Genomic DNA, 56,973 nt, shown 5'->3' with positions numbered 1-56,973 from the left:
GGTCTACATGGTTTCATTACAGATTCATCCAATACTATGCCGAATTTCAATGCACAATCAGAAAGAGGGAATATACGCAAATTACATTTCTCGAAATAGTGCTATAAATATGCACCAATGCCGGTATTTTAGTATTTTTTGGAGATATTTTTCCGAGCGATACAATCTCGCAAAACCCAGCTTGGTTGATTTATACAGCGCTGCATTTGGGTAATGTTTACCCAAATTATGGTGTAAGCGTACAGAGTGGACGCCATCAGGAACCCGCTATTGTCCTATTTTTGAAGTTATGCTGAAGGATTTGGGCTCCATAAAGATTAGCTTTTGGTAACCGCTTACCAAGTAAAAAGAGATTTGCGGAAGATTGTTTTTCCGGGAATAAGTCAATTCGATGTTTTTCTCCGACTCGTAAATCCGGTTTTTGGATTGGATTATGGCTGTGACACGAACCGGAGATTTTAAAAGAGTATCAACAACTATTTTGAGATAGCGAACCGGGAGATCTGCATTTTGCTTTAATCTGTATTCAAATGTGGCTGAATCCTTGCGTACAACGTCATAGCTCTGCGCATAGGAAGGCTTGTTAATATCTGCTTGAAGAAATAGGCCAAATTCTTTATCCCAGTCAATTTCTGCTGACTGTATCGTCTGTGCCTCTCCGTCCAGCTTTGCCGTTTTTGTTACCTGTGGCTTTTTTTCTTTCAGGTAAACAATCTGATCTTCTACAAAACCCCGCAAGTCGTAGTAGGCCTTTTCATTCCTTTCATCGGTTTTGCGTTCATCACAACCGAAAAGCACAAAGCACGCCAAAAAGGCGAACACAAAATTTCTGACGAATATCCTTGTAGTCAAGCAACTCATATTTAAAAAAACAGAGAGCTGTTTAAAGCTCTCCGTAGGCAACAAGATTTACAAATGTTAAGTTTAAAGAATGCTGGTCCCCGTCATTTCTTCTGGCTTTGGTATATCCATTAAAGCCAGAATTGTAGGAGCGATATCTGCTAGTTTTCCATCGTTAATAGGCATTTGATAACTATTATCAACCAATATACAAGGCACCAGATTTAATGAGTGGGCGGTGTTTGGCGAGCCGTCGTCATTTGACATATAATCCGAGTTGCCATGATCAGCGATGATAATGGAAGAGTATCCATGATTGAGACCGGTTGTCACAACTGCCTGAACACATTGGTCTACTGTTTCACATGCTTTAACAGCAGCTTCAAAAACACCTGTGTGACCCACCATATCAGGATTTGCAAAATTCAGACAAACGAAATCAACTTCCTCTTTTTCCAGTTCCGGAATAATTGAATCACGAATACCAAAAGCTGACATTTCCGGTTGAAGGTCATAAGTGGCCACCTTCGGGGATGGGCAGAGAAGTCTGCTCTCGCCTTCAAATGGCTTCTCTCTTCCGCCGGAAAAAAAGAACGTAACATGCGGATATTTTTCAGTTTCCGCAATACGAATCTGCTTTTTGCCAGCCGCTTCCAACACTTCTCCAAGTGTATTATTCAGATTGTCCTTATCGAAAATGACATCCACACCTTTGAAAGTATCGTCATAATTCGTCATTGTAATGTATTTCAAATTCAGCTTGTGCATGTTTTGCTCATGAAAATCCTGTTGGGTAAGGACCTCCGTAATTTCCCTTCCGCGATCTGTACGGAAGTTAAAACATAACACTACATCACCGTCTTCTATTACCGCAATAGGCTCACCCAATGCGTCCGTTGCGATAATTGGGGTGATGAATTCGTCGGTTACCCCTTCTTCATAGGACGTTTGTACAGCTTTTAGCACTTCCATTTCCGCGACCCTCTTTCCTTCACCATGTACCATCGCATCGTACGCAAGCTTAACCCGCTCCCATCTTTTATCACGATCCATCGCATAATAACGACCAGTCACACTCGCCAGCCTGCCGGTAGTTTTGCTCATGGTATCCTTCAAATCTGTCAGGAATCCCAAGCCGCTTTTCGGATCACAGTCCCTTCCGTCTGTAAATGCATGAACGAAGACTTTGTCGAGTCCCTGATCTGCCGCAATTTTGCATAGTCCTTTGAGATGCTCGATGTGTGAATGCACACCGCCGTCAGATACCAGACCGATAAAATGTAGCTTTTTGTTGTTTGTCTTCGCATATGTCAGAGCTTCGGTCAGCGCCTTTTCCCTGGCTAATGTACCTTCTGAGACAGCTAGATTAATTTTAACAAGATCCTGGTAAACAACCCTTCCTGCGCCAAGATTGGTATGACCAACTTCTGAATTCCCCATTTGTCCGTCAGGCAAACCCACTGCAAGGCCACTTGCCTGCAGCTTGCTGTGAGGATACTTTTGAAGAATACTATCGTAAAATGGAGTGTTTGCAGCGACAATAGCTGAACGGTTTTCCTCGCTTGATTTTGCGATTCCCCAACCGTCCATGATGATGAGAATTACTTTTCTGCTCAATGTTTTTAATATTAGAATATGATATTCCGTGAGTCTCGGCTCACTCCTCTTTTTTACTTTCTATCGGTTGATTGTTTTCGTCAACGATCACGAAAACCTCTTCATTGGGCTTTCTCATCAGGAACTTCTCCCGCGCCCATTTTTCTACCATTTTCGGATTCCCAAATACTTCATTCCGTTCCTTTTTCACTTGCGCGATTTTGTCTAATAGCTTAGACTTCTCGGTTTCAAGCTCCTTCATTTTCATCCTGTTAGAAAACACCACTTTCGCGTTGTTGTTATCCAGGAATAATACCCATATCAGCCAGGCAACAAGCGTGGCGACATAAAAATTTTTTAGCGTTTGGAAGGACCAGAACGAGTTACTTTTCATCAGCACTACCCGAAAATGAGAACCGGAGCGCTAGGCTCCGGTCTCGGTTAATCAGAATTTTAAACCTGGGAAATATGCGCTTTCACCGAGCTCTTCTTCGATCCGGAGTAGCTGGTTGTATTTCGCCATACGGTCCGAGCGGGATGCTGAACCTGTTTTGATCTGCCCTGTATTCAATGCAACGGCAAGATCGGCAATAGTTGAATCCTCAGTTTCACCGGATCTGTGCGACATAATGCTCTTGTAGCTGTTACGTTTTGCAAGATTTACAGTGTCAATTGTTTCAGTTAAAGAGCCTATTTGATTTACTTTAACAAGAACCGCATTTGCTATTTGTGACTCGATACCTTGTTGCAGACGGGTAACATTAGTAACAAAAAGATCATCTCCAACAAGCTGGCATTTCTTGCCAACTGAATCTGTCAATGTCTTCCAGCCAGCCCAGTCATCTTCATCCATTCCGTCTTCAATAGAGATAATAGGGTATTTAGCAACCCACTGAGTCCAGTAATCAGCCATTTCAGCAGAGCTCAATTTGCGCCCGTCTGATTTTTTGAAGTGATAGAATCCATCTTCGTAAAATTCAGAAACTGCTGCATCCATTGCAATGAAGATCTCTTCGCCTGGTTTGTAGCCCGCTTTTTCAATAGCCTGGATTACAATTTCGATCGCCTCTTCATTGGATTTGATATTTGGTGCAAATCCCCCTTCGTCACCAACGTTGGTTGAGTAGCCTTTGCTTTTCAATACAGTTTTAAGTGTATGGAAAACTTCAACACCCATGCGCAATGCCTGTGAAAATGTATCTGCTTTTGCAGGCATGATCATAAATTCCTGAAAATCGATGGAATTGTCGGCATGACTTCCTCCGTTCAGAATATTCATCATCGGAACCGGAAGCGTATTTGCGTTAGTACCGCCTACGTAACGATAAAGTGGAAGGTTTGCTTCCTGCGCGGCTGCTTTGGCAGCTGCAAGAGAAACACCAAGAATTGCGTTGGCACCTAACTTGCCCTTATTAGGCGTACCATCAAGCTCCAACATGATCTTATCTATCAGATTTTGCTCGAAAACTGAGCAACCGATCAATTCGGGGAAAATAATATCGTTTACATTTTCAACTGCCTGCAAAACTCCTTTTCCAACGTAAACGCTTTTGTCGTTATCGCGAAGTTCAACGGCCTCATGCTTTCCGGTCGATGCACCAGAAGGAACAGCAGCACGCCCCAGATAACCGTTTTCGGTACGAATATCAACTTCTATTGTTGGGTTTCCTCTTGAATCCAGAATTTGTCTTGCATGTACTGACTGAATCGTACTCATTTGCAGCTTTATTTTTTGATTATAAATTGAATATGTTAACGCCTACAAAATAACACAAAAAAATCGTCATCCATAAATGACAATTCACTTTAGGCTAAATTTACAATGCATTAACACAACCTGCTTTTATGAAAATTTTAAGTGCAATAACTCTTTTGATCCTGGCCCTGACGAATGCTGCCCTGGGCCAAATCCAACTTACTCCGGATGAATTCGAGCGACAGATTTCTAGCAACGAAAAAACACAGCTGCTTGACGTGCGTACTCCAAACGAATACCAGGATGGGCATTTGCGAAATGCGAAGAATATAAATTATAAAGATCCAAATTTTCGTCAGCTGGTTAGCGGGCTCGACAAAAACAAGCCGGTATATGTGTATTGCCTTTCGGGAGGACGAAGTGGAGCGGCTGCAAAGATCTTGCGGGAGAGCGGTTTTAATAAAATTTATGACCTGAAGGGTGGATACTTAAAATGGTCAGCGGCGGGTAAGAAAACAGAGGGTACCTCTGCAAGCGAATCAGTCAGCGCTATATCGAAAACAGATTTCCAGCATTTGATCGCTTCTGACAAGGTAGTGCTGGTTGACTTTTACGCTCCATGGTGTGCACCTTGTCAAAAAATGCTGCCAACCGTCAAGAAACTCACGTCCGAATACAGTGGAAAGGCAAAGATCCAGACAATTAACTACGATCAGAATAAGACGCTGGCTAAGGAGCTTAAAATTGAAGAAGTGCCCACTTTTTTGTTATATAAGAGTGGAAAGCTGGTAATGCGGAAAGAAGGGCTTCTGAGAGAGGAAGACTTTCGAGAATTATTGGATGCTAACATTTAAAATAAAAGACCTCCGTATGGAGGTCTTTTACAAATTAGTTTTCTTTCAACAATTTGATAAAGTCATCAAACAAATACCTTGAGTCATGCGGCCCTGGGGATGCCTCCGGATGATACTGTACAGAGAATGCCGGAGAATCCTTTCTTCTAATCCCTTCGATCGTATTGTCATTCAGGTTGACATGCGTGATCTCTATATCAGGGTGACTTTCGATCTCGCCCGGATTTACTGCAAAACCGTGATTTTGCGAAGTTATCTCACACAATCCCGTAAGAAGATTCTTGACAGGATGGTTCAGACCACGATGCCCGTGATGCATTTTGTAAGTACTGATACCGCTTGAGAGTGCCAGCAATTGATGCCCCAGGCATATCCCAAACAATGGCTTGCTGCTTTTAATCATCTCATTCACACTTTCCACAGCGTAAAGCATTGCAGAAGGATCGCCCGGCCCGTTCGATATAAAGAATCCGTCGGGCTGCCATTTCATTACTTCTTCGAAAGATGTCTTGGCTGGAAAAACCTTGCAATAACAACCGCGGGAAGTAAGATTAGAGAGAATGCTTTTTTTAATTCCATAATCCATTACCGCAATTCTCCACCTGCTGCCTTCCTCATCTCCCACGAAATAAGGTTCAATTGTCGTGACCTCCGACGACAATTCAAGACCGTCCATAGAAGGGATTTTCTTCAACTCCTCCATAAGAAGCGTCTCGTCGAGAATTTCTGAGGAGATGATTGCATTCATAACACCCTTTTCTCTTACATGTCGTACCAAATGCCTGGTGTCCACATTGCTTATCCCCACGATATTTGATCTCTCGAAATACTCTTGCAAAGAAAAGTCGGCGGTATCTCTCGAGTAAATCGCAGAAAATGTATTGCAGACCATCCCACGAATCTTTACGGAGCCTGATTCTTCCTCATCATCCAGCTGCACACCGTAGTTCCCAATGTGAGAATTGGTATTGACAATGATCTGACCATAATATGACGGATCAGTATAAATTTCCTGATAACCAGTCATGCCGGTGTTGAAGCAAATTTCGCCACCAGTCGTTCCACGTATTCCCAAAGCTAGACCTTTGTATGCTGTTCCGTCTTCAAGCAACAACAGAGCTTCCTTTTTTTGATTCATATATGGTTTTATCGATTTTTCTTCACTTTCGGGCAGCGAAAATACATTCCGCCAAAATTCGTGCAAAAATACAGCTTTTTGCTCAAAAAAAAGGGTTAAACGAAAACGTTTAACCCTTTGTATATTTTAATCAGTTTCCAAAACTACTCTTTATCAGTAGCTTCGGATGATTCTTCGTTCTTCGGAGTTTCATCAACAGCTGTTTCTGACTCTTCAACTATTGGATGATCTTCTTTCTTAACTGGCGCAGCAGCTGTTGTTTCAGCAGCTCCTTCTTTCTTGCTACCACCTCTTCTGCTACGACGAGTCTTCGCAGGCTTGTCAGCATTTGCAAGCAGTAATGCATCATTGAAATCAACCAGCTCGATCAGCGCAGTCTCAGCAGCATCACCAAGTCTGTTTCCAAGCTTGATAATACGCGTATAACCACCTGGGCGAGAAGCAATCTTGTCGGATACTGTACCAAAAAGCTCCTTAGTAGATTCCTTGTCGTTCAGATAGGAAAATACAATTCTTCTGTTGTGGGTAGAATCTTCTTTTGCGCGGGTTAGCAAAGGTTCAACGTACTTACGAAGTTCTTTCGCTTTTGCCAGAGTTGTTTCAATTCTTTTGTGAAGAATCAAAGAGGAAGCCATGTTTGAAAGCATCGCCTTGCGGTGAGATGCTGTTCTTCCTAAATGATTATCTTTCTTACCGTGTCTCATTGTTTTGTTGTTTAGTTGCTTCGAGCTGCGATTCGCGCGCTACAGAATACATACTTATAATGGAAATAATTGTCAATCCTCGTCCAGGCGATATTTGGCTACATCCATTCCAAAGGTGAGTTGTTTATCAGCAACGAGCTGCTCTAACTCTGTCAAGGACTTTTTACCAAAGTTACGGAATTTCATCATGTCCGAAATTTCCAGCCTTACCAAATCACCAAGTGATTTAACATCAGCCGATTTCAAACAGTTATATGCACGTACAGAAAGGTCCAGCTCCGACAAAGAAGTCTTCAGAAGCTTCCTCATGCGTAACATTTCTTCATCAACCTGGTTATCCTCTTCTGCCTTTTGCTTCTCGAAGGTCATTGTCTGATCCGAGAACAGCATAAAGTGCTGAATTAAAATATTTGCTGCTCCTTTCAGGGCATCCTCAGGATGAATCGATCCATCAGTTTGAATATCAATCAAAAGACGTTCGTAGTCGGTACGTTGTTCAACACGTGTATTTTCAACACTGTATTTTACATTCTTGATAGGTGTGTAAATCGAGTCAACTGCGATGTAACCAAACGGCAGTTCGTTTGCACGTGGTTCGTCAGCTGGGACATATCCTCTACCTTTATCTAGCAAAAGTTCCATCTCGAACTCCTTCTGATCATCTATATGACAGATAATCTGGTCCGGATTCAGAACTTCAAATGCATTTGTAAATTTTCCAATGTCACCAGCTGTAATAGCAGAAACATTTTTCAGATTTACAACTATCCTGCTTTCACTCAAATCAGAAACTTTTTTGAAACGAACCATTTTCAGGTTCAGGATGATTTCTGTAACATCCTCTACAATACCTTCGATAGAAGAGAATTCGTGAAGCACGCCTGGGAACTTCACACTCGTGATGGCGTAACCTTCTAAAGAAGAAAGAAGTATCCTACGTAACGCATTACCAATTGTTACGCCGTATCCTTTCTCTAAAGGCTTAAACTCAAACAACCCGTGAAAGTCATCTGCTTTTTCCATGACGACCTTATCAGGCATTTGGAAAGCTAATATTGACATAGTCTTTGCTCCTTTTATAGTAGTAAATGATAGTTGATCACGCTACCGTTACCTTTGCGATCGCAAAATTGCCGTTAACGGCTAAAAAGTACTTCCCCGGTTGCCGGGGAAGTACCAGAATTATGAAGATTATTTAGAATACAACTCAACGATAAGCTGCTCGTTGATGTTTTCAGGAATTTGCTCGCGCTCAGGGAAAGTTACAAATTTACCCGACAACTGCTGCCCATCCCATTCCAGCCAGTTGAAACCTCTGGAACTATGGCCTGCAAGGCTTTCTGCAACAGATTCAAGCGACTTAGACTTTTCGCGGACAGTAACTACTTGTCCGGGACGAAGTGAGTAAGACGGAATGTTAACGATTTCACCATCAACCAAAATATGCTTGTGTGAAACCAATTGTCTGGCAGCTCTTCTCGTGGGAGCAATACCCAACCGGTAAACTGTATTGTCAAGACGTGCTTCGCAGTATTTCAAAAGGTTTTCACCAGTGATACCGTCTTTGACAGATGCTTTCTCAAAAAGGTTACGGAACTGTCTTTCAAGAATACCGTAGATGAATTTCACCTTTTGCTTTTCCATCAATTGTAACGCATACTCCGATTTTTTGGAGCGGCGACCCTTTCCGTGCATGCCGGGAGGGTAATTTTTCTTTGCAAGCGCTTTGCTTGGACCCATGATGGGTTCTCCATAACGTCTTGCAATCTTCGATTTGGGACCTGTATAACGTGCCATTAAAAAACTTTTTTATTTATTATAACTAATTAAAACCATTCTGTAACCCCAGTGTCCAAATTACGAATGGATGATTTTACTATACTCTACGGCGTTTTGGGGGACGGCAGCCGTTGTGCGGAAGCGGCGTGATATCTCTAATGGTCATCACTTCAATTCCTGCATTTTGAATCGTACGAATTGCCGATTCACGGCCAGATCCTGGTCCTTTAACAAAAACCTCAGCCTTGCGCATTCCAAGATCAAACGCAACTTGTGCTGCACTCTGAGCAGCTGTCTGAGCAGCGTACGGAGTGTTTTTCTTGGACCCGCGGAATCCCATCTTACCAGCAGAACCCCAGGAAATAACCTGGCCATTGTTGTTAGTAATAGAGATAATTATATTATTGAAAGAAGCCTTGATATGAACCTGACCAACAGATTCAACAACTACCACTCTCTTTTTTGCTTTATCTTTTCTTTTATTTTGTGCCATTGCTCGAGGAATAAGTGTGGACTAACCACTGCTCATTGTTTATTTAGTAGCCTTTTTCTTATTAGCGATTGTCTTACGCTTACCCTTACGAGTACGAGAGTTATTTTTGGTTCTCTGTCCGCGCAATGGCAATCCCTTACGATGACGAAGACCTCTGTAACAAGCAATATCCATCAAGCGCTTAATGCTCAATTGAACTTCCGACTTCAGTGCACCCTCCACTTTGTACTCACCGGCAATAACCGCACGAATCGCACCTGATTCGTCGTCTGTCCAGTCAACAACTTTTTTATTCAAATCAACTCCCGCCTTGTCGAGTATCTTCTTAGCAGAACTGCGACCGATTCCGAAAATATACGTTAAAGAAATTTCGCCTCTTTTACGGTCGGGAATATCAACTCCTGAAATACGTGCCATATGATTAACCTTGTCTTTGTTTATACCGTGGGTTCTTCTTATTGATTACATATACCTTCCCCTTACGGCGTATAACTTTGCAGTCCTCACTGCGCTTTTTAACTGATGCTTTGACTTTCATCTGAGTATACTTAAGTGTTAATTTGAGGTGATCGACTCCTTATTTATATCTGTAGGTGATTCTCGCCTTAGATAAGTCGTAAGGAGACATTTCTAATTTTACACGGTCTCCCGGTAATATCTTAATATAGTGCATTCTCATTTTCCCGGAAATATGCGCTATAACTTCGTGTTTATTTTCTAATACTACCCGAAACATTGCGTTTGATAATGCTTCGAGAATTACTCCGTCTTGTTCGATTGATGCCTGTTTTGCCATTCGTAGCGTTAATTACTTTACTTCAACCATTAGGCTGGTATTGGCCGTCACTTTCTCTATATAATCGAATGTTGTCAGAATTTCTGCTTTGCCTTTTCTTACTACAACAGTGTGCTCAAAATGAGCAGAATACTTTCGATCAGTCGTTCGGATTGTCCAGCCGTCTCTTTCCTGCATTACTGCCTTTGTTCCCAGATTGATCATAGGCTCGATAGCAAGTACCATTCCCTCCCGCAACTTCACACCCTTACCACGCTTGCCGTAATTGGGAACTTCAGGACTTTCATGTAGATCCCTCCCGACACCATGGCCCACCAGCTCCCTCACTACGGAATATCCTCTTTCTTCGACATAACTCTGAATCGCATGCCCTATGTCTCCCATTCGCAAGCCATCAACGGCCTGATCAATTCCTCTATAAAGGGATCTCTTCGTAGCTGACAGCAGATCCATTACCTCCTTAGATACTTCTCCTACCGGGTATGTATAGGCACTGTCGCTATGATAACCCTTCAATTTAACTCCACAGTCTACTGAGATAATGTCACCTTCTTTTAACATGTATGTTCCCGGAAAACCGTGAACAACTACCTCATTTACAGAAATACAGAGCGAAGCTGGAAAGTTATTAAATCCTTTGAATGACGGGATTCCACCGAAATCCCGAATGTACTCCTCAGCTACCATGTCCAACTTCTTCGTTGTAACACCTGGCTTAACCCAAGTCGCTACCTCGGCATGTGCTTTACCGAGAACCTGAGCACTTTCTTTAATCAGCTCTATTTCTTCCTCTGTCTTCAGATAAATCATTTTCCTCAGATAGCGACGCTTTCCGTTCTACCCTTTACCCTCCCTGATTTCATTAAACCTTCATAGCGTCTCATCAAAAGGTAACTTTCAACCTGCTGCAAAGTATCTAAGACAACACCTACCATAATAAGAAGAGAAGTTCCACCGAAGAAATGAGCAAAGTCAGTTGAAACCCCCAGCAAGCTCGCAAAAGCAGGTAAGATTGCAACAAGAGCTAACATCAGAGAACCTGGGAAAGTTATTCTGTCCAACACCGAACTAATGTATTCCGACGTCTGCTGTCCGGGTTTAACGCCGGGAATAAACCCTCCGCCTCTTTTCATATCGTCCGCAATTTGCTGCGGGTTAACCGATATTGCAGTATAAAAGAAGGTAAAGACAATGATTAATACCGCAAAAAGCAAGTTATACTGCCAGGTCGTGTAATTTGCAAAAATAGTAGCGACATCGCTCGCAAAATCACTTTTCTCCGCAAAATAAGATGCTCCCAAAGAAGGAATAAACATCAGTGCTTGTGCGAAAATGATTGGCATCACACCGGCAGCATTCAATTTCAAAGGCAGGTACTGGCGCTGTCCTCCCATTACCCTATTACCTACTACCTGTTTAGCGTATTGTATAGGTATTCTTCGTACGGCCTGTGTGAGCATCACAGCTCCCATGATTACAAAGTACAAAGCAACAATTTCCAGCACGAACAAAAGAATTCCACCACTACCCCTTGAAACAAACTCCTTGTAGATAGCACCCGGGAACCTTGATACAATACCAATCATGATCAGCATTGAAATACCGTTCCCAATTCCTTTGTCTGTAATTCTCTCTCCAAGCCACATGCAAAACATTGTGCCGGCCGTGAGAACAAAAACAGACGATATTGAGAAAAGGCTTCTTGGAACCAACAAAGCTTCATCAGGCACCGTAGTATTTAAATATGCAGTCCCTTGAACCAAGGTCACAATAATGGTAAGTACCCTAGTAATTTGATTCAGCTTTTTGCGGCCTGACTCCCCTTCCTTCTGCATCTTTTGAAAATAAGGCAGCGCCATTGTCAAAAGTTGAATAGCGATCGATGCAGAAATGTAAGGCATGATACCTAATGCAAAAATGGAAGCCTTGCTAAAGGCTCCACCTAAGAAAGTATCTAAAAGACCCATCAACCCTTGAGAAGATACATTCATTTGATCAGGCTCAACACCTGGCAAAGCTACGTAAGACCCCAAACGGAATATGGTTATAAACAAAAGAGTGTTGAGAATACGTGTCCTCAACTCCTCTATTGCAAATATGTGCTTAATAGTCTCTAAAAATCGTTTCATTTTGTGGGTCTACATTAGCTATTCAAACGCAACACTGCCTAATAGCGTAATTATAACTTAACCGCTTTACCTCCAGCTTTCTCAATCGCCTCTACGGCTGTCGCAGAAAACCCATGTGCATGAATTTCGAGAGCCGTAGAAACCGCTCCTCTATTCAGAACCTTTATAAGATCCTTCTTTGCACTAAGACCGTGTTCACTGATTACTTGAGGTGTAATAACACTTACACCGATTTTCTCAGCTAATGCCTGGATAGCGTCCAAATTAAGCGCTTTGAATTCAACCCGATTTATATTATTGAAACCGAATTTAGGCAAGCGTCTCTGAAGCGGCATTTGCCCCCCTTCGAAACCTAACTTCCTGCTATATCCAGAGCGTGACTGAGCTCCTTTGTGCCCACGTGCAGCAGTTCCTCCTTTTCCGGAGCCCTGACCACGTCCAACCCTCTTTCCAACCTTAACGGAACCAGCAGCCGGCTTTAATGAACTAAGATTCATACTATTCGTATATTAAATTTCTTCGACTTTAACCAAATGGCTCACCTTGCGGATCATCCCCGCAATCGCTTCGCTATTTTCCTTTTCAACCGACCGGTTCAATTTGCCCAAACCCAAAGCTTTGATTGTAAGTTTTTGGCGTTCAGGACGGTCTATTGTGCTCTTAACCTGTGTAATTCGTACTTTTGACATAACATCTCTCAGATAAAGGAAATCCCAAGGACTATCCGTTGAATACTTTCTCTAACTTCACGCCACGCTGGAAAGCTACCTGATGTGGTGCCCTCATTTTCAAAAGAGCGTCAATTGTAGCCTTAATCACATTATGAGGATTGGAGGATCCTTTCGACTTTGCAAGTACATCTTTAATACCAGCACTTTCCAGTACCGCCCTCATTGGGCCTCCCGCAAGAACACCAGTTCCTGGTGCTGCAGGCTTTATAAGCACAAACCCGCCACTGAATTTTCCTTCCATCTCGTGCGGCACTGTATGCTTGAGCATTGGAATTTGAATCAGGTTTTTCTTAGCGTCATCGATGCCCTTTGCAATTGCATCAGTCACTTCATTTGCTTTTCCCAGGCCATATCCAACGACACCATTACCATCTCCTACAACAACAATTGCTGAGAAACTGAAACGACGACCGCCTTTCACTACTTTTGCTACCCGATTGATGGCAACTACGCGCTCTTTCAAATCAGATTCGTTAACCTTCGAAGGTCTTGTATTTATAGACATAGTCTTTGTTATACTTAGAATTTCAGGCCACCCTCACGGGCTCCTTCGGCCAATGCTTTTACTTTTCCGTGGTACAAATATCCGTTGCGATCAAAAACAACCGCCTGAATACCTGCTTCCTGCGCCTTCTCAGCAATCTTTTTGCCTACCTGAGTCGCAACTTCTACATTGGAGTTTTCTTTTCTTCCACCAAGATCAATTGATGATGCACTCGCGAGTGTTACTCCATTAATATCGTCTATAATCTGAGCGTAAATGCTTGTATTAGAGCGAAAAACTGAAAGTCTTGGACGTCCCGTGCTACCTTTTACCTTCTTACGGATATGAAGCTTCAGGCGCTGTCTTCTGTCTGCTTTTGCGTTAGCCATCTGAATATTTTCTAACTTTGTTTATAACCTATTTTGTGGCGACGAATTACTTCTTAGAAGCAGACTTACCAGCCTTACGACGAACGATTTCACCAACAAAACGTATACCTTTTCCTTTGTAAGGTTCAACTTTACGCAGTGATTTGATCTTTGCTGCAACAGATCCGATCAATTCTTTATCAATTCCCTCTAGTATTACCTTAGGATTTTGACCTTTCTCAGAAGTTGTTGTCAACTTAATTTCACTTGGTATCGCCATGAAAATGTTGTGAGAAAAACCAAGTTGCAATTCAAGCACATTATTTGCTGAGCTCGCCTTGTAACCCACCCCGATTATCTCTAACTCTTTCTTGTAGCCTTCCCCCACTCCGATCACCATGTTATTGATCAAAGAACGATAAAGACCATGCAATGCTTTATGACGTTTCTGTTCCGTAGGGCGCTTAACTTTAAGCTCATTTCCTTCTACTTCAACAATGATATCGCTATCAACTGTCTGAGACAAAGTGCCCTTAGGACCTTTTACCGACACGACGTTATCATCGCCAACGGCAACTGAAATACCGGCTGGTAAAACGATAACTTTATTTCCTATCCGTGACATTCTTGAATATCTTTAAATATTAATACACGAAACACAACACCTCACCGCCAACATTAAGAGTCTTCGCCTCTTTATCGGTCATTACGCCTTTGGATGTCGAAATTATCACAGTTCCCAATCCACCCAAAACGCGCGGCAATGTAGAAGAACCCGAATATTTACGTAATCCAGGTTTGCTAACCCTCTCCAATTTTACAATTGCAGATTGCTTAGTGACAGGATTGTATTTCAATGCAATCTTAATAGTGCCTTGTGGCCCTACCTCGTCAAACTTATAGCTTTGAATATACCCTTTATCAAAAAGTACTTTGGTAATCTCTTTTTTTATGTTGGATGCAGGTATCTCAACAACCCGGTGCTTCGCTTTGATAGCGTTTCTGAGTCTCGTCAGATAGTCTGCTATGGGATCCGTTAACATTTTTATGCCAAGTTTAAACACCCCTTTTTGAACGGGAGTGCAAAGTTAAGTAATTGAAATCAGAATTGAAAGTATACTTACCAACTTGATTTAGTAACTCCCGGAATTTTTCCATCTGAGGCCATATCCCGGAAAAGAACTCTTGAAATCCCGAATTTACGCATATACCCCCGGGGTCTTCCCGTGATCTTGCATCGGTTATGAAGACGAACAGGAGATGAGTTGCGTGGTAACTTATCAAGACCCACCCAGTCCTCGGCAGCTTTCAACTTTTTACGTTTGTCAGCATACTTGGCAACCAATTCTTGCCTTTTTCTCTCTCTTGCTTTAACTGATTCTTTTGCCATTGTCGGTAAATAATCTTAAGTAATTTCTTATTTATTCGCGTTGGTGAAAGGCATTCCCAAAGCTTTTAACAGCTCGTAACTTTCCTCATCCGAATTGGTTGAAGTCACAAACGTGATATCCATTCCAGTGATTTTATTCACCTTTTCAATGCTTATCTCTGGAAAAATAATCTGCTCTTTTACACCAAAGGTATAATTTCCACGTCCATCGAAACCTTTATCGCTAATACCTTTGAAGTCTCTTACACGCGGCATTGCGATTGCGGTCAAACGATCCAGGAATTCATACATACGATCTCCGCGCAAAGTAACCTTCGCTCCAATCGGCATGTTTTCTCGAAGCTTAAAGTTAGACACCGCCTTCTTGGAAATTGTAGCAATTGCCTTCTGACCGGTAATTAAACTTAATTCTTCTACTCCTGTATCGACCAGTTTCTTATCAGCTACCGCAGCACCGATTCCTTTATTAATGACTATCTTAGTCAAACGCGGAACCTGCATTACAGATTTGTACTGAAACCTCTCCTTCAATTGTGAGACAACTTCGCTCACATATTTTTCTTTTAATCTTGGCTGTGCCATTTTCCTAAATAGTTACGTGGATTGCCGACCCACTTATCCGATAATAATTCAATTTCTATCCAACAGGACTATAAAAGATTTCCTGTCTTCTTTGAAAACCGTTGCAGCTTGCCTTTGTCATTAGCTTTACGTCCGGTTCTAGTTGCTTCACCCGTTTTGGGATCTACAACCATCAAATTACTGATGTGAATCGCTCCTTCAAGCTTTTCGATGCTTCCCTGCGGATTCTGTGCATTAGGCTTAACATGCTTAGTGATCATATTAACACCTTCCACAGTCGCTCTCAACTTCTCAACAAGCACCTTCTTGATCACGCCGGTCTCTCCTTTTGCATTACCAGAGATCACCTTTACAGTATCGCCTTTGCGAATGTGTAATTTAGCAGGTGCCTTTTTATTTTTACTTTCCATTGGTAATTCTTAATTACAGTTTAAAGAAATACTTGTGCTTGATTTCTTATAACACCTCAGGCGCAAGAGATACGATCTTCATAAACTGCTTTTCACGCAGCTCCCTTGCAACAGGTCCGAAGATACGGCTACCCCTAGGCTCATCATTGTTATTCAATAAGACAGCCGCATTATCTTCAAACCTGATATAGGTACCATCTTTACGTCGTACTTCCTTCTTGGTACGTACAACCACGGCTTTCGAAACCGTGCCTTTTTTCATATTGCTCGAAGACAGAGCAGACTTTACTGTTACGACGATTTTATCGCCTACTGAGGCATAGCGTTTGCCAGTTCCGCCAAGTACACGGATTACGAGTACTTCCTTCGCTCCACTGTTGTCTGCTACCGACAGTCTTGATTCTTGCTGTACCATTGTTACTTAGCTCTTTCAAGGATTTCTACTAATCTCCAACGCTTATTCTTACTAAGCGGACGTGTCTCCATCACGCGGATCGTATCACCGATGCCAACCTGATTGGTTTCGTCATGCACCATAAGCTTGGTAGTCTTAGTCATAAACTTACCGTACTTCGCATGCTTCACTTTACGCTCAACAGTGATTACACAGGATTTCTCCATTTTGTTACTCACTACTTTACCTACTCTTTCTTTACGTAAATTTCTTTCTGTTGCCTCCATAATTTCTAAACTGATTTACTGTTGGTTAGATTTAGCCGACAGCTCTGTTAAGAGTCTTGCAATTTCCTTACGTGAGGCGCGAATACGCAAAGGGTTTTCAATCGGTGAAATCGCGTGAGCGAATTTTAACCGGAGTAAGCGCTCTCTCTCCTGGGCGATCTGCTCTTTAAGCTGATCTTGCGAAAGATCCTTTATTTCTTTACTAGTCATTGCTTTAAATAATTAGCGTTCTTAATACATTCGGGTTAGTCCTATTCCTGGTAATCCCGACGCACCACGAACTTGGTTTTAATTGGCAACTTTTGTGCAGCCAAACGCAATGCTTCGTTTGCGGTATCCAGTGCAACACCAGTCGCTTCGAAAATGATCGTTCCGGGTTTCACAGGAGCTACCCAATATTCAGGAGCACCTTTACCTTTACCCATACGAACCTCAGCAGGCTTCTTAGTAATTGGTTTATCCGGGAAAACACGGATCCAAACCTGACCTTCGCGTTTCATAGCACGTGTTACTGAGATACGGGCTGCTTCGATTTGGCGTGCTGTTAACCAACCTGGTTCTAGCGCCTTGATGGCGAAAGATCCAAAAGCGATTTCATGTCCACGTGTTGCCAAACCGTTGTATGAACCTTTTCCCTTCTGTTGCTTGCGAAATTTTGTCCTTTTCGGCTGTAACATGATTCTAATCTATTTGAACCGGTGAAAACCGGAAAATGTCTGATTACTTCTTCTTATTCTTGTTTCTCTTGCGACGATCTGCTTCGCTTCCACCGCCGCCACCTTCACCACGTGGCGCTCCGTCGTTACCACGACCACCTCTTCTATCACCTCTTGCGCCCCGGTCGTTTCCTCCACGATCATTTCCAGAAGACGCGCTTCTGTCAGCTCTGTCAGAAGCCGCTGTCGCTGCACTTGGAGTAAGATCACGCTTACCATACAACTCGCCTTTGAAAATCCAAACCTTAATACCGATTTTTCCGTAAATGGTCTGTGCTTCTGAGATTGCATAATCAATGTCAGCTCTCAAAGTATGTAGAGGAATTCTTCCTTCTTTGTATTCCTCAGTACGAGCCATTTCAGCTCCACCAAGACGACCTGCCAGGCGAATCTTAATGCCTTGTGTCCCAACCCGCATTGCAGAAGCGATTGATTGCTTCATTGCTCTACGATATGAGATACGAGCTTGCAACTGCTGAGCGATAGCCTCTCCAACTAACTTAGCATCGATTTCAGGACGTTTGATCTCATAAATGTTGATCTGAACATCTTTCCCTGTAATTTTTTTAAGCTCTTCTTTGATTTTATCAACTTCGCTACCACCCTTTCCAATCACGATCCCTGGACGGGCAGTATGAATGGTCAATGTAATACGTTTCAAAGTACGTTCTATAACTACTTTTGAAATCGATCCTTTTGGGATACGAGCCTTAATGTAGTTACGGATTTTTTCGTCCTCCACCAATTTGTCAGAGAAGTCCTTTCCTCCATACCAACTTGACTCCCATCCTCTAACAATTCCTAGTCTCAGACCTATAGGATTAACCTTTTGTCCCATTCGATATAGATCGTTTTACTTATGATTCAGTTACTGCTTCTTTTTCTGCCTCAGCTGACGCCGATGCATCATCAATCACAATTGTGATATGATTTGACCGCTTGCGGATCCTGTGTGCCCTCCCCTGAGGTGCAGGGCGCAAACGCTTCAACATACGTCCACCGTCAATAAATACGGTTTTAACAATAAGATCCGCGTCCTCTAGTTTTGAATCCTCATTCAATTGCTGCCAGTTGGCAACAGCTGACAACAAAACTTTATGCAAAACCGGAGAAGATGCCCTTGGTTGAAACTTCAATAGTGCCAACGCTTTGCTAACCTTTTGTCCGCGAATCATGTCGGCCACTAGTCTCATCTTGCGAGGAGAAGTAGGCACGTCTTTTAATATAGCTCTTGCTTCCATGTTCTTTCAGATATAGGCTCGTTCCTTTCAGAACCAGCTACCGTAGACTATTTATTTTCTTCCTTTATCTTTTTTTGCAGTGTGGCCACGGAAGTTTCTTGTTGGAGAAAATTCACCGAGCTTATGACCAACCATATTTTCAGTTACATAAACAGGGATAAATTTATTTCCGTTATGTACTGCGAATGTATGTCCGATAAAATCAGGAGATATCATTGAGCGTCGTGACCAGGTCTTGATTACTGACTTACGTGAAGAATTGTTCATTACCTGAACTTTGTTCTCAAGACGGAAGTCTATATATGGTCCTTTTTTTAATGAGCGTGCCATGTTATTCTATTATTTTTTACGACGGCTGATAATCAATTTCTCAGAATGCTTGTTGCGATCGCGAGTTTTAAGACCTTTCGCAAACTGACCATTTCTAGAACGAGGCTGACCTCCGGAAGAACGGCCTTCACCACCACCCATTGGGTGATCAACTGGGTTCATTGCAACTCCTCTTACGCGTGGGCGACGTCCTAACCATCTGCGACGGCCGGCCTTGCCTAATGCCACGTTCATGTGACTTGCGTTCGAAACTGTACCAACAGTTGCGATGCAGGTAGAAAGAACCATTCTCATTTCACCGGAAGGCATTTTGAGAACAGCGTATTTACCTTCTCTTGCGACAAGCTGAGCATATGCGCCCGCGCTTCTTGCAAACTGCCCTCCTTTACCTGGAGTAAGCTCAATATTATGAACAATAGTACCAATAGGCATCGCGCTCAAAGGAAGTGCATTTCCAACCTCAGGCGCAACAGAGTTACCAGAAATGATAACTTGTCCTACTTTCAATCCATTAGGAGCGATGATGTACCTTTTCTCCTGATCTTCAAACTGAACAAGAGCAATGCGCGCTGAACGGTTCGGATCGTATTCAATTGTAAGTACAGTGGCCGGTGCATCAAACCGATTTCTTTTGAAATCAATTACACGATACTTTCTTTTGTGACCACCACCTATATATCGCATGGTCATGTGTCCCTGGCTGTTACGACCACCCGTTCTCTTGATGGTTTCCAGAAGACTCTTTTCAGGTTTAGCCGTCGTTATCTCCTCAAACGTAGGAGCCGAGCGGAAACGCTGACCAGCACTTGTCGGTTTTAATTTTTTAACTGCCATTTGCTATTTCTCGTCAAAGATTTAAATCGCTCAACTTGGCTTATGCCTCACCGTAAATATCGATGATCTCACCCTCAGCTACCGTTACGATAGCCTTCTTAATAGTCGACGTTTTTCCACTTACAAATTTTCCTCCCGAAGTGCGGGACTTACTTTTACCAATGCTGCGCATGGTGTGAACGCTTTCTACGGTAACCCCGAACAGTTTCTCAATAGCCTTCTTGATCTCTACTTTATTAGCAGTAAGAGAAACTTCAAAAGCGTATTTTCCTTGACCACCCTGAGCCGTTACCTTTTCGGTTATAATCGGACGTTTCAGTACACTCATTGTTATTTGTTCAATTGGGTTTCCAAAATAGACAAAGCAGATTCACTTATTAAAAGACGGTCTGCATACATCAGGTCGTAAGTATTGATGGCGTCAACTGTTGTAACTCTCGCTTTCGGGATGTTACGGCTCGACAGGTAGACATTGCTATCAATCGCTGGCAAAATCAACAATGTTTTTTTGTTCACTAATGACAGTGATGTCAAAACATTAAGGTAAGATTTTGTCTTTGGCGCATCAAATGAGAAGGATTCCAAAACAGAAATCGCATCCGACTTGGCTTTAACAGCGAGAGCTGATTTACGAGCTAATTCTTTAACTTTCTTATTGATTTTAAAACCGTAATCACGAGGCCTTGGACCGAAAATACGGCCACCACCTACAAATACCGGCGATTTAATGCTACCTGCACGGGCACCACCAGTACCTTTTTGACGCTTGATTTTGCGGGTAGAGTGATTAACCTCGGCGCGCTCTTTTGATTTGTGCGTGCCCTGACGCTGATTAGCCAGGTACAGCTTCACATCGAGATAGATAGCGTGCGTATTAGGTTCGATGCCGAAAATCTCCTCGGACACACTTACCTTCTTGCCGGTATCTTCTCCTTTTATATTTAATACGGACAGTTCCATTGGTACTATTTCTCAATGATTAGAAATGAATTCTTTGAACCCGGTACTGAGCCACTCACAACAAGAATGTTCTGCTCAGGTATCACTTTCAGAATACGTAAATTCTGAATCTTTACACGGTTGTTACCCATACGTCCACCCATACGAATTCCTTTGAATACACGAGAGGGGAATGAACAGGCACCAATCGAACCTGGGTGACGCGCTCTGTTGTGCTGTCCGTGAGTTTGACCACCCACACCAGCAAAGCCATGACGTTTTACAACACCCTGAAAGCCGCGTCCCTTGGCAGAGCCGACAACATCAACGAACTCGCCTTCTTCAAAAATATCCTGAACGGATAACGAAGTTCCTAGCTCATGTTCCACTTCAAATTCCTTGAACTCAACCACTTTTTGCTTGGGAGTTGTGTTGGCTTTTTTGAAGTGACCAATCATAGGCTGGGAAGAACTCTTTTCTTTCTTCTCTCCAAAACCTAACTGAATGGCTTTGTAACCATCCTTTTCTTGGGACCTAACTTGTGTAACAACACAAGGACCAGCTTGGATCACAGTACATGCCAGAGCCTGCCCGTCAGCATTGTACAAACTGGTCATCCCGATTTTCTTACCAATTAAACCAGACATGTTTCGAAATTAAAATTAGCAGGTAATACCCTTATTCTTTAAAACGGACTGCAAAGGTAGGAAATCAAAAAATAGTATCCAATGCAGTTTAAAAATATTTCTCGCTGATAATCAGCAAAAAAGGTCAGATGGATGAACATCTGACCTCTTATCTGAAAAAGATAAAATTTGCATATATAAATATGCTCCTTTCTACTATTTCTGAGTTCAGATGTGGTTTCCGGAAACGGACCTTCATCCAATTTATGTTTTGACCTAATTAAATAGGCCACTTAAACTAAACCTTGATTTCTACATCAACCCCACTTGGTAATTCAAGCTTCATCAATGCGTCAACTGTCTTGGCACTTGTTGAGAAAATATCCACCAAACGTTTGTAAGTACAAAGCTGGAATTGCTCTCTTGACTTTTTGTTAACGTGCGGAGAACGAAGAACGGTGAACTTCTCAGTCTTAGTCGGCAAAGGAATTGGACCACTTACAATAGCACCCGTTGCCTTAACAGCCTTAACAATCTTCTCGGCTGACTTGTCAACCAAGTTGTGGTCGAAAGACCGGAGTTTGATACGAATTTTTTGATTCATCTTGCTTGTTTATTTCCGGTTCAGAAAACTTGATCAGATTAAATCTGACAATCCATCAGCGAAAGAACCATTTACTTCACTGACTTATATCTATATAGGAATCGGTTACCAGATCGCTCTGATAACCGATTACAATTACGCTTTAACTAATCCTTTTGCCTTTTCGATAACACCTTCCGCGATGTTATTAGGGACGATCTCGTAGTATGCAAAAGTAAGAGATGCAGTAGCACGTCCTGATGACATTGTACGCAGGTCCGTTACATAACCAAACAGTTCAGAAAGAGGTACATCAGCTTTGATAACCTGTGCTCCATTACGTGAGTCCATTCCTCTCATGATACCACGGCGACGGTTAAGGTCACCAGTGATAGGTCCAGTATATTCGTCCGGCGTAAGTACTTCCACATGCATAATAGGCTCCATCAATTTTGAACCTGCATGGCGAGCAGACTCTTTGAAACCTATTTTTGCTGCTAATTCGAAAGAGAGAGAATCTGAATCGACATCGTGGAATGAACCGTGGAACAAACGCACCTTCATCGAATCCAAAGGATAACCTGCCAACGCACCGTTGATCATTGCTGCCTCAAATCCTTTTTGAACCGGTGCAATAAATTCACGTGGAATAGCTCCACCAACAACCTCGTTCACAAACTGCAAACCAGTTTTTGGCTCTTTTCCTTCTTCATTATCATCACGTGGCCCGATTTCGAATACGATATCAGCAAACTTACCACGACCACCAGTTTGTTTCTTATAAACCTCACGGTGTTCGAAATTCTTAGTAAGAATTTCTTTATACGCAACCTGAGGCGCACCCTGGTTCACCTCCACTTTGAATTCACGACGCATACGGTCGATGATAATTTCAAGGTGAAGCTCACCCATTCCTTTAATAATCGTCTGACCGGTCTCCTCGTTACTTTCAACCTGCAAGGTTGGATCTTCTTCGATCAACTTGGTAATAGCTTTCGAGAAGTTATCGCTATCAGCTGCCTTTTTCGGCTCGATTGCGTAACCAATTACCGGCTCAGGGAATACCATCGATTCCAATACGATCGGTGATTTTTCATCAGAAAGCGTGTCACCTGTTTTGATATCTTTAAAACCCACTACCGCTCCAATGTCACCCGCTTCCAGCTTATCAATCTGATTTTGCTTGTTAGCGTGCATCTGGAATATACGTGAGATACGCTCTTTGTTTCCTGAACGGTTGTTCAATACATACGAACCTGATTCAAGCGTTCCAGAATAAGATCTGATGAAGCAAAGACGACCTACGTAAGGATCAGTTGCAATTTTAAATGCAAGTGCGCAGAAAGGATCTTTTTCTGAAGGCTGACGGCTAATCTCGTTTCCTGTACGTGGATCTGTTCCGATAATGCTTTCGCGATCAAGCGGTGAAGGCAGGATAGCCATCACGTAATCCAGCATGGTTTGAACTCCTTTATTCTTAAATGAAGAACCACAAACCATAGGAACGATCTTCATGCTGATAGTCGCAGCACGCAATGCAGCAAGAATTTCATCCTCCGAGATCGAATTAGGATCTTCGAAATATTTTTCCATTAATGTGTCGTCGAATTCAGCAACCGCTTCAAGCAATTTCTCTCTCCACTCAGTTGCTTCTTCGAGCATATCATCAGGAATAGGAACTTCTGTGAAGGTCATTCCTTTATCTGCCTCATTCCACTCGATACCACGGAAGTTCACCAGGTCAACCACTCCACGGAAAGTGTCTTCAGCACCGATCGGCAATTGAAGAGGGACAGCATAGCTACCCAACATTTCTTTTACCTGTGTACAAACTTTCAAAAAGTCCGCACCTGAACGATCCATTTTATTTACAAATCCAATACGCGCAACGTTATAGTTGTTAGCCAAACGCCAGTTTGTTTCCGACTGAGGCTCAACACCATCGACTGCGCTGAAAAGGAAAACAAGTCCATCCAAAACACGTAGAGAACGGTTCACTTCAACTGTAAAGTCAACGTGCCCCGGAGTATCGATAATATTGATATGGTAGTTCTCGTCTCGATACTTCCAGCCAACAGTTGTCGCAGCAGATGTGATGGTAATACCACGCTCCTGCTCCTGCTCCATCCAGTCCATTGTAGCAGCACCATCATGTACTTCCCCAATTTTGTGGCTTACCCCAGCGTAGTAAAGGATACGCTCCGTTGTGGTTGTTTTGCCGGCATCAATGTGCGCAGCAATACCAATATTTCTTGTTAATCTTAGATCACGTGCCATGACAGATGGTGATGTGTTATATTTTATTCGATGTGCAACTCAATTCGAAGAATTTGAACTTTCCCAAGTCAACTTGTAGGAGCGCTTTTAAAAATTCAGAGCGCAAAAGTATAAATTGTTGACTATAAAAACAATTGCGACAAGCTAATTTTCAAAAATTTATACAAAAAAATCGGAAGTATGGATTAACCACACTTCCGATTACACTCAACTTCGTTTGCCTAGAAACGGAAATGCGAGAATGCTTTGTTCGCATCCGCCATACGGTGCGTATCATCCTTTTTCTTAACAGCAGCTCCTTCACCTTTCGCAGCAGCAATAATTTCGCCAGCCAGACGGTCAACCATTGTTTTCTCTCCACGCTTACGTGAATAGTTGATCAACCATTTCATGCCAAGAGACTGCTTGCGCTCAGGACGAACTTCCGTTGGAACCTGGAAAGTAGCACCACCAACGCGACGGCTTTTTACTTCCACAGATGGAGTAACATTGTTCAATGCCTTTTTCCATGTCTCAAGACCGTTTTCGCTGGTTTTTTTCTCAACCAATTCCAATGCGTCATAAAAAATAGTAAAAGCAATGCTCTTCTTTCCTTCGTACATCAGGTTATTAACGAATTTGGTAACCTGAACATCCCTGAACTTCGGATCAGGAAGGATATATCTTTTCTTTGGTTTCGACTTTCTCATTTTGTCTTAATGTTTTTTACACGAGGTTTCGTTTTGCAACTTATTCACCCACGCAGTAAGCCTGGATTACTTCCCTTTTATCAATATTAATTACTTAATAAAAGCAGAGAGAGTTACTTTTTATTTTTTCTTACCTTTTGTCGGTGCTGCCGCTACCTGTCCTGGTTTTGGACGTTTTGCACCATACTTAGAACGACGTTGTTTACGGCCGTTAACACCCGCAGTATCCAATGCACCACGGATAATGTGATAACGCACACCTGGCAAATCCTTTACACGACCACCACGGATCAATACGATCGAGTGCTCCTGCAGGTTGTGCCCTTCTCCTGGGATGTAGGCATTCACCTCTTTGTTGTTGGAAAGACGAACACGAGCCACTTTACGAAGCGCGGAGTTCGGTTTTTTCGGCGTTGTAGTGTACACCCTGGTGCACACACCCCTACGCTGAGGGCAGGAATCCAAAGCCGGTGACTTGGATTTCCATGTAATGGTCTCTCTACCTTTACGGACTAATTGTGAAATAGTTGGCATTTAACAAATTGATTTTGATCAGATTATGCACCTGATCCATTGTTATGGAAACAGTTTTCCCGAAAAATCGGACTGCAAAAGTAATATTCCACAACTGATTAACAAAGTGTTACTAAATGTTTTTTCGCAATGTCAGCCAGAATCATGACCTGATCTGACTAATAACGAACCAAAAAAGAGATACAATAAAAATCTTTTCCTCTTGTATCCAGAATTTTATTTCCAAACGTTCTTTATTAGTATTGTTTTTCAAAAACCCAATGTGCGCGTCGAATCGTTAGATTATATACCATAAACTATGAAACTTTTGCGGAGTTTTTTTACCCTCGTAATTTTGTGTACCTATTTATCCGGCTGCAACTCGGCGATGCAGGCTTACAAGGATGGTCAAAAGAAGTTCGCTAACGGAGAGTATGACCTGGCGATCAAAGGTTTTCAAAAAGCTGCCGCCGAGAATTATGAGCCCGTACAGACTAACTATCTCATCGCGGAATCATATCGGCTTTCCAATCGCTTTAAAGAGTCGATTCCTTATTACAAGCAAGCACTGGACGGTGGCTTTGTCAGCCCTGATGCCCGATTTCAATATGCTTACGCATTAAAAACTGCCGGGCAATACAGTGAAGCGTCAGCAGAATTTGCGGCTTTTGCAAAAGACACTGCCAGCTCACAGGCTCTACAAGAACGTGCATTACGGGAAATCGAAATACTGAGAATCGCTGACAGGCTCAAAACCGAAAAGATGGCCGTAGAAGCGAAAAGTATTCCGCTTAACTCCGCCGGCTCGGAATTCTCCCCAACAGTGCTTGGCAACGAACTGATTTTTTCTTCTTCAAAAAAAGAAAAAATATATAAAAACAACGGTCAGGCCATGTTGGGCCTCTACAAAGTAGGCATTACTCAGGATCCCGGAGATATACAGGGTAATGCGGTGCTGTTAAGCCAGGATATATTTGCTGAGGACGCAAATGAAGCCTCGCCCGCTTTTTCTCCGGATGGGAAAACACTCGTTTTTGCACGTGGTAATAATGGCAAGAAAAATGGCGCCTTAGATGTAGACCTTTACATGAGCCGGAACATCGATGGTAAATGGACTATTCCAGCTATTTTACCGATAAATGATTCTCTCGCCTGGGACGGTTCACCGGCATTTTCAAGGGATGGTAAAACTTTGTATTTCGCATCCAACAGACCGGGAGGCGCGGGAGGAATTGATATCTACCGAACAAATATGGATGCATCCGGCAGGTTTAGCAAGCCAGTGAATATGGGGCGTGACATCAATACTGCCGGTGACGATATGTTCCCCTATGTGGCCGAAGGCGGGAAATTGTACTTTGCTTCTGACGGGCATCCGGGACTTGGAAAGCTGGATTTATTCTCAGCCACAAGAACGCAGGGGGTAATTACGATCGAAAATATGGGGTTGCCTTTCAATAGCCCTCAGGACGATTTCGGGCTCGTTTTTTATCAGGACACAAACAAAGGATTCTTTGCATCTAACCGTGAAGGCGGAAAAGGCGATGATGATATCTACTATTTCTATGGACCTGAGGAGCCTGACAGCACCACAACTGCCAGAAATAATGACCCGAACGATCCGCTAAACCCGAACAATCCGAATTATATCAATGGAAAACCAAAGGTAGTTAAGTACTTTCTCGGGGGAATTGTTGTCGCGAACGGTCAGAATAATGCTCCTCTTGATTCTGCAATCGTCCATATTCTGCCGGACACTTCTGATACACAGATTGCGCAGTTACCGAGCAATTCAGAAGGAAAATTCGGCAAACAACCAGTCGAGGAAGGGAAATCTTATACTTTGCTTGTGGAAAGAAAAGGCTACATCAGTAAACGCGAGCCTTTCTCAATGAATGGCCGGTCAATACCACCGATATTCCTTACCAAAGAACTCACGGATACTACCTTTAACGTAACTGTCAAATTAGATAAACTGGAGTTGAATAAAACTTTCGTTCTTGAGAATATCTATTACGATTTAAACAAATACAATATCCGTCCCGATGCTGCAATTGAGCTTGACAAACTAGTCCAGATATTAAAGGATAATCCAAGCATGAACATCGAACTGAGCTCGCATACGGATGCGCGCGCTACTGATGCTTACAACATGACTTTGTCCCAAAATCGAGCTGAATCCGCTGTTAATTACCTGAATTCAAAAGGAATTGACGCTGATAGGATGGTTGCAAAAGGATACGGTGAACGTGAGCTGGTTGTCCCGAATGCTAAAACCGAAGAAGAACATCAGCGAAACCGGCGTACTGAATTCACGATTCTCAGCTACTGATTGTAATACCATATAAAATCCCGCTTCGGACGAAATTATCCCGGAGCGGGATTTTGTTTTCCGCCTCCCTATATTTGCACTATTCCTCTTTATGTAATAGTGTAAATATTTTAAATTGTTAGATGGCCGACCGCATTGTTTACTGGTTTAGAAATGACCTTCGTTTACTTGATAATGAAGCGCTTTTTTCAGCCTGCAACTCTTCTAAAGAAATCATCCCCGTCTTTGTTTTTGATCCAAGGCAATTCGAAAACACCAGGCTCGGCTTCCGTCGGACCAACGCATTAAGGGCTCAGCAGTTGATTAACTGCGTGACTGATCTCAGGAATACGATCAGACAAAAAGGTGGCGATTTGATTATCAAGATTGGCGAACCTGAAAAGATCATTGCTCAGCTCGCAGAGGATCAGGACGCCGGATATGTATATTGCAGCAAGGAAATCGCCCCGGAAGAAACCAGAATCGAATCCTCCCTCAGTAAAAATCTGAAAACAGGAAATATTGATATCAAGCTTTTTTGGATGGACACGCTTGTCCATGCCGCTGAACTACCTTTCCCTATTTCCAAACTGCCGGGTTCGTTTGACGCCTTTGCCAAAGCAATGGAAAACAAGCTCAATATAGCTACTTCACTTCCGGAACCGTCTGCGATCAGGCTACCAGAAGGCTTGGAGCCCGGCCAAATGCCAGCACTAACTGACCTGGGTTTCCGACCGGAATCAGCCACTCAGCAAAATGGAACTAACGAACCAATTGGACAAGACGAGGCCATTAAGTCTCTTTTTACGTATTTATCGGCAACAAGTGATCCGGAGGGTTTCCACACACTGATCGATTCAGGAATTTCCCGCTGGCTTTCAATGGGATGTCTTTCCCCCAGATACGTTTATGAAACCGTTATGGAGATGGATGATTCGGCTAAGAGGCAAAGTTTACTTCGTGAGCTCCTGGAAAGGGATTATTACCACTGGACCTTGCTCCGTTTCGGGCCGCGAATCTTTAAGCCAAGCGGTGTTAAACACCATTTCACCAAACGCTGGGCAAATGATCATGCCGCTTTCAAAACCTGGACTGATAGTAAAACAGAGAACACAGAGATCAATCTAATTATGCAAAAACTGAAAAGCCAGGGAGACCTAGCAGCATCGGAACGGATGACTGCAGCAGAATATCTGGCCAACGTATTGGACATCAACTGGACCTGGGGAGCAATGTATTTTGAAAGCAATTTGAAAGACTATGAACCGTCAGTCAGCTGGGGTAAATGGAATAGGGTCGCCGGTGTCGGGGTAGACTAAATTTAATTTACCGGTTTAACTCTCTGTAAACCCACTATCAGGTTTATGATCTGTCAATATAGGTCAAAAACCGGTTATGTAGTTTTTGCTGTGGATTTTGCTAGCTTTGAACATCTTTGAACTTTCATTAACGTTAACCGAACACTAAAATGTCAAAAGGATTAATTGCAGTTATCGTCGTGGTTCTGATTCTCGGATTCGTCGGCTGCGGAAAATATAATGGGCTTGTGGGTAAAGATGAGGTCGTGAAAGAATCGTGGGCCAAAGTGGAAAGCCAGTACCAGCGCCGCGCAGATCTGATCCCAAACCTGGTTAGCACGGTAAAAGGTGCGGCAGAATTTGAGAAAGGTACATTAACGGCAGTCATAGAAGCACGTAGCAAAGCTACCCAGACTACGATCAATGCAGACCAGCTTACTCCTGAGAATATTTCCAAATTCCAGGCTGCGCAGGATCAGTTAAGCGGATCTCTTTCGAGACTGCTTGTTTCAGTTGAGCAGTATCCGCAGCTGAAAGCAAACCAAAACTTTCTGGAACTTCAGGCGCAGCTCGAAGGAACAGAAAACCGGATTGGCGTTGCGAGAAACGATTTCAATACCGTTGTAAAAGATTATAACCAAGAGGTAAGGACCTTCCCTACCAACCTTTTTGCAGGTGTATTCGGCTTTGCTCAAAAAGGATATTTCACGGCAACCGCCGGATCTGAAAAAGCACCGTCGGTGCAATTCTGATAAAATTTGAAGTGGATTCGAAAGTTCTTTTCTGAATCCACTTCACTCTACTACTCCCACTTCACTGACATATAGCAGCGCATGGAAGCCGAATCACTTTTTTTTACAGAAGAGCAGCAGCAATTGATCATCAAATCGATACAGCAGGCTGAAAAACAAACTTCGGGAGAAGTGAAGGTGCATATCGAAAAAAAATGCCCTTTGCCTGACGTAATGGAAAGAGCAAAAGAAGTTTTCATCGCCCTGAATCTTCACCAGACTGCCCAGCGTAACGGCGTGCTATTTTACCTCGCGTACGAAGACCGCAAATTTGCTGTGTTGGGGGACAAGGGAATTGATGAAAAAGTAGGTGCTGATTTTTGGAAAACGACCAAGGACCATTTGAGAAGCCACTTTATAGAAGGGCAATTCCTCGAAGGTCTTTGCAAAGGCATTGAAGAAGCCGGTTTTCAGCTTAAATCGCATTTCCCCTACCATTCCGACGATATCAACGAACTTCCTGACGACATTTCGTTCGGACAATGAACTCATGAAGAAAATCCTTTTAATACCCATCATGCTGATTATTTCGATATGCAGCATCTGGGCACAAGATATTCCTGCCAAACCCAACCCACCCAAACTCGTCAACGACTTCGCGAACCAGTTGAGTGCGGATGAAAAAGCACGTCTCGAGCAGAAACTGGTCGCCTATAATGATTCTACTTCTTCGCAGATCGTTATCGTAGTTGTTTCGACTACCGGCGACTATCCTATTGCTGACTATGCGATCAAACTGGGCCGCGAGTGGGGAGTAGGACAAAAAGACAAAGACAATGGAATCGTATTGCTTTGGGCACCAGGCGACCGAAAAGTATTCATCAGTACCGGTTATGGCCTCGAAGGGGCGATCCCGGATGCCATCGCCAAGCGTATCATTTCCCAGGTAATTACGCCGCGATTTAAACAAAACCAATTCTACCAGGGCCTCGATGAAGGAGTTGACATGATCTTTAAATATGCGACCGGAGAATACAAAGCGGATAAACAGCAAAACGCCGATGAGGATTCTTTCCCGCCCATTTTGATCGTTGTGATCATCTTCATTATTATCATGATAATCATTTTCAGGAATAGAAACAATCGTGGCGGCGGAGGTGGAAGAGGAATTCGCGGATTAGGTATTCCCCCTGTCTTCTTCCCATATACAACTCATTCTGGTGGCGGAAGCTTTTCCGGAGATTGGGGAGGAGGGGGCAGTGGAGGCGGCTTCGGGGGCTTTGGGGGAGGCAGCTTCGGAGGAGGGGGCGCGGGTGGAGATTACTAAAGCAAATAACATTATCAGCAATTTTCAAAGCGTTTGCGAAGCATTTTCGCAAACGCTTTTTTATTGGCATTCCCACAAGTTGTCCAGCTACGTATATTCATGGCATGATTTTTGAATATATCCTATAAAATATATTATTTAACCTAAGCAATTACTCATGGAACGTAAAAGTAACACCGGCATGCTCGTCGGATTGATCCTGATGACAATTCTGGCTGCTGTATTCGGGTACCTCTATTACAACGAACGAACACTCACCACAAAGCAATCGTCAGATCTGCAAGCCCGTGTGAGTGAGCTCGCAGCCTCAGAAATTAAGCTCGATTCGATTTCCAAACAGCTTGATGCACGTATTCAGGAAGTGCAGGGGCTCGGCGGGGATATTGAGGAACTTCAAAAAGTGAAGGCGGCACTTGAAAACGACCGGATAGCGCTTCGCAAGGGATCCGCTAATATGGGCCGTAAGATCAAGGAATACGAAACATTCCTCAATAAAAAAGATGAAGAAATCGCACAGCTTCGTGAAGAAAATCAGCAGCTGATCAGTCAGAATGAAACCTTGGTACAGGAAAAAACCCAGCTCGAAACCATTAAACAGGCTGTCAGCGATTCCCTTTCAACTGTTTCAGCAAAAAATACTGAACTGGAATCAAAAGTAACAATGGCAGCCGCGCTAAGGGCCAGAAATGTGAAAATATATGCGGTGTCGTCAAAAGGGAAGATCCGGGAAGGGGAAAATGTGAAGTCGAAACGCGTAGATAAAGTCCGGGTTGATTTTATGCTTGAAAAAAATCCTCTGACCGAAAACGACAATAAAACGATTTATATGCGGATTATTGACCCGAGTGGCGCGACCATTTCTGACACAAAAACAGGTTCAGGTGTTTTTGACTACAATGGTCAGGAGCAGGCTTACACCATTAGTAAAGACGTTCTTTATGCTAATAATAACCAGGATGTAAGTATTCTGTACGACAGGGATGCTGCATTTCCTAAAGGTAAATATACGGTTGAGCTGTACGCGGAAGGCTTCTCAGTCGGAGAGGGATCTTTTTCGGTAAAATAATTCAGTAAACCACAGTGTTTGTAGGCGGTGGTGGTGCTTTGCACCATCGCCGCTTTTTTTATGCATTTCTATATTTACCCATAATTCCTATCTTGCACCAAAAAATCAACTGGCAATAACCCCAAAAACCAAATAAAAAAGCCTCCTCCCATGTCATCACAAATTTCCCAAAAGCACCCCAGGGGCCTGTATGTTTTGTTTTTTGCAGAAATGTGGGAACGGTTTAGCTACTATGGCATGCGCGCCATTCTTCTGCTTTTTTTGCTTGATAACATAAGAGGAGGAATGGGAATGAGTGCGGCCGAGGCAACAGCCGTCTACGGCCTTTACACTGCATCGGTCTACCTGCTTACGTTACCCGGCGGCTGGCTGGCGGACAATATTCTCGGACAGAAAAAGGCTATCTGGTACGGAGGAATCGTCATTATGATAGGGCATATTATTCTGGCAATACCCGCTGGCTCCGCGATATTTTTCCTGGGACTTAGCACTGTTGCAGTCGGCACAGGACTTCTCAAACCCAATATCAGCTCCATTGTAGGTGAGCTTTATCCCGAGGGCGGTGCCCGGCGCGATGCGGCATTTTCCATCTTTTATATGGGCATTAACCTCGGTTCGTTCTTAGGGATCGCTATCGTGGGATATCTGGGTGAAAAGGTCAACTGGCACATGGGTTTCGGGGCAGCAGCTATCGGAATGTTTTTGGGACTGATCGTTTTCCGTTTCGGTAGTGCCACGTACCTGAAAGGGCTCGGCGAGGTTCCTCCTGCGAAAGAGGACAGCGAAAAGACGGAAGCGCCGCAATCGGGCAACAGTAAAATGCTGGGTTATGGATTGGTCGCCTTGCTGGTCGTGTTCCTGATCGTACTGCAATCTTCCGGTACTATTGATATGACCACCGCGCAGGGCCTGGCTCAGGGTGCCGGCGTCATTATCGTATCCATTTCCGCCGCCTACTTCCTGTTTATTCTCGTAGCAGGCGGGTTAACACGCGTAGAAAAATACCGTGTCGGCGTGCTCATCATTCTTTTCCTTGCTATTGCATTGTTCTGGGCAGGTTATGAGCAGGCTGGCACCTCGCTGCAGATATTTGCCGAGCGCCATACCCAACGAATGATCGGCGGCTGGGAAGTGCCTTCAAGCTGGTTCCAGAATTTCCAGCCTACTTTCGTATTGATTTTTGCTCCCGTGCTGGCTAGTTTGTGGATTTCATTATCATCCAGAAACCGTAATCCGTCAATTCCCGTCAAGTTTGCAATGGGTTTGATCCTGCTGGGCCTGAGCTTCTTTGTAATGGTCGCCGCTTCCAACATCGCGGTCACAGGAGAACTTGCTTCTCCGTTTTTTCTGACATTCACCTACTTTTTGCATACGATCGGCGAGCTTTGTGTAAGTCCGGTAGGGTTAAGCTCGTACACCAAACTGGCGCCGAAACGTTACGTGAGCCAGCTGATGGGCATCTGGTTTGTGGGCGCTTCGCTCGGTAACCTGATCGCAGGTATTTTCGCAGGTGGTTTTGATGAAGAGAATATCCTGCAAATGCCGGCGCTTTTCAATCAGGTAGCTATTGTTACAACCATTTTTGGCTTGGTTCTCCTGGTCTTCTGGAAGCCAATTAGAGGGTGGATGGGAGGCATTCATTAATATTCTGTTAACACTTCAAAACACAACAAAATGAAATTAGTCGCATTACGCTATCCCGTATTCGCACTGGCACTTCTTGTGGCTGGCTGCAAAAAGGAGACAGAAGAATCATCTGCCGAAAAAGTACCCGGATTTGATATCAGCTCACTGGATTCCACTGCCAAAGCCTGCGAAGATTTTGACAGCTATGCCAATGGAGGGTGGAAAAAGAAAAACCCAATTCCCGGCACAGAAAGCCGATGGGGCGCATTTGGGATTCTTGACAAAGAAAATAAAGAGGTAAGGCTGAAAAGTATTATCGCAGAACTTACCGCATCGAAAGACCGGAAAAAAGGAACAGAAGAGCAGCAGATCGCAGACTACTACCAGTCATTTCTGGACACAGCGGCGATTGAAAACCGCGGCCTGACTCCGCTCAAACCATATCTCGACAAAATCAATGCAGTAAGTTCCCTGAAAGAACTGGCTGCTTTGTCGGGCGAATTGCAAAAAGTGGGCATACCGACAGCCATTGGTTTTGGCGTAGAAGGCGATTTGAAAAACAGCAAGATCAATGTACTCTATGAAGGCCAGGGCGGGCTTAGTCTGGGAGAAAAGAGTTACTACGAGCGCACAGACTCCAATACTGTCAACGTAAGAAAAGAATTTGTTGCTCACGTCGATAAAATGTTTTCGCTGGCAGCATTCACTGAACAAATGCCAGGAAAAACCATTCTTGATTTCGAGACCAAACTTGCAAAACACCAGCTCACCAATGTTGAGCTGCGTGATCCTGTTAAAACGTACAACAAAATGAGTTTTGAGGATTTTGCAAAGCTCCTTTCAGATTTCGATGTCAAAACTTTTGCGGACAAACAGGATATTAAAACAGATACATTGATCGTCCAAAACAAAGCGTATCTGCAAAACCTGAATGCATTACTGAAAGCTACACCACTGGCTACCTTAAAACTTTATACGAAATGGCAGCTGCTTTCGAGATTCGCAGGCTACCTCCCAAAAAGCTTCGATCAGGAAGATTTCCGGTTCTTCAGTACCGTAATGCGAGGCACCAAACAGCAAAGGGCACGTGTAGAAAGAGCGATACGATCAACCGACGGACTCCTGGGAATGCCGCTTGGCAAATTGTTCTCAAAAAAATATTTTCCTGAAGAAGACAAAAAGAAAGTTTCTGAAATGATCGAAAACGTCCGCGCCGTCTATGGTGAGCGGATTGATAAACTGACATGGATGAGCGATTCAACCAAAACTAAGGCACACAAGAAGCTTAAAGCATTTACTTATAAAATCGGCTATCCTGACAAATGGAAGGATTATTCCAGCATCGAAATTGCTCCCGACAAATTGTTTGAGAATGTAATCTCCGCCTCCCTTTACGGGCACAAAGAGCAAGTCGAGAAAATTGGCAAGGACGTTGATAAAAAAGAATGGCTGATGACGCCCCAAACGGTCAACGCCTATTATAACCCGCTGAATAATGAGATTGTGTTCCCTGCCGGCATATTGCAACCACCGTTTTATAACCGGAATGCCGACGATGCGATCAATTACGGCGGAATCATCGCGGTGATCGGCCATGAATTTACGCACGGATTTGACGATCAGGGCTCGCAGTTTGATGATGAAGGAAACCTGAAAAACTGGTGGACCGCCGCAGACCGTGCAAATTTTGACAAGCTAACTAAAAAGTACATCGAATATTTCAACGGCATCGAGGCTCTGCCTGGCTTCAATATCAACGGCGCCTTGACAATCGGAGAAAATGTGGCCGATCTTGGCGGACTGACTTTGGCTTACTATGCACTGCAGAAATCGCTGGAAGGTAAAGAAGAGCCCGCTCCTATCGACGGGTTCAATTGGAAGCAGCGCTTTTTTCTCGGCTGGGCGCAGGTTTGGCACATGAATACGACCAACGAAGCATTGAGAAACCAGGTACAAACAGACCCGCATGCACCGGCAAAAGACAGGATCAACGGACCGCTTCCGCATTTGAAGGAATTCCAGATTGCATTCGGCTGTACTCCCGGCAATAAAATGGCGCTGGCCGATTCGGCGCGGATCGTGATATGGTGATTGAGTTAATGAGTTTAAAGTTTATGAGCTTAGAAGTCCTGAACTCATAAACTTTAAACTCATCACGCCAACCTCATTTCCCTGCAAGATATTTGTTCCGATAAGCACTTGGACTGCACCCTTTGGCCTGCCTGAATTGGCGGGCTATATTTTTGCTGTCATTCAGGCCCATATCGAGTGCGATCTCAAAAACGGACATATCTGTGTCCAGCAGTTTCTGAGTGAATTTCTCAATGCGCAGGTTAAAAATGTATTTGTAAATCGGATACCCGGTTATTTCGAGAAAGCGTTTTTCCAAAGCCCGCCGCGATAGCGGCACCTGCTTCACTACTTCTTCCACGTGCAGGTTTTTCTCAATATTCTGGTGGATGTATTTCAGAGAAGATGCGATATGATCATCGTTGGTAGCATAAATATCCGTCGAATGCCGGGTGATTACCTGCATGGGCTTCACAATGATATCATAGTATTCTTTGGTATCGTGTTTGATCATATGATCGAGCAGTTTCGCTGCGTCGTACCCGCCTTTTTCAACATCCAGCGCAATGCTGGATAGCGGCGGGTCGGACAGGTCGCAGATCATTTCATCGTTATCTCCCCCCAGTACCGCCACTTCCTCAGGAATGCGGATCCCTACATGCCGGCAAGCTTCGGTAATATGCTGCCCCTGGTTATCGTCGCAGCTCATCAACCCGATCGGTTTGGGCAGGGATTTCAGCCAGCGGCTCAGCGAGCTTGGCTTGTAATACCAGAGTTCCGTCGATCTGGCTTTTTTATGCTCAAAATAATGTACTTTATGCCCTTTGGATTTTAGCCTTTCCTCAAAACCTTCTGCCCTCTCTCGTGACCAGACAATATCGTTGAACCCGTAAAAGGCGAAATTTGTAAAGCCTTTCTTTAGAAAATAATCAGCCCCAAGCTTCCCTGCTTCATGGTAAGCGCCGGTAATATTGGGTATTTCGGTAAATCGCTCCTTAAAATCCTGCGCAATGACCGGAATGTCGGCTTTCAATATTTTGTCAATTTCCTTATTATACAACTGACCTATAATACCGTCTGCCCCCCATTCTAACGCCCACTGCAAGATCCCGTCGATGCCCACAGTTTCACGGTGAAACAAGGGCATCCGGCAAAAAATCCACGGCCCAAACTCTTTAGAATAAGCATTAATACCTTTCATTAAGGCCTTGCTATATTCTTCGGCAAAATCCAGGAGCAGGATAATTTTGTACATAGGAAGCTGTCTCAGGAAAATTTAAACAGTTCTTTCACGCTGGTAACGGTTTCATTGTTGACCAGAGGCTTTGCCCAGATCGATATACTGAATATATAGCCCAGCGGAATCAGCAGGAATATCATTGCAAATTGCAACCCCACCAGCTCGGCAAGCCCCCCAACGATCAGCGGCACTACCGCTCCTCCGGCTATCCCAGCACACAAAATACCTGAAAACGTTCCGTGATGCTTAGGCACCGAGTTTAATGCGAGCGAAAAGATAACCGAATACATCACCGAGGCGAAGAAACCAGCCAGAGGAAAACCATACAGCGCCATTTCTTTTGGGCCAAATAACGCAGTCAGTAATGCCACAATAGCCCCGCAGGTAAAAAAAGCCAGCACTTTGCGGCTATCTGTCAGTTTCAAAAGTAACAGGCCCAGAAAACAGCCGACGGTAAGCAATCCCCAGAAGTAGGAAATCACCGAAGCACCTGTGGTAGCCGGGTCGATACCATGATAGGTTTGTAAAAATTGTGAGATCCAGTTGGCAATTCCCTGTTCCGTACCGACGTACGCGAATATGCCCAGAAAAAAGAGCCAGACCGTGCGACTTTTTGATAACTCGCCAAATGATTTTCCAACGTCTATACGCTCATCGTCCCTGAGCTCTACCTTGGGAAATCTGACCAGGGCAATAATTAAAACCATCAATAACGCGATCACAGCAAATACCCAATACAACGAGACCCATTTCAGGTTGCCCGGGACGAGATCATTGAGTGTTTCTATCAAAAATCCTGACGTACCTGAATGTACGTTTAATACTAAATAACTATATAGAAGCGGGCTCAGAAAGGACGCCGCGCCGAAGAAGAGCTGGGCCAGAACCGAGAAAAAAGCAAATTTTTCCTCTCCGCCTGCCACCCGTAACAGTGGATTGATCACCACCTGCAGCATCGCCATGCCTATTCCGATCAGAAAAAGCGAAAGCAATGCGATGGAGAAGCCCGGTACCAATGCAAAAAGCAACGCCCCGAAAAAAGCCAGCATGAAGGCAGCGATCAGAATGCGCTTTTCACCAAACTTTTCCACCATTAATCCCGCAGGTATCGACATGACACCATAGGCAACAAAAAATGCAAAAGGGAGAAATCCTGCCAGGCCGAGACTGAGATCGAAACTCTTGACAATATCAGGAATGATCGGTCCGAGAATATTCGTTAGAAACGAAATAACGAAGAAAATAAGCAGGATAAGGATTACGATAAAGCTGTTTCTTTGCATGGGAGGGTTACCTGGATTGAAACTCTAATTTAAACTTTATCCCTACTTTCTTCAACCTTCGAGCAATGCAGCTGCACCCAGTAAGGCAATATTTTCGTTTTCAGACAGTAATAATGTTAATTTTCGGATAGATTCCGGGTAAGCGAAGTCTCTCAGGCTCTCCTGCATGCTTACCTGAAAAAAATCGTAGGCCTTGGCAATTGAACCACCGAATATGATCGCCTCGGGGTCGTAAGTATACATAATCGCCTTCACAACGGCGCCCAGGTGGATACCAAATTCCTGCCAGGTTGCCAATGCAGGAGCTTCTCCCCGTTCAGCGGCGGCATGTGCGTCAAATGCATTCATACCGAGCGAATCTTCAAAAAACCGGTTGCTAACATAATTTTCCAGGATTGAATCCTTGTAAGGAAGCATCCCGATTTCTCCGGCCCCGCAATTATTTCCCGCATACAACTGGTTATCAATGATTACCCCGGAGCCGAGGCCCGTTCCGATTGCCATTCCGATCACCGATTTATACTTGCGCGCCAGCCCGAACCGGTGCTCTCCAAGTATAAAGCAATTGACGTCGTTGTTGACAGATACCGGCAGGTTAAACTCGCTTTGAACAATATCCCGCAACGCAACTTCTTCCCAGGAAGGGATATTCATGACATTATACACAATCCCCTTGCTGATATCAACCACCGACGGAACCCCTATTCCGATACCTTTGACAGGATATTTGGTAAACGGCCTGATGAGTTCAAGTAACTGGTCCAGCGTGGCCGAAAGCGAATCTTTATTGGCCAGCAAGGTCTTGTTCTGCCAGGTAATGGCCCCTCCCGACTCAATCCCGGCACGCATATTCGTACCGCCGATATCAACACCTATATACATCGAAAATTAAAATAGTTGAGTAAAGAATGACAGGATGAATTTGTCATTTGTCATTTGGCCACTGCCACCGCTGTGCGGCTCATTCGCCCGGCAACATCAAAACTTTTCAGCTTAACAAGCCCGTTAACCTTAGCCGGTGCCTCGTAGAGCGGCGATTTTGCGGTCGGCTCGGAGCCGTCGGTTGTATAACGGATCATTAATCCCGGCAGCTCCACATTCGCTTTGAGCATTCCGTTTTCTACAATCGCACCCGGCATTGGAACACGATAATTATAGCCGCCATTGATATAGCTCCACTTCGGCAACGCTTTTTGAGCAATGGTATTGGCAAATACGTTCCAGCCTTCGAGCATCATTTTTTTCCTCGCCGCATCGTCCGACACATATTCCCACTTACGCTCGGCAGCCCAGGCGCTCTCCGAAAACCCTAGAAGCTTAGGCAAAATCGAGTATTCCATCATATCACGACCTTTGACAGTTTCACACCATAATTGCGATTCTATCCCGAGGATATTCTTTCTGGCCGCAGGTTTCAAGGCCTCCTTTCCGACAAATTCTTCCTTCATCGGCTTGCCCATCGCAGTTTCCTCCGTTGTTTTAAACATATTAAAAGGCGCGAATGCCCAGTTGTCCCAGGTATCCACAAATCCCGCCCAATACAACCCCGGCTCCTTAGGATCGTTGCCGTACGACATATCGAAATAAAAATTAGTCACATTGCAAAGTACCACCTGATAACCTGCATTAGCCATTCGATAACCCAGATCTACATCAAACACATTGTTCCAGATATAAGGCACAACCGGGTGACCTACGAACTCCGGATTTGCCAGGTAAGTCCCCTTCGCAGTTTTCGTCAGTGCGATCTCTTCCCAGCCATGAACTTTCAGATTTCTTTTTTCGAGCCTGGGCAGTAATCTTCCGAAGAAATAGCTTTGCAAATTCCGGTATTCCTTGATTTCAGGATGCTCTTGCATCATTTTCGCTACATTGGGAGATTTCGTCCAGACACCCTCCGCCACTTCATCCCCCCCGGTGTGGAATATCTCCATTTTCAAACCCGCCTGCTGGTACATCTTGGCAAACTCATCGACCACTTTTTCATAAAAATGATAAGTCGATTCCCGCGAAATGTCCACAACATTGTTTTTGTATGCTTGCGCCGAGAGATAAACAGATTTATCAGCCGGATCGATCAACCTGTATTCATTGGCTTCCTTCTCTTTTCCTTCCTTCATCAGGCGTTGGTACCTGGCTTCCATTGCCTTGATTGCAGCCAATGCATGCCCGGGGAAATTCACCTCAGGAATTATCGTAATATGTCGCTCATTGGCATATTTAAGTATTTCGATAAAATCAGCCTTCGTGTAATAACCACTTCCGTGCTTGCCTTTGTCGTAAGCTTTTGGTCCCGATCCGTAGGCCGGGTGAAGTGCAGGTGCGTCCATCCCGGAAGTATGCTGCCGCTGCGCACCCACCTCGGTCAGTTCAGGCAGGCCGTCGATCTCCACGCGCCAGCCTTCATCTTCTGCAGTATAAAAAAGAAAGTGATTGACCTTATAAGAAGCCAGCAGGTCCAGCACCCTTTTGATCGTTTCTTTGGTTTGAAAATTGCGGCCTACATCCAGGTGCATACTCCGGAAATGGAAGCGCGGCGCGTCTTCAATCTGGACATAACCCAAAATCACTGAAGGCTGTGATTTCTGATAGGACTCGATCGGGGCCAGTTGCAGCAGGCTTTGGACAGCATAAAAAACCCCGGCGGCGTCACTGCCAGTAATCATCACGCCGTTCGCATCAATGCCGAGCTTATAAGCTTCTTTTGAAATACCATTCACATTAACGGGGCCTGTTCTCAACACGATAGCGGGTGCCGACGCCGCGGTAGTTTTGGGCAGACCAGCCTGAATAGGCAAATCGGTACCGGTAAGTGCTTTCAGTTTTCCTATTAAAAACTTTGCCTCGTTTTCCAGCCCTTCCTGATAAAATACCTGCGTCTGGGCGCTAAGCGTAAAAGTGCCTGCCGACGAAGTCACCTTTACCGGGCTGGGAATCACCTTGAGCAACTGATCTGCACCCAGTGTAGTGAATGCCAGGTTGTGATTATACCGCGTTTCAGCAGTCGGTACCGCTAAAAGGTCGCGTTTACCCCTCAATATCTGCTCTTTCTCCGTAAAAGGTTCGATTGCATATTCAGCAACCTCGACAATATCCTTTTCCTTGCCTTCCTTATCATAAAAAACGAAATACAATCCCAGTGGCGCATCGGTTTCCTTGATCACACCCTCAGTACCTGTATAGGTAATCGTTACCGAATCTCCCGGACTGAGTTTGAAATCCTTGCCCGCTACCATTTGATACCAATCCCCGTTGATATGCTCAACAGTGGCGGGCTGCGGGGTTTTATTGGAATGAATCGGACGTGGGGACATATTGAAAAACAGCTTCCAGTTTGTCCCGTCGAGCGTGAAATCGCTGCCGTTTCTGATCGTGAACCTGGCTTCAAAACTGCCGTCTGGTTCGATGAAATTACTGACCAGTTTCCAGGAAACGCTGATTTTCTCCGCTTGCTCTTTGCTGATTTCTCCCTGTTTACCGCAGCTTGTCAGCAGTATTACAATCATTGCAAAAAGCGGATAATGGAATATTTTCTTCATAATTTTTGTACGCTGATTTGTTTTGATGTCAGTGAAACGAAGTCAGTTCCTGAGCTTTGATGGCTGTGTTTGTAATACTGATTAGTCGGCAAAATATACTAGTGTCGCCGAATTACCAGCAACGAAAATCATTTAATTATTGATCAGATAGCCTTTCATTCAGGGAACTATGTAATATCCCTTAAAAAGTAATTCAATGAATAGGCAAGCGGGTACTACTTCCAGATTGTTGTCGCTGGACACGATGCGCGGTTTCACGATCGCGGCGATGATCATGGTCAATTTTCCTGGCAGTGAAGCGCACAAGTTCCCCACGCTCAGCCACACCAAATGGAACGGACTCACCTTTACCGATCTTATAGCCCCCGTATTTCTTTTTATAGTGGGGGTTTCTATTGCATTTGCATATTCAAAAAAGCGGCAAGAAAACAGTCCCAAGGCCGATCTGTACAAAAAGATCTTATTCCGCTCCATTAAAATTTTCGCTGTCGGCATGTTCCTGAACATGCTGCCAAACTTTGACTTTTCTGACCTGCGTTACACCGGCACGCTGCACCGGATCGCCATCGTTTTTCTGGTATGCGCACTGCTTTTTCTAAATACGACCGCAAAACAGCAAGCCTCTCTGGGAATACTGATCCTGATCGGATACTGGCTGGCGATGACCCTGATTCCAACTCCCGGCATCGGAAAAGTGATGCTGGAACCGGGCAATAACCTTGCTGCGTGGGTCGATCAGCAATATCTTCCCGGCAAAATGTGGCAGGGTAACTGGGACCCGGAAGGGATCCTGAGTACTTTTCCGTCCATGGTGTCAGGAATAACAGGCATGTTGGCTGGCAGGATCCTGCTCGGCACCGCAACCCCTAACGAAAAAAGTAATTATCTGATGTCGGCAGGATTGCTGAGTGCGGCAGCCGGCTATTTCTGGGGACTTACTTTTCCGGTCAACGAAAATCTCTGGACCAGCTCGTTCGTATTGGTTACTTCTGGTTTCGCCTCCATGTTACTCGGCGCTTTGTATTTTATAATTGATATTAAAAACAAAAAAGGGGCAATTGCCCCTGGCCTGATATTCGGTGCCAACGCAATCGCCGTCTATGTGCTCGCCGATATCCTGGCGTTGCTATTTTATCAGCTCCCTGTTAGCGGACAAACGCTGAACATCATTTCAGTCAATGCATTAACTGACTTGGGAGTGGGCGTGAACTTTGCCAGTATGCTCTATGCATTGTTTTTTGTCTGCATCAATTTCATTCCTGCCTATTTACTATATAGGAAGAAGATATTCATCAAGCTTTGAAAACGCCTGCTACTTTTTGCCTTCCCACATCATCAGCCCCTCTATAACGGCCACTACCTGCTCAGATGGCATATTTTGAGTCAAATAAGCATGCGGGCCCATGGGATCATCCTGCCATTTATTATTTCCGTCCTCAATAATGATCCTGCCTCTTTTCAATCCAAAATAAGGCTGAACGCCCCGTGCTGCAACAAGTACAGCCGTCTGGTCCCAGCTCATACGACCGGCCGCATCTTCCTTGCTCACAGGCATTGCCATTGCGTACACTTCCCTGACAGGACTTTGCAACCGCTCATTTGCAACTACTTTCACGCCCGTTTTGATCTTTTCGCCGATCTCAAAACCGCTGAACAAAATCTCCGTCGGCCATTCCGAGAAAACTTTGGCCGAGGATACTGAATCTGCATACACATTGTATTCTCTTCCCTGCGGGAATTTGCCAGCCATGGAGACCAGCTGCTTCACCTTTTTCTTCACGAGCGCAGGGCCGTCGAGCGGCGATATCGCATCGGGTTTAGAAGCGAGTAGATCGGCCAGGTTAGTCAGAAACCCGATGGTGATGATTGTGACGCTCCGGTCAGGTTCTTTGGCGAGTATTTTACGGTAGGTTTCCACCGCGTCGGGAGCGTCGGAGGTTTTCGCAATGCCGGGCTTGTATTTCTCCACCAGCATTTCAGGCCACTTTTGAGATGCTCCAAAATCCGCTCCATGCCCTTTTGGCGCGCCCGTCGGCAGCTCCGGACGTCCGAAATAGGTATTAAGAATGCTGATCACCGGCACCACCAGCTCATTCTTGTTTGAAGCAATCACTGCGAGCGGACGCAGTTCACCTTTATCAGCAAGCGCATGCATCACTGCCATCGCACCCACATCGTCGTAGTCAGGACCAATGTCCGTATCGAGGATTATGGATGCATCAGACCTCCCTTTGTTCTGCGCATACAGGTTGGATATCGTCAAAAGGAAACAGAAAAGTAAGAATTTGTTCATGATCGTTGAAGAGTAAGGCTTGATCCGGCGGTATGCACCAGTAAAATGCTACCGTTTAGCTTGTCAGTGTGAAAATAGTCAGAAATTCCTAACTGACGGCAGTATGCGGAATGACAGATGCCCCCTTTAAATAAGTGTCCAGGATGCTGTAAGCAAGCGGTATCAGCAAAGGCAAGGCCCTTGGGATAGTGCAGGGACCTAAAACCAAAGAAAAAGATCCCGGAGAGAGCAGTGTCAGATCAGCTGATCGACTGTTTGTTTTTTGACCTTTTACAGTAGCCTCATCCGCGCTTTGAGCCGCACTTGACCTATTCTCAAAAACGATCACATCACCCTGATATACTGGCTTATTCGCATTGGCTCTGGATGTATTCAAACCAAAGGGATCGGTGAAAAGCATAGGATTGTTTATGGCATAGGAATAACCGGATTGGTTATTATTTTTCTCCGCCATCCCATCCACCCCTCCCCACCTTCCAACCTCCGCCATATACATCCGCGCCCCGTAATCCAGGTACCCGCTTCCCACTTGCAATTCCTTCTCATTATACAAATACCGGTTTATCCAGTTCTGTACCTTCGGTATTGCCCCATCCCGGTTGATACTCAACCCAAAAGGATAATAATCCGTCTTTTGTAAGGTCTGCCCAGTTCCGTTAACAAATGGTGTCACAAAACATTGGCTTCAGTAACCCGCTAACTCTAACGCCTCTGCATAGCCCCGACCAACCTGTTTCCCAGGTACTAATACTGATGACAGAGTCATTCAACCGGAGGTTCCAGGCTATTCTTCAAATGATTTGAAATTATTTGCAAGGTTTTTACAGAAATACCCAATTATATGTCCTTTTCGTGTTGTCAACTCTAAATCCTGGTTTTCAATCAAGTCATTTAAAGTTTTCTCAATTATTTTCCACAGTTGCGTATTTTCGAATTCTGTGTAAGAATGTTTTGATTTCATCGTTTGTTTTTATTTTTAGCTCCGTCAGGCCAGATTTGATTATTTTTGAAGTCGATTTCTTTGACTTTTTTTCCTGTCTTTGGATTTGTTACATCCCAGTGATCTTTGTGGAGTTTATCTAGTTTCCATGTCGAAAGCCTTGCCTTTCGGGCAGCTTGGACAATCACTTATTATCTGATTACCCGTACTCGAAGCACCAGGATTCGATTTCTCGTCCTCTGAACTCCCATTGATCCCAAACGACGCCATACCGTCCAAGTCGATATTGCCAATGGCGTTATTTCCTGCATAATGATATGGAGACCAGCTCTCATAAAGATACGCCATCGCATCAACAACACCCCATCTGCCCACCTCCGGCATATACATCCTTGCCCCGTAATCAAGGTAGTCGGTTATGATTAAGATGTGAATTTCACAATAAATAATGGCTGAACTTCCTGCTTATTGAATCAATTAGCTTTTTATCATGTGACAATAACTCCATACCTCTATCATCATATAGATTTAATAATACCGGCTCTTTGGAGAAAGAAATGTAGTAAGCACTTAATCCTGCTGTATTTTCCATTGCAAGATCAAACCCAGCACTTGAATGCACTAATGGTAAAATATCCCTAAATGAATAGGACCCATATTCCAAATAAAGAATTTCAGCTTCATCTAATACTTCTTGATCAAAATATTTCATTTCTATTAATCCATCGTTAACCTTCCCAAAATAATAGTTTTTTGCAAGATCTATATCGAAACCTAGACGAATTAGTTTCTCATTATTATCCATTTTAAAATCCCAGATAATAAGAAGTACCCATATTTCTTTCTTCATAAAAACCACATTTGAAATCTCTTCAAATCTCGTCAACACTTGTTTCACCCGTTTCTTTTTACTTCTTATATTACCTCCCATCTCAAATCGAATTTTAAATTCATTATTTTGAGAAAATAGTTTCTTATAGTCCCTGATAAATTCTTGTTTGTTCATAATGTTAATCTTTTATTCTATTGAGATTTTTATCTAGTGTGCCGGTTCTTTCTAATCTATTACCAACTCTCTTCAGCGATTTCCAAACACCGCCATTGTGACTTGACCCATCTTTTGGCCAATGTCTCGAGATATAAACTTTTCTCCTTTTCTGTACACCTTTTGTCCCTTAAACCTTCCATATTCTTTTGTTTCGTTATAGCCCTTAGGTATTTCTACATCCTCCGAATTTCGTATCGCGGGCTCTCGTAAAACCTCACTCGACACCCCCATCCGCTCCAAAAGCTGCGCAATGTCTTCAATCACCGATGGCCCCTTTAAATAAGTGTTCAGGACGCTGTAAGCAAGCGGTATCAGCAAAGGCAGTACTCTCGGAATACTTCTGGGGCCGAAAACTAGTGAAAAAGATCCCGGAGAAAGCAATGTTAGATCCGTTGATTGACTGTTTGCTTTCTGACCCTTTATAGTGGCTCATTCACGCTTTGAACAGCACTCGACCCATTCTCAAAAACGATCACATCACCCTGATATACTGGCTTATTCGCATTGGCTCTGGATGTATCCAAACCAAAGGGATCGGTAAAAAGAACAGGATTATTGACGGCATAGGAATAACCCGAGGTATTATTGTTCTTCTCCGACAGCGCATCCACCACCCCCCATCTCCCCACCTCAGGCATATACATTCTTGCACCATAATCAAGAAATCCTACTTGGAATTCTTAGTCGTTAAACAGATAGCGGTTAACCGCGTTCACGGCATCCTGAGGGGTAATCAGGCTATTCCGGTCTATACTCAACCCAAAGGGGTAGTAATTTAATGCTTCAAAGAACGCTTGGCAAAAGTGCTGTTTGCCACTATGGCAAGCTGCGGTTTTTCTTTTTTAGTTGATTTTGATTTGGAAAAGGAGATACCGGATTAACTGGTAGATGAGGGCAAAGTGCCTCTCTAGATAAAAAAAATTGAAGATGAAAAGAAAACCGTTTTTTGCCTTTCTGGATGCCTTTATCAGAGATTTTAGAGCAAAAGAGGAATATGCGGTATAAATAAAAAGCACTCCAAAGTGGAGCGCTTTTTATTTACTTTAAGTACTCCTTTAACATATCTTCGTAACCTTCTTCTTGCAAATCACTCAGGAAATCCATTTCCAAATCCTCAATATCAATTACCGTCGACAAGGTCATGATTTCTGATTCTTTACTAGTAAAAAGGCTTCTTGCTTTGTTGTGTAAATATCCAAAAATTGTCCAAATAAGTAAATCTTGCCATTCATTTTCAGCATAAGACTCCGCTAAGTCCCATGCATTTGACAAATTATCAAAACGAAATCCATTTGTTTCTTCTAAAAATTTCCCATCCGAAATATCAATACTGGTAGGGTAGTATTTAATGGTTTTTTGATATAAATCGTCGAATTTCATATTTTCTAATTTCCTATAATATTACCGTTTCCATCAAGTGTTGTTCTTTGCACCGATTTTTTGGAATTAGATCCAAAATCAGTCGTTCCTTTGGGTCATACTTTCCATTGTTCACCCACGTTACCAGCGTTCCCATGGCTTGTATGGCTCTTTTTATATATTTCACCTGTCTTTTTATGAATATATCCTTGGTTCCCTGGTAATTTAATAAACTCCTCTTCATTGGTTTTGGGAGTTGGCTTTGCGTTCAATTGCCTCGGCCCCCTAAGCACCTCACTCGACACCCCCATCCGCTCCAAAAGCTGCGCAATATCCTCAATCACCGATGGCCCCTTTAAATAAGTGTCCAGGACGCTGTAAGCAAGCGGTATCAGCAAAGGCAAGGCCCTTGGGAAATTGTATCGCATACGATCAGTAACCACCTAGTTTTTTCGTTTCTCAGATGCTATGATAAATTTGCTACTACTTCTTTATTTACCTAATTGTTTTATGCCGGATGATATTTCCTGTAATACTTCGTTTGAAAACTCTTTAGAACAAAGTACTTCATGTAAAACTTTGGCAATAAGAAGCCTCTTGTCCTCCGGAAATAGCCAAAGAAGATTTTTCACTCTATAAAATAGTGTTGGATAAGGCGTGGTTATCAGCCATTCTTTAACAACATAAATATTGTCATCATTGTATCTGGCCAGATTCAAATTTGCCTGAAACTTAACTAATTCATTTCTCGTGTATCGAATTGCAACATTCGCCGCTTTAATGAAAAGATCTCTATCCAGCAGCTCACCGACCGTCAGATAGTAGACCAAACACTCTAGTTTTGTAAAATATGAATATCTACCAGACAGCACTTTAAGTCCAAACTCTGTTATAGATGAATGGATAAGAAATTCCAGGCCTGCCAATTTAAATATATCTTCTATAACGCTATTTTGGGTGGTAGATGACATATTTTCAGATATCCATTGTTCATATAAGGCATTATTGCCGTCTATTCGAAAGAATTGATATTTTTCTATAAAATCTTTCCTTCTACTGGAATTAAGAATTTCATAAATATTTCCCGACTTCGTTTGTAAGTCAAATGATTTTTTTTTCATTTCCGATCTATTTATTAATAACCTCTGCTGTTTCTTTTTTGCTGATTCGATTCCCCTCGCCTTTTCCACTCTTTTTTTATCTTTTGCTGAAGTTGAGTATCCTTTGCTCCTTTTGCCGCCGCTTCTTTTTCTTTAAGTTGTTGGTTTGATAGAGGTGAGAGTTGATCATCCCATAAATTTTGCTTTCCTCCTTTTGAATTCAAAACATACTGATCCACCGTCGAATTTTCCCCGGCCGGTGTCGGCGTCAACACAAAAGCCAATGTCATCAAAGGTACTGTGGCGACTAATTTTAGCCCTTTCAGACCTATTTGAGGGATATTTCCGGTAATACTGCCTAAACCATACCACAAGGGCAGCCCAATAGTGGTCGCTTGCTGACTAAATTTTTTGCCGTAAAGCAACCCCGGGTGATCCAAGGCGTTGGGTAAATATTATTAATCAAAAGTATTTTGGTTTATTCTTGATAACATTCCATTTGATAAATGTTATTCAAAAAGTCAAAATCTATGCTTTTAAATAATTGCAATTGTGATGTCTGTTCTTCTGTTATGTCATAGGACATAATTAAATTAGGGTCATCCTCATAAGGCGTAAAAATGGATTTTAAAGATTCAATAGATATATCAATTAATATTTCATCAATTAAATCTTCATTTGTCTTGTCGTAGACAAAAATTACTCTTTTAATTTTCATATCAGTTATTAGTTTTTCTCCCTGGAACTGGATCTTTTGTCATTCTACCAGAATTAGGATCTGCTGATCCTTTGTGATTACCCCGTTTATCGTAAACTTCCACATCGCCATGCTGATAATCCCATTCCAAAATTTTACCATCAGGTGTAACCCACCTTGTTCTTTGATTTTTTGAGGGTACTTTTTTTGCACCTGGGAATCCAGGTAGCACTTTGGGCGGCATTTTATGGTACACAATTGCCGGATTTACCCCCGGAGCCTGCACCGTTGTCGGAGTCAAAACCAAAGCCAGTACCATCAAAGGTACCGTGACGGCCAACTTTATTCCTTTCAGGCCTATTTGTGGGATATTTTCAATACCACGTAAACCATACCAAAACGGCAGACCGATAGTGGTTGCTTGCTGATTGTATTTTGTCCCGTAAACTGTCGCCCCTCTGCCGTCCCCATTGAACACAATGCCTGTTTTGTTGTCATAGGTAAATAGCGCATCGGAATCCCGGTAAATGTCATACGCCTTGTCCTTCGGGCAGGTTGGGCAATCACCTATTACCTGATTACCCTTACTCGAGGCCCCAGGATTCGATTTTTCGTCTTCTGAACTCCTATTGACGCCAAACGACGCCATACCGTCCGGGTCGATATTGCCGATCGCGTTATTTTCCGCATAATGATATGGAGACCACCCCTCATAAATCTCCGCCATCCCATCCACCACTCCCCATCTTCCAATCTCCGCCATATACATCCGCGCCCCGTAATCCAGGTAACCACTTCCCACTTGCAGCTCCTTCTCATTATACAAATACCGGTTTACCCAGTTCTGTACCTTCGGTACCGCCCCGTCCCGGTTAATACTCAGCCCAAACGGATAATAATCCGTCTTTTGCAGAACTTGCCCTTTGTCGTTAAATGCAATGCGGACATTGCCCAGATGGTCTTTTAAATAGTATTCAAATACAAGGTTCCCTCCCTTGTAAACAACCTGTCCTTCACCCGACCCGATCCGGTACAGGTTATTGACATTCCCAACCTGTCGGTATTCAAACATCCCGGCATATTTCAAAGTTAGGGTATCGGCCACGTATTTTCGCTTTGCGCCTGCCGCATCATAATCATACGTGAAGGTCTTTGCACCGATTTTAACCGTTTTAGGCAAATTCAGATAATTGTAAGTCAAAGTGGCGCCCCGGTTGCCATCGCCGGTCATATTCCCATTCTCGTCATACGTGTAGCTGCTTATGCCATTCTTTACACCCGCATTACTTCCCGAACCGTCCGTGACAGCGGTCAACCTATTACCGGTGTACGCATAACTCAGGTTATCAACTGCCGCACCAGCCCGGACGAGCGTTTTGATGTTCCCGTTTTTGTCGTACGTGATGCTTTTTTCTGTATCCGCATAACCCAATAAACCCGTCGATCCGGTGAGCCTGTCAGCACCATCGTAAGTGAAGCTGAGCCCTTTGGTAAAGGCTGCCTCGTCTTTGCCAAGCCATTGCATCTGGCTGATGTTGCCGTTGGTATAATTTGCCCCGTTGATATAGGCGAGGTTGAAGCCGTAATAAGAGCGCTCCGGTCCGTTTTCTTCCTTTTTATAAACCGTTTTACCCTCTGCCAGCCAGCTGCGGATATTATGAGTGTAAATTGTTTTAAGCCGGAACTTGGAACCGTCGTCAGAATGAAACCATTTGCTTTGCAGCTGGCCTAATGCATTGTAACGTTGCGCCAGAGTAAATGCTTCCGTGCTCTTGGCGCCATTGGTAACCTTTTCCTTCACACTTAACAGGCGGTCGGCATGGTCGTAGGCATAGGTTGCAAGATGCGTGTTAATGAGATTGCCTCCCAGGACCTGTTCGGTTTTTTGCGCTGCGATAACCGGGGCGAGATCATATTTATATTGCATGGATTGCCGTTCAATGCCACCTGCTCCCAGATCATACAGTTCTTTAACAATCTGGATCACGCGATATTCGGCATCATAGTAGACGCTATGGGTAAGCCAGCCACCTGTCGCGCCATTTCCGGGCAACATCCTCAAGCGGCCGCCGGTCGGCTGCGACTTTACACTCGCATTACTCGACGGATAATAAACATTGGAATAAGAAAGATTGGCCGCCTTTAAAAAAGCGTAGTCGTCAAAAAAATGGATGGAAAGCAAGTTGGCTTCGGTCGCATTCTTGGGTGCCGTTTTATCCAGCGTATAACCAGCGACGGCACCATTATTCCGCTCTTCATGATGCTGTGTATTCGCATCCACAACAACTGACCAGTCGGTTCGGGTCAATGCAGAGGAAATTTCACCGTCGGCAACCGGACGATTTTGTGCGTCGTATTTCGTGAAGCCCCATACGCCCCTTTGTTTTTGACTGGGATCCCGGGATAGCGACAGACGGTCATATTGGTCATAAACGTATTCTGTTTTACCAAAACCCGGAACATTCTTCGCGATCATTCGCGCCCGCTCATCGTAGTCATAGGTGAATGCATGGTCAGTTAATGACACGATATCCTGATAGTTAGGCTGCAAAATTGCGCGAAGCAAACCCAGCTCGTCATGTACATAGTAAGTGGATAGTGTACTCCCGGCTGCTGCAATCACCTGGCGGCAAACTATCTGACCGAGCAGGTCTGTGAACTCGTTGCTGACATGACCTTCTTCATCCGTGCTGTTCTCACAGATCAGCGTGCCCGCTGGATACTGGCCCACCTGGACGATCGTTTTGGCGACGGGGTCGTAATCATAGCGGTTCACCTGGTTGGTGGCGTTGGTTTTATACCTGATAACCGAGCTGGCGCTTTTGTTGCCCGAAGCTCGCTGCTTGCTGATGCGGCTTGCCGGGGACTCTTCAAAAAAACTTTCATGATAGGGCCTCGCCAAATCAGTGGCTTGCAACCCCGCGGAATTGGCCCCATACCAGGTTACTACATCCGTGGTGCTATTGTTCCGGTAAGCGCCGCTTCCGGCAGACACATATGGTAAAAATTGCTTAGGCTGCCTTCCCGCTGCGTCGAACTCATTGGGATATACGAAATCACCTCCGGAAGGACTTTGACCAACCGCGACTTTTTGCAGCGGACGACCGAGCCCATCTATGTACTGCACCTCGGTTACCACTTTGCTTATGTCATTGGGGTCACTGCCCGACTGCTTATAGATTCGGGAAATAACATAACTGCGGCTATTGGTTTGCTGCGAATTAGAAACCCGCGGTAATAGGAAAACCAGGACAAAAAGGGTGTATATATGACGATTTTTCATAGTGTTTGTTTGGAGAGAAATTGACTGCAAGTCACTGTTTCACCACCCGGTGCGTGGAAATACTTCCGTCGGTATAGGTTAGCTGAACCATGTACAGTCCGGCAGGCAGCGTGGAAATATTGATTGACCTGGCTGCCACCGAATGGTGAACCAGTTTGCCGGAGGTATCGAAAATGCGGATGTTAGAGATTTTACCCGGATCCTTAGTCAGCAGATTCAGGCTTTCACCAACAGTAACTGGGTTTGGATAAAGCTCAACCGTCCCGTCCGTATCAAAAACGACGCTTTGAATGCGACTGTAAGAAAAAGTACTGTCGGCATCTACCATCTTCAACCTGTACAGGTTTTCGCCTTCGGCGGGATTCAGATCGGTAAAAGTGTAGGATTTGAGAGAATCGCTTTCACCCATTGCTTGCTCGAATCCTATATTCAACCATTTCTTCCCATCCTGGCTCCGCTGGATATCGAATCGCTCACTATTGCTCTCGCTCGTGGTCGACCACTTCAGGAGGCTCGTATTTTCCAATTTCAATGCGATAAATTCAAGAAGCGTGACCGGCAAAGCTGCTTCCGCGAGGAGCACCAGTTCCGCTGCTGCAATGCTTCCGGAAGGTGCGAGCGTGGCACATTCTACAACTTGTCCCGCATAGTTGTAGCAGTACGATTTGCGGACAGGGCCGGCAGCATTACCTGAACGGACATTTTTAGCCCGGTTAAAATCGTCATAGTCGTAAAAAGTTGTCTTAGCGTTTACATCGGAACTACTTTCAATTCCGATAAGGGGCTTATGCGTGATATTTTCAGATTGAGCCAGCGGCGTACCTTCAAAAGCAGTCCTCTTTTTTAACAGGTCTGTTTTTCCAATATCTGCCAGGCCATAATATTCCAGTTTTGAAACCGATCCATTGCCATCCTTGTACGTCAGCAAATTGCCCCTTGTGTCGTAGCTCAGGAACTCAATCTCTGTGACCATCGACATAGGTGAAACCGTCCCGACGCCACGATCCACTTTTTTAGGTAAGTACAAACCATTAAAGAGATCGAAATTTATTTTGCGGAGACTAAGTCCCACCGGCGCCAGCTCGGTACCAGTGTAATTAAATATAGAAGTTGGCAATCCGATGATGTTTTTGGCAGTCATTCCAGCACTTATCGCATCGTTCAGATTGGAGGGATAGGTATATGATGTCTTTAATACCCGGCCCTTGCTGTCCGTTTGTCCCCGGATATGCAGCTGTCCGTTTGGCTGGTATTGGTAAGTACGGGTTGCGGATACAGCATTCTGCGCCGGATTATCCTGATCGTAAGTTGTGCTCACTTCCTGTACCGGCAGGAATTTCTGCATATTGCTGAAATAGGCAGTGCCTTCATAACAATATGTCCGCGTGTTGCATAGCGTGGTCAGCATCGCCCGAACCGATCTGGCAGCGTAATCAGCGAGAGCGCCTACTGCTTCGTACTGATATACTGTTTTTGCAACAGGAGAACCATTTTTGGTAAAAGTCTCCCGGGAAATCAGCTTCCCTCTTTTAAAAGCATTGCTGTTGTAAGGCTGATAAGGCGTAGAGCCAGGCTGTATAAAACCGACCGGCGCCGCATCGGCATAACCGTTATCGAAGTTACTGAAAGTATGAACCGTCCAGCCCTCGGCCGAAGTCCATTCAATAACGCTGGAATAGCCAATATGAGCGCCCAGGCTATTTTCTGTGGCGGGTAATATGGATTGCGTTGAAAAAATCTGTTCTGAAACCGTTGTATTGGGCGCATCAGGTTTCGGCATGTAGTTTGGCCAATAGTACTGTGTTTTCCCGCCGAGTACACCGCTGGAAAGCAATGAGGTCGTATCTGCGTTAACCGGATTAAACCCAGACAAATAGAAGTATTTTTTCCTGACAACGGGATTGGACGTGGCGGGATCATAACTATGGATTTCTTTGATGCGAAGGCCGCCTGCCTTCTGGTTAGATCCAGATGCATCTACGCCTTCCCAGCGTTTCAATTTCACCTCTTTGGCATAGGTATGCGGTTCGAACCAAAACTTTGTAATGCCGCCGGTCGGATATTTGATCTGGGTCAATGCGCCCAGACGATAATAATTTTGATTAACTGCCGGGGCCCGATGCGTACTGCCATAGCTGGCGACGGCATTGAAATCATTAACCGCATCAATCAACTTGCCATTATAAAATCCCCAGTGGTCGGTATGCGACTTGCAGTAGCCGGGCAAAGAAAGGCCCTGAGCTGTGAAATAAGAGAATTCATAGGGCGGAAGCTTGCTTGCATTGTAACCCGACTTTTCCTGGACTTTTTGCAGCATCAACCTTTCCGTCGCAAGGTTGTTATAGGTCAATTCAAATTCTTTGACGGTGGTACCGCTGCCGTTTTGAACCTGAATTTTGTCCAGCTTCCGCCATTTGATCTTGGCCAGGAGCTGTGTAAGTGTTTCGGCAGGATTGTTACAAAGGCTTTGATTGTAGACCGGGTAGTAGCAGTTATGCAGAAAAGTAAGAAAATCCAGCTTGCTTCCGCCGGAGTTGATAATCTTATTAACATAAGTAGTGAAAATATCCTCACCATAGCGCAGCTCCGTACTTTCACTCGAAATGAAATTGATCTTGAAATTATCCGAAACAATTTCTTTGAGATAGATTGGTGAAATGAGCTTTCCATTGTACGGCCCATACTCATTGATAAGCGAAGACCAGTTGGTGCAACCAAAGAGCGAGCCGCCATTTACACTCGCTGCCTTATTGAAAATCGAGAAATACATTTGAGCAACAAAGCTTCCCCGTTCGTAAGTAAAATTGATCGTCTGGCCGGTGTGTCTTGTTATCGATTTCAGATGCCAGGAATTGCAGATCCAGTTTGACTTACCCTGATTGAAAAAATCAATGCTGAATTCCATATTGGCCGTTGTGCCTCCAAATTCATACTTTGTACCATTCACATCGGTAATGTAAAAGCCCTGAATCGTAGGATTGTATTTCCCATTGTTAATCTGGTCCCAGAGATTGCCGGTCCAGTAAGGAGGCTTAAAAGGAATATCAACCAGAACAGTACTGATCAGCTCGACCTTAACTGCCTGATCGCAGGAAACTTTCCACTGTCCGTCATGTCCCATCAAAAACCTTCCGCTAAGTCCTGGCGCATTGAAGCTGAACTCGTCCGGTTCCATATCAAAGGAAGGAGCATTGAATCCGAGATTTTCGAGCTTGCCAGTTGCCGCCCAATCTGCGGCCCCATAATTCAGGGCGTTTCTTACCGGCGCATGCAAGTAACCGGGCTGAGCAGGTGAAGAGGGCAATCCCTCGTCGGGTTGGTCTTTGACGGTCCGAATGACTGCGTAATGTGTGGATAGCCCCCAATTCATGCCTGTCCACCCCGGGTGAATATCAGGCCGGATCCCGGAGGCGTCGTAAGTTAGAGCAACCGGTATTTTTACCGGGCCGGATTCCAGTGTTTGCAGGGAAATTCCAATATCTGGTTTTCCGGTAAATGGGGAGACTTCAAAATCACCAAAAATCCCCAGATTGGCACTGTTCGGGCTGTGGGCAGCCTTGGGAGGCTCGGGGATCTGACAAAATGCTGCACTTGCAAATAACAGCAGCATGTACAAATAACAGACACACTCCTTAAATCTGTAAAATAACCACATAAAAAAGCTACGTTTCGATGGACCAATGTTTAATGATCCATTTAGACGTAGCCTTTAAAAAAAGTAACGGTGTACCCCGGGTTAAGCGAGAAAATTTATTCTTTCAACAGCTTGAATGTCTGCTTATCCTTCCCATTCGCCACTTCGAGCATGTACAAACCTTTCGGAAGTGCATGCGAGGAAAGATCTATTTCCTCTTTTTGAAGAAAACCGGTTGCCTTTGCATTAGACTGTTTCACTAACCTGCCGTTGAGGTCATAGATATTCAGCAATACCGACTGGCTGGGATCTCCCCGATATACCACATAAAATACCCCAGCTGACGGATTGGGGTAAGTAGTCCATTCTGTTTTTTCATCAAAAACCACCGGCCTTACCATTGAATAGCTGAAAGTGCTGTCGGCATCGACCATTTTCAGCCGGTAATATCTGGCTCCTGATTTCATCGGCTCCTGATCAAGGAATGCATACCTGCCTCCGGTTAGTCTGCCGCCCCCGGTTACTCCTCCGATTTTGACAAATAGGCCTTTCCTGTACGCATCGTTGCCATTTGCCACCTCAATGTCAAAACGCTCAAAATTTTCCTCTGCGGCAGTTTCCCATTCCAGTATCACATCGTTGCCAGCTTCCATTCCTGTCTTTTTGCGGGCCTCAAAACGAATAAGGTCAACCGGTAGTGGGGAAGAAT

General features: G+C 44.1%; 64 protein-coding genes and 2 pseudogenes (1 of these 66 only partly in view). 10 read left to right on the top strand and 56 right to left on the bottom strand.

Features of this window, described 5'->3' with window-relative positions; genetic code table 11:
- Window positions 1-267 precede the first annotated feature (267 nt).
- The 4 genes from FXO21_RS13415 to eno form a co-directional block, all read right to left on the bottom strand.
- A complete protein-coding gene (locus tag FXO21_RS13415; protein ID WP_149640545.1) occupies window positions 268-852 on the bottom strand; it encodes a hypothetical protein in 585 nt (194 codons plus the stop codon).
- A gap of 72 nt (window positions 853-924) precedes the next feature.
- Window positions 925-2,457, bottom strand: coding sequence for a 2,3-bisphosphoglycerate-independent phosphoglycerate mutase (gene gpmI / locus FXO21_RS13410; RefSeq protein ID WP_149640544.1), 1,533 nt, complete (start codon window positions 2,455-2,457; stop codon window positions 925-927).
- A 40-nt stretch (window positions 2,458-2,497) separates the two neighbouring features.
- The gene (locus tag FXO21_RS13405) at window positions 2,498-2,830 is read right to left on the bottom strand and encodes an FtsB family cell division protein (protein WP_149640543.1); all 333 of its coding nucleotides are present in this window, start codon (window positions 2,828-2,830) and stop codon (window positions 2,498-2,500) included.
- A 51-nt stretch (window positions 2,831-2,881) separates the two neighbouring features.
- Window positions 2,882-4,153 (bottom strand): phosphopyruvate hydratase, encoded by a 1,272-nt coding sequence (gene eno, locus FXO21_RS13400; RefSeq protein WP_149640542.1) that lies wholly within the window; start codon window positions 4,151-4,153, stop codon window positions 2,882-2,884.
- A gap of 128 nt (window positions 4,154-4,281) precedes the next feature.
- On the opposite strand from eno, the gene FXO21_RS13395 reads away from it, so the two are divergent.
- Window positions 4,282-4,986, top strand: coding sequence for a thioredoxin domain-containing protein (locus tag FXO21_RS13395; RefSeq protein WP_149640541.1), 705 nt, complete (start codon window positions 4,282-4,284; stop codon window positions 4,984-4,986).
- 34 nt (window positions 4,987-5,020) lie between these two features.
- Here FXO21_RS13395 and carA read toward each other — a convergent pair whose 3' ends face one another.
- The 34 genes from carA to rpsL form a co-directional block, all read right to left on the bottom strand.
- Window positions 5,021-6,124, bottom strand: coding sequence for a glutamine-hydrolyzing carbamoyl-phosphate synthase small subunit (gene carA, locus FXO21_RS13390; protein WP_149640540.1), 1,104 nt, complete (start codon window positions 6,122-6,124; stop codon window positions 5,021-5,023).
- A gap of 143 nt (window positions 6,125-6,267) precedes the next feature.
- On the bottom strand, window positions 6,268-6,828 hold the full coding sequence (gene rplQ, locus FXO21_RS13385) for a 50S ribosomal protein L17 (RefSeq protein WP_149640539.1): 561 nt from the start codon (window positions 6,826-6,828) through the stop codon (window positions 6,268-6,270).
- Window positions 6,829-6,900: 72 nt separating this feature from the next.
- Window positions 6,901-7,890: a DNA-directed RNA polymerase subunit alpha gene (locus FXO21_RS13380; RefSeq protein ID WP_149640538.1), complete on the bottom strand. Its 990-nt coding sequence runs from the start codon at window positions 7,888-7,890 to the stop codon at window positions 6,901-6,903.
- Between the two features lie 129 nt (window positions 7,891-8,019).
- Window positions 8,020-8,625: a 30S ribosomal protein S4 gene (rpsD, locus tag FXO21_RS13375; protein ID WP_149640537.1), complete on the bottom strand. Its 606-nt coding sequence runs from the start codon at window positions 8,623-8,625 to the stop codon at window positions 8,020-8,022.
- A 79-nt stretch (window positions 8,626-8,704) separates the two neighbouring features.
- Entirely contained in the window at window positions 8,705-9,100 is a 396-nt protein-coding gene (gene rpsK, locus FXO21_RS13370; RefSeq protein WP_149640536.1) for a 30S ribosomal protein S11, read from the bottom strand.
- Window positions 9,101-9,139: 39 nt separating this feature from the next.
- Complete coding sequence (rpsM, locus tag FXO21_RS13365; protein ID WP_149640535.1) at window positions 9,140-9,517, bottom strand: 30S ribosomal protein S13; 378 nt, start codon at window positions 9,515-9,517, stop codon at window positions 9,140-9,142.
- A 4-nt stretch (window positions 9,518-9,521) separates the two neighbouring features.
- Window positions 9,522-9,638 (bottom strand): type B 50S ribosomal protein L36, encoded by a 117-nt coding sequence (ykgO, locus tag FXO21_RS13360; protein WP_015813811.1) that lies wholly within the window; start codon window positions 9,636-9,638, stop codon window positions 9,522-9,524.
- Window positions 9,639-9,677: 39 nt separating this feature from the next.
- Complete coding sequence (infA, locus tag FXO21_RS13355) at window positions 9,678-9,896, bottom strand: translation initiation factor IF-1 (protein ID WP_015813810.1); 219 nt, start codon at window positions 9,894-9,896, stop codon at window positions 9,678-9,680.
- Window positions 9,897-9,908: 12 nt separating this feature from the next.
- Entirely contained in the window at window positions 9,909-10,706 is a 798-nt protein-coding gene (gene map, locus FXO21_RS13350) for a type I methionyl aminopeptidase (RefSeq protein WP_149640534.1), read from the bottom strand.
- A gap of 5 nt (window positions 10,707-10,711) precedes the next feature.
- The gene (secY, locus tag FXO21_RS13345) at window positions 10,712-12,025 is read right to left on the bottom strand and encodes a preprotein translocase subunit SecY (RefSeq protein WP_149640533.1); all 1,314 of its coding nucleotides are present in this window, start codon (window positions 12,023-12,025) and stop codon (window positions 10,712-10,714) included.
- A 50-nt stretch (window positions 12,026-12,075) separates the two neighbouring features.
- The gene (gene rplO / locus FXO21_RS13340; protein ID WP_149640532.1) at window positions 12,076-12,522 is read right to left on the bottom strand and encodes a 50S ribosomal protein L15; all 447 of its coding nucleotides are present in this window, start codon (window positions 12,520-12,522) and stop codon (window positions 12,076-12,078) included.
- 12 nt (window positions 12,523-12,534) lie between these two features.
- Complete coding sequence (gene rpmD, locus FXO21_RS13335) at window positions 12,535-12,714, bottom strand: 50S ribosomal protein L30 (RefSeq protein ID WP_149640531.1); 180 nt, start codon at window positions 12,712-12,714, stop codon at window positions 12,535-12,537.
- A 31-nt stretch (window positions 12,715-12,745) separates the two neighbouring features.
- Window positions 12,746-13,261: a 30S ribosomal protein S5 gene (gene rpsE / locus FXO21_RS13330; protein ID WP_149640530.1), complete on the bottom strand. Its 516-nt coding sequence runs from the start codon at window positions 13,259-13,261 to the stop codon at window positions 12,746-12,748.
- A 14-nt stretch (window positions 13,262-13,275) separates the two neighbouring features.
- Entirely contained in the window at window positions 13,276-13,629 is a 354-nt protein-coding gene (rplR, locus tag FXO21_RS13325; RefSeq protein ID WP_149640529.1) for a 50S ribosomal protein L18, read from the bottom strand.
- Between the two features lie 46 nt (window positions 13,630-13,675).
- Window positions 13,676-14,233, bottom strand: coding sequence for a 50S ribosomal protein L6 (rplF, locus tag FXO21_RS13320; protein ID WP_149640528.1), 558 nt, complete (start codon window positions 14,231-14,233; stop codon window positions 13,676-13,678).
- Between the two features lie 19 nt (window positions 14,234-14,252).
- Entirely contained in the window at window positions 14,253-14,651 is a 399-nt protein-coding gene (gene rpsH, locus FXO21_RS13315; RefSeq protein ID WP_031528740.1) for a 30S ribosomal protein S8, read from the bottom strand.
- Between the two features lie 77 nt (window positions 14,652-14,728).
- On the bottom strand, window positions 14,729-14,998 hold the full coding sequence (gene rpsN, locus FXO21_RS13310) for a 30S ribosomal protein S14 (RefSeq protein ID WP_138365937.1): 270 nt from the start codon (window positions 14,996-14,998) through the stop codon (window positions 14,729-14,731).
- Between the two features lie 27 nt (window positions 14,999-15,025).
- The gene (rplE, locus tag FXO21_RS13305; RefSeq protein WP_149640527.1) at window positions 15,026-15,580 is read right to left on the bottom strand and encodes a 50S ribosomal protein L5; all 555 of its coding nucleotides are present in this window, start codon (window positions 15,578-15,580) and stop codon (window positions 15,026-15,028) included.
- 68 nt (window positions 15,581-15,648) lie between these two features.
- Window positions 15,649-15,990, bottom strand: coding sequence for a 50S ribosomal protein L24 (rplX, locus tag FXO21_RS13300; protein ID WP_149640526.1), 342 nt, complete (start codon window positions 15,988-15,990; stop codon window positions 15,649-15,651).
- Window positions 15,991-16,036: 46 nt separating this feature from the next.
- Window positions 16,037-16,405, bottom strand: a complete 369-nt coding sequence (rplN, locus tag FXO21_RS13295; protein WP_015813798.1) for a 50S ribosomal protein L14 — start codon at window positions 16,403-16,405, stop codon at window positions 16,037-16,039.
- A gap of 2 nt (window positions 16,406-16,407) precedes the next feature.
- Window positions 16,408-16,671 carry a 30S ribosomal protein S17 gene (gene rpsQ / locus FXO21_RS13290; protein ID WP_082217005.1) on the bottom strand — a complete coding sequence of 88 codons (264 nt, stop codon included), beginning with the start codon at window positions 16,669-16,671 and terminating at the stop codon, window positions 16,408-16,410.
- 15 nt (window positions 16,672-16,686) lie between these two features.
- Entirely contained in the window at window positions 16,687-16,881 is a 195-nt protein-coding gene (rpmC, locus tag FXO21_RS13285) for a 50S ribosomal protein L29 (RefSeq protein ID WP_031528745.1), read from the bottom strand.
- A 41-nt stretch (window positions 16,882-16,922) separates the two neighbouring features.
- Window positions 16,923-17,348 (bottom strand): 50S ribosomal protein L16, encoded by a 426-nt coding sequence (rplP, locus tag FXO21_RS13280; protein WP_138480884.1) that lies wholly within the window; start codon window positions 17,346-17,348, stop codon window positions 16,923-16,925.
- A 43-nt stretch (window positions 17,349-17,391) separates the two neighbouring features.
- Entirely contained in the window at window positions 17,392-18,225 is an 834-nt protein-coding gene (rpsC, locus tag FXO21_RS13275) for a 30S ribosomal protein S3 (protein WP_149640525.1), read from the bottom strand.
- Window positions 18,226-18,244: 19 nt separating this feature from the next.
- Window positions 18,245-18,628 carry a 50S ribosomal protein L22 gene (gene rplV, locus FXO21_RS13270; protein ID WP_149640524.1) on the bottom strand — a complete coding sequence of 128 codons (384 nt, stop codon included), beginning with the start codon at window positions 18,626-18,628 and terminating at the stop codon, window positions 18,245-18,247.
- 51 nt (window positions 18,629-18,679) lie between these two features.
- Window positions 18,680-18,958: a 30S ribosomal protein S19 gene (gene rpsS / locus FXO21_RS13265; protein WP_031528749.1), complete on the bottom strand. Its 279-nt coding sequence runs from the start codon at window positions 18,956-18,958 to the stop codon at window positions 18,680-18,682.
- 9 nt (window positions 18,959-18,967) lie between these two features.
- Complete coding sequence (gene rplB / locus FXO21_RS13260; RefSeq protein ID WP_149640523.1) at window positions 18,968-19,792, bottom strand: 50S ribosomal protein L2; 825 nt, start codon at window positions 19,790-19,792, stop codon at window positions 18,968-18,970.
- 40 nt (window positions 19,793-19,832) lie between these two features.
- Window positions 19,833-20,120 carry a 50S ribosomal protein L23 gene (gene rplW, locus FXO21_RS13255; RefSeq protein WP_149640522.1) on the bottom strand — a complete coding sequence of 96 codons (288 nt, stop codon included), beginning with the start codon at window positions 20,118-20,120 and terminating at the stop codon, window positions 19,833-19,835.
- Between the two features lie 2 nt (window positions 20,121-20,122).
- Window positions 20,123-20,752 carry a 50S ribosomal protein L4 gene (gene rplD / locus FXO21_RS13250; protein ID WP_149640521.1) on the bottom strand — a complete coding sequence of 210 codons (630 nt, stop codon included), beginning with the start codon at window positions 20,750-20,752 and terminating at the stop codon, window positions 20,123-20,125.
- Window positions 20,753-20,757: 5 nt separating this feature from the next.
- Window positions 20,758-21,378, bottom strand: coding sequence for a 50S ribosomal protein L3 (rplC, locus tag FXO21_RS13245; RefSeq protein WP_149640520.1), 621 nt, complete (start codon window positions 21,376-21,378; stop codon window positions 20,758-20,760).
- A gap of 277 nt (window positions 21,379-21,655) precedes the next feature.
- Window positions 21,656-21,961 carry a 30S ribosomal protein S10 gene (gene rpsJ, locus FXO21_RS13240; protein WP_026631228.1) on the bottom strand — a complete coding sequence of 102 codons (306 nt, stop codon included), beginning with the start codon at window positions 21,959-21,961 and terminating at the stop codon, window positions 21,656-21,658.
- Window positions 21,962-22,096: 135 nt separating this feature from the next.
- The gene (fusA, locus tag FXO21_RS13235; protein WP_149640519.1) at window positions 22,097-24,217 is read right to left on the bottom strand and encodes an elongation factor G; all 2,121 of its coding nucleotides are present in this window, start codon (window positions 24,215-24,217) and stop codon (window positions 22,097-22,099) included.
- Window positions 24,218-24,438: 221 nt separating this feature from the next.
- Window positions 24,439-24,906, bottom strand: a complete 468-nt coding sequence (rpsG, locus tag FXO21_RS13230; RefSeq protein WP_019941733.1) for a 30S ribosomal protein S7 — start codon at window positions 24,904-24,906, stop codon at window positions 24,439-24,441.
- Between the two features lie 120 nt (window positions 24,907-25,026).
- Window positions 25,027-25,440, bottom strand: coding sequence for a 30S ribosomal protein S12 (gene rpsL, locus FXO21_RS13225; protein ID WP_026631225.1), 414 nt, complete (start codon window positions 25,438-25,440; stop codon window positions 25,027-25,029).
- Between the two features lie 298 nt (window positions 25,441-25,738).
- Between rpsL and FXO21_RS13220 the strand changes: the two genes are divergently transcribed.
- From FXO21_RS13220 to FXO21_RS13185, 8 genes are all read left to right on the top strand, one after another.
- The gene (locus FXO21_RS13220; RefSeq protein WP_457566843.1) at window positions 25,739-27,751 is read left to right on the top strand and encodes an OmpA family protein; all 2,013 of its coding nucleotides are present in this window, start codon (window positions 25,739-25,741) and stop codon (window positions 27,749-27,751) included.
- Between the two features lie 122 nt (window positions 27,752-27,873).
- Window positions 27,874-29,049 carry a deoxyribodipyrimidine photo-lyase gene (locus tag FXO21_RS13215; RefSeq protein ID WP_149640518.1) on the top strand — a complete coding sequence of 392 codons (1,176 nt, stop codon included), beginning with the start codon at window positions 27,874-27,876 and terminating at the stop codon, window positions 29,047-29,049.
- A gap of 149 nt (window positions 29,050-29,198) precedes the next feature.
- A complete protein-coding gene (locus FXO21_RS13210) occupies window positions 29,199-29,780 on the top strand; it encodes a LemA family protein (protein WP_149640517.1) in 582 nt (193 codons plus the stop codon).
- An 81-nt stretch (window positions 29,781-29,861) separates the two neighbouring features.
- Window positions 29,862-30,305 carry a TPM domain-containing protein gene (locus FXO21_RS13205; protein WP_149640516.1) on the top strand — a complete coding sequence of 148 codons (444 nt, stop codon included), beginning with the start codon at window positions 29,862-29,864 and terminating at the stop codon, window positions 30,303-30,305.
- Between the two features lie 4 nt (window positions 30,306-30,309).
- A complete protein-coding gene (locus FXO21_RS13200) occupies window positions 30,310-31,086 on the top strand; it encodes a TPM domain-containing protein (RefSeq protein ID WP_149640515.1) in 777 nt (258 codons plus the stop codon).
- A gap of 157 nt (window positions 31,087-31,243) precedes the next feature.
- Window positions 31,244-32,152, top strand: coding sequence for a hypothetical protein (locus tag FXO21_RS13195; protein ID WP_149640514.1), 909 nt, complete (start codon window positions 31,244-31,246; stop codon window positions 32,150-32,152).
- A gap of 150 nt (window positions 32,153-32,302) precedes the next feature.
- Window positions 32,303-33,796, top strand: a complete 1,494-nt coding sequence (locus FXO21_RS13190) for a peptide MFS transporter (RefSeq protein ID WP_149640513.1) — start codon at window positions 32,303-32,305, stop codon at window positions 33,794-33,796.
- A 30-nt stretch (window positions 33,797-33,826) separates the two neighbouring features.
- Window positions 33,827-35,869, top strand: coding sequence for a M13 family metallopeptidase (locus FXO21_RS13185; protein WP_149640512.1), 2,043 nt, complete (start codon window positions 33,827-33,829; stop codon window positions 35,867-35,869).
- A 73-nt stretch (window positions 35,870-35,942) separates the two neighbouring features.
- On the opposite strand, the gene FXO21_RS13180 is transcribed toward FXO21_RS13185, so the two are convergent.
- From FXO21_RS13180 to FXO21_RS13165, 4 genes are read right to left on the bottom strand one after another with little or no spacing between them, the layout of a single operon-like run.
- Window positions 35,943-37,103, bottom strand: coding sequence for an AraC family transcriptional regulator (locus tag FXO21_RS13180; protein ID WP_149640511.1), 1,161 nt, complete (start codon window positions 37,101-37,103; stop codon window positions 35,943-35,945).
- An 11-nt stretch (window positions 37,104-37,114) separates the two neighbouring features.
- Complete coding sequence (locus FXO21_RS13175; RefSeq protein WP_149640510.1) at window positions 37,115-38,371, bottom strand: MFS transporter; 1,257 nt, start codon at window positions 38,369-38,371, stop codon at window positions 37,115-37,117.
- Window positions 38,372-38,422: 51 nt separating this feature from the next.
- A complete protein-coding gene (locus tag FXO21_RS13170) occupies window positions 38,423-39,253 on the bottom strand; it encodes an ROK family protein (RefSeq protein WP_149640509.1) in 831 nt (276 codons plus the stop codon).
- A 50-nt stretch (window positions 39,254-39,303) separates the two neighbouring features.
- The gene (locus FXO21_RS13165) at window positions 39,304-41,910 is read right to left on the bottom strand and encodes a family 20 glycosylhydrolase (protein ID WP_149640508.1); all 2,607 of its coding nucleotides are present in this window, start codon (window positions 41,908-41,910) and stop codon (window positions 39,304-39,306) included.
- 196 nt (window positions 41,911-42,106) lie between these two features.
- Here FXO21_RS13165 and FXO21_RS13160 point away from each other — a divergent pair, with 196 nt between their 5' ends.
- Entirely contained in the window at window positions 42,107-43,213 is a 1,107-nt protein-coding gene (locus FXO21_RS13160; protein WP_149640507.1) for an acyltransferase family protein, read from the top strand.
- Between the two features lie 9 nt (window positions 43,214-43,222).
- Here the strand turns inward: FXO21_RS13160 and FXO21_RS13155 are convergent, their stop codons facing one another.
- The 14 genes and pseudogenes from FXO21_RS13155 to FXO21_RS13090 form a co-directional block, all read right to left on the bottom strand.
- Window positions 43,223-44,203, bottom strand: coding sequence for a nucleoside hydrolase (locus tag FXO21_RS13155; protein WP_149640506.1), 981 nt, complete (start codon window positions 44,201-44,203; stop codon window positions 43,223-43,225).
- Window positions 44,204-44,291: 88 nt separating this feature from the next.
- Entirely contained in the window at window positions 44,292-44,876 is a 585-nt protein-coding gene (locus tag FXO21_RS13150; protein WP_149640505.1) for an RHS repeat domain-containing protein, read from the bottom strand.
- Between the two features lie 402 nt (window positions 44,877-45,278).
- On the bottom strand, window positions 45,279-45,563 hold the full coding sequence (locus FXO21_RS29220) for an RHS repeat-associated core domain-containing protein (protein WP_225865910.1): 285 nt from the start codon (window positions 45,561-45,563) through the stop codon (window positions 45,279-45,281).
- 16 nt (window positions 45,564-45,579) lie between these two features.
- Complete coding sequence (locus tag FXO21_RS13140; protein ID WP_149640503.1) at window positions 45,580-46,149, bottom strand: DUF3885 domain-containing protein; 570 nt, start codon at window positions 46,147-46,149, stop codon at window positions 45,580-45,582.
- Window positions 46,150-46,153: 4 nt separating this feature from the next.
- Window positions 46,154-46,288, bottom strand: a pseudogene (locus FXO21_RS29215) (toxin C-terminal domain-containing protein); the annotation flags it as partial.
- Between the two features lie 322 nt (window positions 46,289-46,610).
- Window positions 46,611-46,850: pseudogene (locus FXO21_RS13130) on the bottom strand (RHS repeat-associated core domain-containing protein); the annotation flags it as partial.
- Between the two features lie 379 nt (window positions 46,851-47,229).
- Window positions 47,230-47,571, bottom strand: coding sequence for a hypothetical protein (locus tag FXO21_RS13125; protein WP_149640501.1), 342 nt, complete (start codon window positions 47,569-47,571; stop codon window positions 47,230-47,232).
- Window positions 47,572-47,666: 95 nt separating this feature from the next.
- Window positions 47,667-47,978, bottom strand: a complete 312-nt coding sequence (locus FXO21_RS13120) for a hypothetical protein (RefSeq protein ID WP_192579215.1) — start codon at window positions 47,976-47,978, stop codon at window positions 47,667-47,669.
- 63 nt (window positions 47,979-48,041) lie between these two features.
- Window positions 48,042-48,671, bottom strand: a complete 630-nt coding sequence (locus tag FXO21_RS13115; protein WP_149640499.1) for a hypothetical protein — start codon at window positions 48,669-48,671, stop codon at window positions 48,042-48,044.
- 14 nt (window positions 48,672-48,685) lie between these two features.
- Window positions 48,686-49,090: a hypothetical protein gene (locus tag FXO21_RS13110; protein WP_149640498.1), complete on the bottom strand. Its 405-nt coding sequence runs from the start codon at window positions 49,088-49,090 to the stop codon at window positions 48,686-48,688.
- Window positions 49,091-49,128: 38 nt separating this feature from the next.
- Entirely contained in the window at window positions 49,129-49,368 is a 240-nt protein-coding gene (locus tag FXO21_RS13105) for a DUF7683 domain-containing protein (RefSeq protein ID WP_149640497.1), read from the bottom strand.
- 1 nt (window position 49,369) lies between these two features.
- Window positions 49,370-52,630 carry a DUF6443 domain-containing protein gene (locus FXO21_RS13100; protein ID WP_149640496.1) on the bottom strand — a complete coding sequence of 1,087 codons (3,261 nt, stop codon included), beginning with the start codon at window positions 52,628-52,630 and terminating at the stop codon, window positions 49,370-49,372.
- Window positions 52,631-52,661: 31 nt separating this feature from the next.
- Window positions 52,662-56,240, bottom strand: a complete 3,579-nt coding sequence (locus FXO21_RS13095; protein ID WP_192579214.1) for a T9SS type A sorting domain-containing protein — start codon at window positions 56,238-56,240, stop codon at window positions 52,662-52,664.
- A 140-nt stretch (window positions 56,241-56,380) separates the two neighbouring features.
- A protein-coding gene (locus tag FXO21_RS13090) for a S8 family serine peptidase (RefSeq protein ID WP_149640494.1) crosses the window boundary here: on the bottom strand, window positions 56,381-56,973 show its 3' portion. Its footprint extends 4,795 nt past the window's final position; only the last 593 of its 5,388 coding nucleotides appear in the window; its start codon lies off the right edge, out of view; its stop codon occupies window positions 56,381-56,383.

This window comes from Dyadobacter sp. UC 10 (assembly GCF_008369915.1).
Lineage (GTDB): Bacteria > Bacteroidota > Bacteroidia > Cytophagales > Spirosomataceae > Dyadobacter.
Note: the sequence above shows the minus strand (reverse complement) of the source record. Positions and strands in the feature narration are given on the sequence as shown.

Excerpts from the sequence above, each read along its gene's own strand:
- FXO21_RS13095 (WP_192579214.1), bottom strand. The coding sequence starts at position 56,240 with ATGCTGCTGTTATTTGCAAGTGCAGCATTTTGTCAGATCCCCGAGCCT.
- FXO21_RS13125 (WP_149640501.1), bottom strand. The coding sequence starts at position 47,571 with ATGAAATTCGACGATTTATATCAAAAAACCATTAAATACTACCCTACC.
- FXO21_RS13175 (WP_149640510.1), bottom strand. The coding sequence starts at position 38,371 with ATGCAAAGAAACAGCTTTATCGTAATCCTTATCCTGCTTATTTTCTTC.
- FXO21_RS13210 (WP_149640517.1), top strand. The coding sequence starts at position 29,199 with ATGTCAAAAGGATTAATTGCAGTTATCGTCGTGGTTCTGATTCTCGGA.
- FXO21_RS13380 (WP_149640538.1), bottom strand. The coding sequence starts at position 7,890 with ATGTCAATATTAGCTTTCCAAATGCCTGATAAGGTCGTCATGGAAAAA.
- rpsD (WP_149640537.1), bottom strand. The coding sequence starts at position 8,625 with ATGGCACGTTATACAGGTCCCAAATCGAAGATTGCAAGACGTTATGGA.
- carA (WP_149640540.1), bottom strand. The coding sequence starts at position 6,124 with ATGAATCAAAAAAAGGAAGCTCTGTTGTTGCTTGAAGACGGAACAGCA.
- FXO21_RS13115 (WP_149640499.1), bottom strand. The coding sequence starts at position 48,671 with ATGAAAAAAAAATCATTTGACTTACAAACGAAGTCGGGAAATATTTAT.
- eno (WP_149640542.1), bottom strand. The coding sequence starts at position 4,153 with ATGAGTACGATTCAGTCAGTACATGCAAGACAAATTCTGGATTCAAGA.
- rplB (WP_149640523.1), bottom strand. The coding sequence starts at position 19,792 with ATGGCAGTTAAAAAATTAAAACCGACAAGTGCTGGTCAGCGTTTCCGC.
- FXO21_RS13190 (WP_149640513.1), top strand. The coding sequence starts at position 32,303 with ATGTCATCACAAATTTCCCAAAAGCACCCCAGGGGCCTGTATGTTTTG.
- rpsK (WP_149640536.1), bottom strand. The coding sequence starts at position 9,100 with ATGGCACAAAATAAAAGAAAAGATAAAGCAAAAAAGAGAGTGGTAGTT.
- FXO21_RS13220 (WP_457566843.1), top strand. The coding sequence starts at position 25,739 with ATGAAACTTTTGCGGAGTTTTTTTACCCTCGTAATTTTGTGTACCTAT.
- rplE (WP_149640527.1), bottom strand. The coding sequence starts at position 15,580 with ATGGCACAGCCAAGATTAAAAGAAAAATATGTGAGCGAAGTTGTCTCA.
- FXO21_RS13180 (WP_149640511.1), bottom strand. The coding sequence starts at position 37,103 with ATGTACAAAATTATCCTGCTCCTGGATTTTGCCGAAGAATATAGCAAG.
- FXO21_RS13215 (WP_149640518.1), top strand. The coding sequence starts at position 27,874 with ATGGCCGACCGCATTGTTTACTGGTTTAGAAATGACCTTCGTTTACTT.
- FXO21_RS13160 (WP_149640507.1), top strand. The coding sequence starts at position 42,107 with ATGAATAGGCAAGCGGGTACTACTTCCAGATTGTTGTCGCTGGACACG.
- rpsJ (WP_026631228.1), bottom strand. The coding sequence starts at position 21,961 with ATGAATCAAAAAATTCGTATCAAACTCCGGTCTTTCGACCACAACTTG.
- rpsG (WP_019941733.1), bottom strand. The coding sequence starts at position 24,906 with ATGAGAAAGTCGAAACCAAAGAAAAGATATATCCTTCCTGATCCGAAG.
- rpsC (WP_149640525.1), bottom strand. The coding sequence starts at position 18,225 with ATGGGACAAAAGGTTAATCCTATAGGTCTGAGACTAGGAATTGTTAGA.
- infA (WP_015813810.1), bottom strand. The coding sequence starts at position 9,896 with ATGGCAAAACAGGCATCAATCGAACAAGACGGAGTAATTCTCGAAGCA.
- rplN (WP_015813798.1), bottom strand. The coding sequence starts at position 16,405 with ATGGTACAGCAAGAATCAAGACTGTCGGTAGCAGACAACAGTGGAGCG.
- rpsS (WP_031528749.1), bottom strand. The coding sequence starts at position 18,958 with ATGGCACGCTCATTAAAAAAAGGACCATATATAGACTTCCGTCTTGAG.
- rpsM (WP_149640535.1), bottom strand. The coding sequence starts at position 9,517 with ATGGCACGTATTTCAGGAGTTGATATTCCCGACCGTAAAAGAGGCGAA.
- rplW (WP_149640522.1), bottom strand. The coding sequence starts at position 20,120 with ATGAGTGTACTGAAACGTCCGATTATAACCGAAAAGGTAACGGCTCAG.
- rplD (WP_149640521.1), bottom strand. The coding sequence starts at position 20,752 with ATGGAACTGTCCGTATTAAATATAAAAGGAGAAGATACCGGCAAGAAG.
- FXO21_RS13205 (WP_149640516.1), top strand. The coding sequence starts at position 29,862 with ATGGAAGCCGAATCACTTTTTTTTACAGAAGAGCAGCAGCAATTGATC.
- FXO21_RS13200 (WP_149640515.1), top strand. The coding sequence starts at position 30,310 with ATGAAGAAAATCCTTTTAATACCCATCATGCTGATTATTTCGATATGC.
- fusA (WP_149640519.1), bottom strand. The coding sequence starts at position 24,217 with ATGGCACGTGATCTAAGATTAACAAGAAATATTGGTATTGCTGCGCAC.
- FXO21_RS13165 (WP_149640508.1), bottom strand. The coding sequence starts at position 41,910 with ATGAAGAAAATATTCCATTATCCGCTTTTTGCAATGATTGTAATACTG.
- FXO21_RS13100 (WP_149640496.1), bottom strand. The coding sequence starts at position 52,630 with ATGAAAAATCGTCATATATACACCCTTTTTGTCCTGGTTTTCCTATTA.
- FXO21_RS13105 (WP_149640497.1), bottom strand. The coding sequence starts at position 49,368 with ATGAAAATTAAAAGAGTAATTTTTGTCTACGACAAGACAAATGAAGAT.
- FXO21_RS13185 (WP_149640512.1), top strand. The coding sequence starts at position 33,827 with ATGAAATTAGTCGCATTACGCTATCCCGTATTCGCACTGGCACTTCTT.
- rplF (WP_149640528.1), bottom strand. The coding sequence starts at position 14,233 with ATGTCACGGATAGGAAATAAAGTTATCGTTTTACCAGCCGGTATTTCA.
- rplR (WP_149640529.1), bottom strand. The coding sequence starts at position 13,629 with ATGGCTAACGCAAAAGCAGACAGAAGACAGCGCCTGAAGCTTCATATC.
- secY (WP_149640533.1), bottom strand. The coding sequence starts at position 12,025 with ATGAAACGATTTTTAGAGACTATTAAGCACATATTTGCAATAGAGGAG.
- rpsL (WP_026631225.1), bottom strand. The coding sequence starts at position 25,440 with ATGCCAACTATTTCACAATTAGTCCGTAAAGGTAGAGAGACCATTACA.
- rplV (WP_149640524.1), bottom strand. The coding sequence starts at position 18,628 with ATGGAAGCAAGAGCTATATTAAAAGACGTGCCTACTTCTCCTCGCAAG.
- rplQ (WP_149640539.1), bottom strand. The coding sequence starts at position 6,828 with ATGAGACACGGTAAGAAAGATAATCATTTAGGAAGAACAGCATCTCAC.
- rpsQ (WP_082217005.1), bottom strand. The coding sequence starts at position 16,671 with ATGGAGGCAACAGAAAGAAATTTACGTAAAGAAAGAGTAGGTAAAGTA.
- ykgO (WP_015813811.1), bottom strand. The coding sequence starts at position 9,638 with ATGAAAGTCAAAGCATCAGTTAAAAAGCGCAGTGAGGACTGCAAAGTT.
- rplC (WP_149640520.1), bottom strand. The coding sequence starts at position 21,378 with ATGTCTGGTTTAATTGGTAAGAAAATCGGGATGACCAGTTTGTACAAT.
- rpmD (WP_149640531.1), bottom strand. The coding sequence starts at position 12,714 with ATGTCAAAAGTACGAATTACACAGGTTAAGAGCACAATAGACCGTCCT.
- FXO21_RS13395 (WP_149640541.1), top strand. The coding sequence starts at position 4,282 with ATGAAAATTTTAAGTGCAATAACTCTTTTGATCCTGGCCCTGACGAAT.
- map (WP_149640534.1), bottom strand. The coding sequence starts at position 10,706 with ATGATTTATCTGAAGACAGAGGAAGAAATAGAGCTGATTAAAGAAAGT.
- rpsN (WP_138365937.1), bottom strand. The coding sequence starts at position 14,998 with ATGGCAAAAGAATCAGTTAAAGCAAGAGAGAGAAAAAGGCAAGAATTG.
- rpmC (WP_031528745.1), bottom strand. The coding sequence starts at position 16,881 with ATGACTAGTAAAGAAATAAAGGATCTTTCGCAAGATCAGCTTAAAGAG.
- rplP (WP_138480884.1), bottom strand. The coding sequence starts at position 17,348 with ATGTTACAGCCGAAAAGGACAAAATTTCGCAAGCAACAGAAGGGAAAA.
- FXO21_RS13120 (WP_192579215.1), bottom strand. The coding sequence starts at position 47,978 with ATGCGATACAATTTCCCAAGGGCCTTGCCTTTGCTGATACCGCTTGCT.
- rplO (WP_149640532.1), bottom strand. The coding sequence starts at position 12,522 with ATGAATCTTAGTTCATTAAAGCCGGCTGCTGGTTCCGTTAAGGTTGGA.
- rpsE (WP_149640530.1), bottom strand. The coding sequence starts at position 13,261 with ATGTCTATAAATACAAGACCTTCGAAGGTTAACGAATCTGATTTGAAA.
- rplX (WP_149640526.1), bottom strand. The coding sequence starts at position 15,990 with ATGGAAAGTAAAAATAAAAAGGCACCTGCTAAATTACACATTCGCAAA.
- rpsH (WP_031528740.1), bottom strand. The coding sequence starts at position 14,651 with ATGTTAACGGATCCCATAGCAGACTATCTGACGAGACTCAGAAACGCT.
- FXO21_RS13195 (WP_149640514.1), top strand. The coding sequence starts at position 31,244 with ATGGAACGTAAAAGTAACACCGGCATGCTCGTCGGATTGATCCTGATG.
- FXO21_RS13140 (WP_149640503.1), bottom strand. The coding sequence starts at position 46,149 with ATGAACAAACAAGAATTTATCAGGGACTATAAGAAACTATTTTCTCAA.
- FXO21_RS13155 (WP_149640506.1), bottom strand. The coding sequence starts at position 44,203 with ATGAACAAATTCTTACTTTTCTGTTTCCTTTTGACGATATCCAACCTG.
- FXO21_RS13405 (WP_149640543.1), bottom strand. The coding sequence starts at position 2,830 with ATGAAAAGTAACTCGTTCTGGTCCTTCCAAACGCTAAAAAATTTTTAT.
- FXO21_RS13170 (WP_149640509.1), bottom strand. The coding sequence starts at position 39,253 with ATGTATATAGGTGTTGATATCGGCGGTACGAATATGCGTGCCGGGATT.